Origin of the sequence: Paracoccus sp. SM22M-07 (genome assembly GCF_001887735.1) — a bacterium.
Taxonomy (GTDB): domain Bacteria; phylum Pseudomonadota; class Alphaproteobacteria; order Rhodobacterales; family Rhodobacteraceae; genus Paracoccus.
The window spans coordinates 1-56,599 of record NZ_JPKW01000006.1 but is presented as its reverse complement, the minus strand read 5'-3'; the positions used below and the strand labels follow the sequence as shown (position 1 = coordinate 56,599).

Here is a 56,599-nt window from a genome sequence, read left to right as displayed (position 1 = left end):
GCCATTTTTCATGCCCGCGGAACCCCCGGGTCTTTCCCTTCGTCCATGCCCGGTTTAGCTAGGGCCTTGCGCAACCAAGGGACGGCAGATGATCTATCGCAACGCAGAAGCCTGGCGGGCGACCGCTTCCAGACGGATCGTGCTGTTCGGGATGTCGGGCCTGGGCAAGACCTATCTGGCCTCGATGCTGCGCGAGACGGATGACTGGTTCCACTATTCCGTCGATTACCGCATCGGCACCCGTTACATGGGCGAATACATCGCCGACAACTTCAAGCGCGAGGCGATGAAGGTCCCCTTCCTGCGCGAATTGCTGATGTCGGACAGCGTCCACATCTCCAGCAACATCACCTTCGACAACCTGGCGCCGCTGTCCACCTATCTGGGCAAGCCTGGCAGCCCCAGCCGCGGCGGCCTGCCCTTCGAGGATTACTGCCGCCGCCAGAACCAGCACCGCCGCGCCGAGATCGCATCCTTGCTGGACACGCGCCATTTCCTGGATCGCGCGCAGGACATCTATGGCACGCCGCATTTCATCTGCGACACCGGCGGATCGATCTGCGAGGTGGTGGACCCCGACGACCCGCAGGACCCGGTCATGAATGCCCTGACGCGCGATTTCCTGATGGTCTGGATCAAGGGCAGCGACGCCCATACCGCCGAACTGGTGCGCCGTTTCGACCGTGCCCCCAAACCGATGTATTACCAACCGCAATTCCTGGAAAAGGCGTGGATCGCCTATCGCGTCGAAAAAGGGCTGGAGGAGGAACAGGTCAATCCCGACGATTTCATCCGCTGGACCTATGCCCGCGCCCTGGCCCACCGCCAGCCCCGATACGAGGCGATGGCGCGGGGCGGCGTCACCATCCTGGCCGAGGAGGTGGCGCAGATCCGCACGCCCGACGACTTCCAAGACCTGATCGCCACGGCCATTTCACGCAAGGACGCCTGACATGCCCATCACCCTGAACGAGAACCTTCCCGCCTATCGCATCCTGTCCGAGGAAGGGGTGATGGTGATGTCTCCGGGGCGGGCCGCGACCCAGGACATCCGTCCGCTGCGCATCGGGCTTTTGAACCTGATGCCCAAGAAGATCCAGACCGAGAACCAGTTCGCCCGCGTGGTGGGCGCCACGCCCCTGCAGATCGATTTCCAACTGATCCGCATGTCGGACCACGAAAGCCGCAACACTGCCGCCGACCACATGGAGAGCTTCTATCGCCCCTTCCGCGAGGTCGAGGCCTCAGGCGAGAAATTCGACGGGCTGATCATCACCGGCGCGCCCATCGAACATCTGCCCTTCGACCAGGTCAGCTATTGGGACGAACTGACCCGCGTCTTCGACTGGACGCGGACCCATGTGCATTCGACCTTCGGCGTCTGCTGGGGCGGCATGGCGATGGCGTGGTATTTCCACGGCCTGCCCAAGCATATCCTGCCCGCCAAGGCCTTTGGCTGTTTCGCCCATCAGAACCTAGAACCGTCGTCGCATTACCTGCGCGGCTTTGCCGACGAGGTGCTGGTTCCCGTCAGCCGCTGGACCGAGGTGCGGCAGGAAGACGTCGATGCCCGCCCCGACCTGACCACCCTGCTGGCCAGCCCCGAGGTGGGACCCTGCCTTCTGTCGGACGCCAAGCGGCGCGGGCTCTATGTCTTCAACCATTTCGAATATGACAGCACGACGCTGAAGGACGAATTCGACCGCGACATGCAGGCCGGCAAGCCCGTCACCGTTCCCGCCAACTATTACCCGCAGGACGATCCCGCGCGGGTGCCGCTGAACCGCTGGCGCAGCCACGCGCATCTGCTCTACGGTAACTGGATCAACGAGATCTATCAGACGACGATGTATGACATGTCGCGTATCGGAGAGGAATGAGCATGGCGGACCCCCAACTGCCCTATGTCGGTCAGATCACCGCCTATCTGGAAGGCAAGGCCCCCAAGTCTATCCGCAAGCAGATCGGGGATGCCGGCGCGAACGACATCATGGACCAGGATTTCCCCTATCGCGACATGATGGACAAGGGCGAGTACGAGGACCGGATGGAGAAGCTGCAGCTGCAGCTGATCCGCATGGTCCATGACACAATCGCCACCGGCAAGCGCATCGTCGTCCTGTTCGAGGGGCGCGATGCGGCGGGCAAGGGCGGCACCATCGAACGCGTGCGCGAAAACCTGAACCCGCGATCCACCTATATCGTGGCCCTGCCCAAGCCCTCCGAACGCGAGGCGGGCCAGTGGTATTTCCAGCGCTATGTGTCCCACCTGCCCGGTGCGGGCGAAATGGCGCTGTTCGACCGCAGCTGGTACAACCGCGGTGTCGTCGAACGGGTCTTCGGCTTTTCCACCGATCAGCAGCGCAACGCCTTCTTCCGCCAGCTGCCCAGTTTCGAACAGATGCTGGTCGATGACGGGGTGATCCTGGTCAAGCTGTGGCTGAACGTGGGCCGCGCCGAACAGCTGCGCCGGTTCCTGGACCGCGAAAAGGACCCGCTGAAGCAGTGGAAACTGAGCGGGATCGACGTGCAGGGCCTAGCGAAATGGGACGACTATACCACCGCCATCCGCGACACGCTGAACCTGTCGCATTCGCCCATCGCGCCCTGGACGGTGATCCGGTCCGACGACAAGCGTCGCGCGCGCGTGGCCGCGATCCAGGCCATCCTGAACGCGGTCGATTACGCGGGAAAGGACCCCGAGGCCATCGGCCAGATCGATCCGCAGATCGCGGGCGGGCCGGACCTGCTGCGCGACTGAGCCTCTTGGCCTTTGACGGGCCGCATGCCAGAAACCCGCCCAGGGATCATCTGGGAGGATATCATGGACCTGTCGAACAGCCGCGCCATCGTCACGGGCGGCGCATCCGGCCTGGGTGCCGCCACCGCCGCGCATTTCCGCAAGATGGGCGCGCAGGTGACCGTGCTGGATCTGGACCACGCCGGCGAAGCCGCGGCCACCGCCATCGGCGCGGGCTTTGCGCAGACCGACGTGACGGATGAGGCCAGCGTGGCGGCTGCGCTGGACCATGCGGTCGGCCTGATGGGCGGCATCGACATCTGCGTGAACTGCGCGGGCATCGCCACGGGGGAAAAGACCCTTGGCCGCGACGGCCCCCACGGCCTGTCCAGCTTTCGCCGCACGGTCGAGATCAACCTGATCGGCAGCTTCAACGTCCTGCGCTTGGCCGCAGAACGCATGGCCCTGAACGACCGGCCCGAAAACGGGGTGATCGTGAACACCGCCTCGATCGCGGCATTCGACGGACAGAAGGGCCAGGCGGCCTATGCGGCGTCCAAGGCGGGGATCGCGGGCATGGCCCTGCCCTTGGCGCGTGATCTGGCGGGCCAGCGCATCCGCGTCTGCGCCATCGCGCCGGGCATCTTCGGCACGCCGATGCTGAAGGGTCTTCCCCAGGACGTGCAGGACAGCCTGGCCGCCGAGGTCACATTCCCCAAGCGGCTTGGCGATCCCGATGAATATGCCCGCATGGCCGCCTTCATCGTCGAAAGCGAATACATGAACGGCGAGGTCATCCGCCTGGATGGCGCATTGCGGATGCGCTAGGCAGCGATGTCCCCCGCCTTGCGCGAAAAGCTTGCGCGGGCGGGGGGTGAAGGCTAGCGTTCTGGCATAACCGATGAACTGAAAGGCCAGTTTTCATGCGCTTGCTGACCACCACCATCCTGGCCGCGGCCGCTTTGCCCGCCTATGCCGCGGATCCCCAGCTGACCGTCTTTGACTGGGCCGGCTTCGAAGAACCCTCGATCTTTCAGGGCTATGTCGACAAGCACGGCGACAGCCCCACCTTCGCCTTCTATGGCGATGACGACGAGGCGTTCCAGAAGATCGCCTCGGGCTTTCGGGCCGATGTCGTCCATCCCTGCAGCCAGATGGTCAGCAAGTATCGCGATGCAGGCCTGATCGAGCCCTGGGACACCGCCAAAATCCCGAATTTCGACAAGATAGACGAACGCTTCCTGGATTCCGAGGTGTTCCGCGACGATCAGGGCGTCTGGTTCATCCCGACCGACTGGGGCGCGACCGCCATCGCCTATAACAGCGAAACGGTCCCGGCCGAGGATGTCGCGACGCTGGAGGTGTTCACCGACCCCAAATACCAGGGCCGAACCTCGCTGCCCGACAGCTCGGACGACGTCTGGGCGCTGGCCTATCTGGCGACGGGCACCACCGACTGGACGGATGTGACGGACGAACAGTTCGCCGCCGCCGCGGAGTGGCTGCGCAAGGCGCATCAGAACGTCGCCGCCTATTGGGCCGATCCGTCCGAACAAGCCCAGCTGATGGCATCGGGCGCGGTCGATGTGGCGTGGTCGTGGAATGACGGCGTCGTCTATCTTCAGGAAGACGACTATCCCGTCGGCTTCCAGCGTGAAGCGAAGGAAGGGTCGTCGACCTTCTTCTGCGGCTTCGTGAACGTCAAGGACGGCCCCGGAGACGAGGAGCGCGCCTATGACTTCATCAACGCCTGGCTGGAGCCTACGGCAGGCAAGGCGCTGCTGGACACCATCGGCTATGGCCACACCTCGACCGAGGCGATGGAGACGATCAAGGACGAACCCGCCGTGGCCGAGGGCCTGGCCGAGATCGACGTCCCCGTATTGGCCCAGACCCCGAACGACCCCGAACAGCGCCAGAAGCAGCTGGCCGAGTTCGAAAAGATCAAGGCCGGCTTCTGATCACCGAACTTTCGGCAGCGGGTTCGCCCGCTGCCGAAACGACTTGAGCCGAATTCATTATCTTGTCGAAAACTATGAATTTGCTGCCATGGCATCGGGCGTCTATAGAACAGGCTTCTGATGAAAGGCGCGATCATGTCCGGCAAGCTTCCCCAATCCGATGCCTTCGCGGTCCTGAACAAGGCTGCGTCCGAACGCATCCTGATCATGGATGGCGCGATGGGCACCCAGATCCAGTCCCTTGGTCTGGCCGAGGATGACTATACCGGCCGCGGGTCGGGCCATGTCTGCCGCCACCATTCCGATCATCCCCAGCAGGGCAACAACGACCTGCTGATCCTGACCCAGCCCAAGGCGGTCGAGGAAATTCATTTCAACTATGCCATGGCCGGCGCCGACATCGTCGAGACGAACACCTTTTCCGCCACCACCATCGCCCAGGCCGATTACGGCCTGCAGGAGGCCGTCCACGACCTGAATGTCGAAGGCGCCCGCGTCGTGCGCCGCGCGCTGGACCGGGCAACGGCCATCGACGGACGCCCGCGTTTCGTAGCGGGCGCGATCGGGCCCACAAACCGCACGGCATCGATCAGTCCCGATGTGAACGACCCCGGTTTCCGCGCCGTGACCTTCGACGACCTGCGCGTCGCCTATCTGCAGCAGGTGCGCGGGTTGATCGCGGGCGGGTCCGACATCCTGCTGATCGAGACGATCTTTGACACCCTGAACGCCAAGGCCGCCATCTTTGCCTGCATCCAAGCGATGGAGGAGCATGGCCGCGCCCTGCCCCTGATGATCTCGGGGACCATCACCGATGCCTCGGGGCGCACGCTGTCGGGGCAGACGCCGACGGCCTTCTGGCATTCGGTCCGCCATGCGCGGCCCTGGACCGTGGGGCTGAACTGCGCGCTTGGCGCGAATGCCATGCGCCCGCATCTGGCCGAACTGTCGGGCGTGGCCGACACGCTGATCTGCGCCTATCCCAATGCGGGTCTGCCCAATGCCTTTGGGCAATATGACGAAGACCCCGACGACATGGCCCCCCAGATCGCCGATTTCGCGCGCGAGGGTCTGGTCAACGTGGTCGGCGGCTGCTGCGGCACGACGCCCGACCATATCCGCGCCATCGCCGAAACCGTCGCCGGTTTCGCCCCCAGAAAGGTGCCCGCCTATGTCTGATCGCATGCTTCGCCTGTCCGGCCTGGAGCCCTTTGTCCTGACCCCCGACATTCCCTTCGTGAACGTGGGCGAGCGCACGAACGTCACGGGCAGCGCGCGGTTCCGCAAGCTGATCAAGAACCGCGACTATGCCACCGCCCTTGAGGTTGCGCGCGATCAGGTCGAGAACGGCGCCCAGATCATCGACATCAACATGGATGAGGGTCTGATCGACAGCAAGGCCGCCATGGTCGAATACCTGAACCTGCTGGCCGCCGAACCCGACATCGCCCGCGTGCCCGTCATGATCGACAGCTCCAAATGGGAGGTGATCGAGGCGGGCCTGCAATGCGTTCAGGGCAAGCCGATCGTCAATTCGATCAGCATGAAGGAAGGCGAGGATCAGTTCCGCCATCAGGCGCGCTTGTGCCTGGCCTATGGCGCGGCCGTCGTGGTCATGGCCTTTGACGAACAGGGCCAGGCCGACACGGCAGCGCGCAAGATCCAGATCTGCGAACGTGCCTATCGCATCCTGGTCGATGAGGTCGGCTTCCCCCCCGAGGACATCATCTTCGACCCGAACGTCTTTGCCGTGGCGACGGGCATCGAAGAACACAACAATTACGGCGTCGATTTCATCGAAGCCACCCGCTGGATCCGCCAGAACCTGCCCCATGCGCATGTGTCGGGCGGCGTGTCGAACCTGTCCTTCAGCTTCCGCGGCAACGAACCCGTCCGCGAGGCGATGCATGCCGTGTTTCTGTACCACGCCATTCAGGCGGGCATGGACATGGGCATCGTCAATGCGGGCCAGCTGGCGGTCTATGACCAGATCGACCCCGACCTGCGCGAAGCCTGCGAGGATGTCGTCCTGAACCGCCGCGACGATGCCACCGACCGCCTGCTGGAGGTCGCAGAACGCTATCGCGGCGAGGCCGGGGCCAAGGGTCGTGAAAAGGATCTGACCTGGCGCGAATGGTCCATCGAAAAGCGTCTGGAACATGCGCTGGTCAACGGCATCACCGAATATGTCGACGCCGATACCGAAGAAGCGCGCCTGCAGGCCGAACGCCCGCTGCATGTGATCGAAGGTCCGCTGATGGCGGGCATGAATGTCGTGGGCGACCTCTTCGGCGCGGGCAAGATGTTCCTGCCGCAGGTGGTCAAATCGGCCCGCGTGATGAAGCAGGCCGTCGCCGTCCTTCTGCCCTATATGGAGGAGGAAAAGCGGCTGAACGGTGGCACCGAACGTCAAACCGCCGGCAAGATCCTGATGGCGACCGTCAAGGGCGACGTCCACGACATCGGCAAGAACATCGTCGGCGTCGTTCTGGCCTGCAACAATTACGAGGTGATCGACCTTGGCGTCATGGTCCCCGCGCAGAAGATCCTGGAGGTCGCAAAGGCCGAGAATGTCGACGCGATCGGCCTGTCGGGGCTGATCACGCCCAGCCTTGACGAAATGGTCCATGTGGCCGCCGAAATGCAGCGCGAAGGCTTCAACGTTCCGCTGCTGATCGGGGGGGCCACGACCTCGAAGATCCACACGGCGGTCAAGGTCTCGCCGCGCTATGTTGCGGGTCAGGCGGTCTATGTCACCGATGCCAGCCGCGCGGTGGGCGTGGTCTCGGACCTGCTGAGCCCCGAACGCAAGGGCGCCTATGTCGAGGGAATCCGCAAGGAATATGCCGACGTGGCCGAACGCCACGAACGCGCCGAGGCCGCCAAAAGCCGCCTGCCCCTGGCCACCGCCCGCGCCAATGCGTTGCAGATCGACTGGTCTGCCTATCAGCCCGTCGCGCCGCAATTCACCGGTGCGCGCATCGTCGATGACTGGGATCTGGCGCAGATCGCCCGCTATATCGACTGGACCCCCTTCTTCCAGACATGGGAGCTGAAGGGCGTCTATCCGCGCATCCTGGAGGACGAAAAGCAGGGCGAAGCGGCGCGCACCCTCTTCGCCGAAGCCCAGGAGATGCTGGCCCGCATCATCGAGGGCAAGTGGTTCAAGCCGCGCGCCGTGGTGGGCTTCTGGCCTGCCAATGCGGTGGGCGACGACATCCGCCTGTTCACGGGCGATGATCGCCAACAGGAACTGGCCACCCTGCACATGCTGCGCCAGCAGGTGACCAAGCGCAATGGCCGCCCGAATGTCGCCCTGTCCGATTTCGTGGCCCCGACGGGCGCGGACCACGTGGGCGGCTTCGTCGTGACCGCCGGCCCCGAAGAAGCCGCGATTGCCGCCGACTATGAAAAGGCGGGGGATGATTATTCCTCGATCATGGTCAAGGCGCTGGCCGACCGCATCGCCGAGGCCATGGCCGAGATGCTGCATGAACGCGTCCGCAAGGAATATTGGGGATATGGCGCTGACGAGACGTTCGAACCCGCCGAACTGATCGCGGAACCCTATGCGGGCATCCGTCCGGCGCCGGGCTATCCCGCGCAACCGGACCACACGGAAAAATTGACACTTTTCAGGCTGTTGGACGCAGAAGCTGCAACGGGGGTGACCTTGACCGAAAGCATGGCCATGTGGCCCGGGTCATCGGTATCGGGGCTCTATATCGGGCATCCCGACAGCTATTATTTCGGCGTCGCCAAGATCGAGGAAGACCAGGCCCGCGACTATGCCGCCCGCAAAGGCATGTCGCTGGAAGAGGTCGAGCGTTGGCTGGCCCCGGTCCTGAACTATACCAAGCGCAAGGCCGCCGCCGACGCGGCATGAAAAAACCCGCGTCCCTTTCGGGGCGCGGGTTTCGTTTCGGCCTCAGGCCCGGGCGATCTGGTCCGGGTCTTCGCGCAGCATCGTCCGCCCCAGGATGTGATCGGCGGCCTTTTCACCGGTCATGATGGACGGCCCGTTCAGGTTGCCATTGGTGATCCGCGGGAAGATCGAGCTGTCGACGACGCGAAGCCCTTCGACCCCGATCACGCGCAGTTCGGGATCGACAACGGCCATGGCATCGTCGGCCGCGCCCATCCGGCACGAACCGCAGGGGTGATAGGCCGATTCCGCATGTTCGCGGATGAAGTCGTCGATCTGCTGATCGGTCTGGACATCATCACCCGGCTGGATCTCGTCGCCCCGGAATTCCGCGAAGGCCGGCTGGTCGAAGATCTTGCGCGTGTGGCGGACGCAGGCGCGGAACTCCTCCCAATCGCTGTCTTGGGACATGTAGTTGAAGTGGATCTTGGGGGCCACGGTCGGATCGCCGCTGGCCAGCCGGATCGTGCCGCGCGACGCCGATCGCATCGGGCCGACATGCGCCTGGAACCCGTGGCCCGACGCCGCCGCCTTGCCGTCATAGCGCACGGCCAAGGGCAGGAAGTGGTATTGGATGTCGGGATAGGCCTTGCTGTCATCGGACCGGATGAAGCCGCAGCTTTCGAACTGGTTCGATGCGCCCAGTCCGGTCTTCTGGAGCAGCCATTCGACCCCCACGCGACCTTTGCCCAGCAGGTTGTAATAGGTATAAAGCGTGATCGGCTTCAGCGATTTGTACTGCATATAGACCTCGAGATGGTCCTGCAGATTTTCACCCACGCCCGGACGGTCGACCAGCGGCGTGATGCCGTGTTCGCGCAGGTGATCGGCCGGTCCGATGCCCGACACCATCAGCAGCTTCGGCGAGTTGATCGAGCTGGCCGAGATGATGACCTCACGCTTGGCCTCGACCTGGGTGATCTGGCCCTTCTGTTCCAATTCAACGCCATAAGCCCGCTTTCCTTCAAACAGGACGCGGCGCGCCAGCCCCCGGACGACCGTCAACAGGCCGGTCTTTTTCGCGGGGCGCAGATAGGCATTGGCGGTCGACCAGCGGCGACCCTTCCAGATGGTCGCCTCCATCGGGCCGAAACCCTCCTGGTTTTCGCCGTTGTAATCGTCGGTGCGCGGCCACCCTGCCTGTTCACCGGCCTTGATGAAGGTGTTGAACAGCGGGTTCTTGCGCTTGCCGCGCGACACATGCATCGGGCCGCTGTCGCCGCGCCAGGGCGATGTCTGATCGCCCGACGGGTCGCCGTGCCAGGTTTCCATCCGCTTGAAATATGGCAGGACGTCGGCATAGTTCCAGCCCGTCGCGCCGCTGTCTTCCCAATGCTGGTAGTCCAGCGGGTTGCCCCGCACGAAGACCATCCCGTTGATCGAGGATGACCCGCCCAGCACCTTGCCGCGCGGCGTGGCCAGGCGGCGTCCGCCCAGATGCTCTTCGGGCTCGGACGAAAAGCCCCAGTCATAGCGGGCCATGTTCATCGGATAGGAGAGCGCGCCGGGCATCTGGATGAAGGGGCCGATATCGCTGCCGCCGAACTCGATCAGGGTGACGCTGCGCCCGGCCTCGGTCAGGCGATAGGCCAACGCGCAACCCGCGCTGCCGGCCCCGATGATGACGTAATCCGCGGGCGCTGCCGCGTTCGTGTTCTCAGTACGGGGCATCGACGCCTCCCATTCCGACATAGACGGATTTCAGCTGCGAATAATGTTCGATCGCAGCGGCGGAATTCTCGCGGCCCAGCCCTGAATTCTTGACGCCGCCGAAGGGCATCTCGACCGGGGTCAGGTTGTAGGTGTTGATCCAGCAGGTGCCCGCCTCAAGGCCCGCCGCCACACGGTGGGCACGGGTCAGATCCTGGGTGAAGACGCCCGCGGCCAGACCAAAGCCTGTGCCATTGGCGCGGCGCAGGGCTTCGGCCTCGTCGAAGAAGGACAGCGTGGTCATGACCGGACCGAAGATTTCGTCGGTGGCGATGGTCATGTCGTCGGTCGCGTCGGCAAAGACGGTCGGCGGGATGAAGGCACCCTCGCCCGGCCCGCCGCAGACAAGGCGCGCACCGGCGGCCTGACCGGCCTCGATGGCCTCGCGGATCTTGGCGGCCTGGGTCGGATTGATGATGGGGCCGTGATTGGTATCGGGGTCCAAGGGATCGCCCATCCTGATCGCCTTGACGCGTTCGGCCAGCCGCTCAAGGAACGGACCCTTGATGCCTTCCTGCAGGAAGACGCGCGTGCCGTTCGAACAGATCTGACCCGAGCTGTAGAAATTGGCCAGGATCGCCGCGCTGACCGCATCTTCCAGGTTCGCGTCGTCAAAGACGATCAGCGGCGACTTGCCGCCCAGTTCCATGGTGACATGGCGCATGCCTTCGGCAGCAGCGGCATAGACCTTGCGGCCCGTCGGCACCGAACCCGTCAGCGAGACCTTGGCGACATTGGGGTCGGTGACCAACGCGCCACCCACCTCACCGAGCCCCTGCACGACGTTGAAGACGCCCGGCGGCATTCCGGCTTCGATGAAGATTTCCGCCAGTTTCAAGGCACCTAGCGGCGTTTCCTCGGAAGGTTTGAAGACCATGGTGTTGCCCATGATCAGCGCGGGCGCGGCCTTCCAACAGGCGATCTGGCTGGGATAGTTCCACGCGCCGATGCCCGCGCAGACGCCAAGCGCCTCGCGACGGGTATAGGCCCAATCGGCACCAAGCGGGATGTACTGGCCGGTCAGCGTCGCCGCCAGACCCGCGAAATATTCCAGCGCCGCCGCCCCCGACGGCCAATCCGCAACCAACGTTTCCTGGATGGGCTTGCCGGTGTCCAGCGTTTCAAGGCGCGCCAGTTCGTCGTTGCGTTCCATGATGATGGCGGCTGCGCGGCCCAGGATCCGGCCGCGATCGGCGGGGGCCATGGCGGCCCATGCGGGCTGCGCCTCCTTGGCGGCCTTGCAGGCCTCGGCCACCTGATCGGTCGATGCCTCGTGCAGCGTCGCGATGGTCTCGCCGGTATAGGCATAGCGGACGGGCAGTTCCTTGCCCTGTCCTTCGACATGTTTGCCGTTGATGAACAGGCTGGCGGTCGGTTGGGCGTTCAGGCTCATGCTAGCGCCTCCTCAAGATAAGACATGATGGTGTTTTCGGCATCGGTCGCATCGGTCGGTCCCGGCGTCAGGACCGCCCGCAGATAGACGCCGTCGATCAATGCACCCAAGGTGTCGGCGGTGCGTTCGGGGTGGTCGGTCAGTCCACGCAGCGCCACGATCAGATTGGACCGCAGCCGCCGGTGATAGACGCGCAACAAGCGACCCGCGTCCTTGTTCACGAAGGAAAGTGCGTAAAAGTTAAGCCACGCACTGACGGTTTCGCGCTGAAAGTTCTGGGGGGCGAAGCTGGCCCTGACGATGCCGTCAAGCCGCCCGCGCGCCCCGCGTCCCGGCAGGACGTCACGGACAGATTGACCGTAAGTCCTTAGGATGTAACGCATTGCAGCCAGAAAGATCTTTTCCTTGGAACCGAAATAGTGATGCGCCAAGGCGGGCGACATGCCCGCGCGTCGGGCAATCTGGGCTACGGTCACGTCCAGCGATCCGGCCATGCCCACCTCGAAAATGGCGGCGTTGATCAACGCTGCTTTTCGGATAGGCTCGGCACCAAGTTTTGGCATGACTGCACCTGCGTTCGATAGAAATATGTTGCTTTGCAGGTCCTATGTAACGTTAATTGACTAACCAATCAAGAACAGGGAGCCTAAAATGATCCTCACCCGTATCATCGCGACAGTTGCGATCGGGGCTTCGGTCGCCGGAACGGCCGCCGCGGCCGAACCCGAATCCTGCAGCCAGATCGTGTTTTCCGATGTCGGCTGGTCGGACATCACGGCGACGACGGCGCTGGCCAGCACTGTGCTGCAGGCGCTTGGATATGAGACCGAAACCCGCATCCTCTCGGTCCCGGTCACCTATACCGCGATGGCCACCGACGATGTCGACGTCTTTCTTGGCAACTGGATGCCCACGATGGAGGCCGACATCGCGCCCTATCGCGACGAAGGCACCGTCGACACGGTCCGCACCAACCTGACCGGCGCCAAATACACCCTGGCCACCAACAAGGCCGGTGCCGATCTGGGCATCGACGATTTCAGCAAGATCGCCGAAAACAAGGATGCGCTGGAAGGCAAGATCTATGGCATCGAACCGGGCAATGACGGCAACCGGCTGCTGCTGGAAATGGTGGCGGGCGACCAGTTCGGCATGGGCACATTCGAAGTGGTCGAGTCCAGCGAACAGGGCATGCTGGCGCAGGTCCAGCGGGCCAACAACAGTGACGAACCGGTGGTCTTCCTGGGCTGGGAACCCCACCCGATGAATGCCCAGTTCGAGATGACCTATCTGACCGGCGGCGACGATATCTTCGGTCCAGATCTTGGCGGTGCCGAGGTGCGCACGAACACCCGCGCCGGCTATGTCGAAGAATGCCCGAATGTCGGTAAGTTCCTGCAGAACCTGGAATTCACCCTGGCCATGGAAAACGAGGTCATGGGCAAGATCCTGAATGACGGCCAAGACCCGATGGAGGCCGCGAAGGACTGGCTGAAGGCCAATCCCGACGCCGCCACCCCGTGGCTGACCGATGTCACCACGACGGACGGCAACGATCCCCAGGCGGCGCTGAGCGAGGCGCTGGAAAGCTGACGACAGGGCGCGGAGCCGGACGGGCTCCGCGCCGCAACCACCGAACTCCAAGGGGACCAGAATGGAACAGCTGACCGATTGGGTCACGGATAACAAGATCCCGGTGGGAAGGACCGCGAAGACGGTTTTCGACTGGCTCAATGCCAATGCCTCGGGGGTCTTCAACACGATATCGGACGTGATGGAGTGGCTGATCGACGCCATTCTGGGCGCCCTTGAAGCCCCCCACCCCTTCCTGTTCATCGCCATCGTGGTGGCCCTGACCTGGGGCCTGCAGCGCCGTGCATCGACCTGCCTGCTGGTCGCGCTTGGGCTGCTTTTCGTCCTGAATCAGGGCTATTGGGAGGAAACGCTCCAATCGCTGACGCTGGTGCTGTCGGCCTGCATCGTCTGCATGGCGATCGGCGTGCCCATCGGCATCGCGGCCGCCCATCGCCCGCGTCTCTATGCCTGGATGCGACCGGTGCTGGACCTGATGCAGACCCTGCCGACCTTCGTCTATCTGATCCCGGCGATCGTCTTTTTCGGCATTGGGATGGTTCCGGGGCTGCTGGCCACCGTCATCTTTGTGCTGCCCGCGCCGATCCGCCTGACGCAGCTGGGCATCGCCTCGACCCCCACTGCCCTGACCGAAGCCGCGACCGCATTCGGCGCGACCCCGCGCCAGTTGCTGTGGAAGGTCGAACTGCCAAGCGCCCTGCCCCAGATCATGGCGGGCTTGAACCAGACCATCATGCTGTCCCTGTCCATGGTCGTCATCGCGGCGCTGGTCGGCGCATCGGGCCTGGGCGTGCCGGTCGTGCGCGCGCTGAACAGCGTGAACACCGCGCTTGGCTTCGAATCGGGTTTCGTGATCGTGGTGGTCGCCATCCTTCTGGACCGCATCCTGCGCATGGAGGGCCGCAAATGACCCGCAACGCCGTCGAATTCGACAAGGTTTGCATCGTCTTCGGCGATGCGCCCGAAGCCGCCCTTCCCCTGATGGACGAAGGGTTGGAACGCGGCCCGATCAAGGAGCAGACGGGTCAGGTGCTGGGCGTTCACGATTGCACGCTGGACGTGGCCGAGGGCGAGATCCTGGTCCTGATGGGTCTTTCGGGGTCCGGCAAGTCCACCCTGCTGCGCGGGGTCAACGCCCTGAACGATGTCTGCCGCGGCGATGTCCGCATCAGGCAGGGCGACCGGATGGTCAGCGTCACGGGCGCCGGCAAGCGGGCGCTGCGCGATATCCGCCTGCGCAATGTGGCGATGGTCTTTCAGCAGTTCGGCCTGCTGCCCTGGCGCAGCGTGCGCGAGAATGTCGGCTTGGGGCTGGAACTGGCGGGCCTGTCCACGACCGAACGGCGAAAGCGCGTGGATGATCAGCTGAAGACCGTGGGGCTTGATGAATGGGCCGAGCGGCGGGTCGGCGACCTGTCGGGCGGCATGCAGCAGCGCGTGGGCCTTGCCCGTGCCTTTGCGACCGAAGCCCCGATCCTGCTGATGGACGAACCCTTCAGCGCGCTGGACCCGCTGATCCGCGCCCGCCTTCAGGATGAATTGCTGGAATTGCAGGCCAAGACGCAGCGGACCATCATCTTCGTCAGCCACGACCTGGACGAGGCGTTCAAGCTGGGCAACCGCATCGCGTTGATGGAAGGGGGCAGGATCGTCCAGATCGGAACCGCCCGCCAGATCATCGCCAATCCGGTCAATGATTATGTTGCCGATTTCGTGGCCCACATGAACCCGTTGGGCGTCCTGACGGCCGAAGACGTGGCCGAAGACGGCGATGCCGAAGGCGAACCCGTCCCCCGCGACATGCCCGTCAAGATGGTCATGAACCGGCTGTCCGAGGATTCGGCCGTCCCGGTCATGGGCGGCGGGCGCATCACCCGCAAGGCCGTCCTGGCCCGCCTGATCGACCCGCGCGGATAGCGCGGGTCCCTTGGCCCTCAGCTGTTCTGAAGATCCCGGTGATAGCGGATCAGCAACATCAGCCCGAAGGCCAACAGACCCAGGCTCAGGCCGAAGACATAAAGATGGCTGACATATTCGCCGACATAACTGGGATAGAAGGAACGACGCATCTGGCCGACGATATGCACCAACGGGTTGAACCACAGCCAGTCCTGATAGGGCTGCGGAATGTCGTCGAACATGAAGAAAATGCAGGACAGCAGGAACAGCGGCCGCATCAGGATGCCCCATAACGGCTGCCACCAGGTGAACGCCTCGAACATGAAGCAGTTCATGACCCCGATCGCCGAGGCAAAGGTGATCGCCATGACCATCCCAAGCGCAATGCCCAGAACCTGCGGATCCGTCCGCGTGTCCAGAAATGTATAGATCCCAGTGAAGACGATGGTCGAGACCATGATATGCGTGATGGTGTTGAAGGCGATCCGCGCCAGCAGCGCATCCATGAAGGTCACGGCAGGATAAGCCAGCAAGGCCTTGGAATAGCGAACGGAATTCGCAACCTTCCCCGACACGTCAAGATAGCACATGAAGGGCACGACGCCGGTGGCATAGAAGATCGCGAAATTCGTCCCGATCGGAGGAGAGCGGAACCCGACCGAGAAGATCAGCGTCAAAAGCACGATCCCGCCGACAGGTTCGGCGATGGTCCAAAGATACCCCCCCGACGCGCGCCCGTTGCTGGTCTGCATCTCGCGCAGGATCAGGGCTCCGATGGCGCGCAGGCTGGCAAAGCTGCGATGCCTGCGGACCTCGCGCAGCGCACGATGGCCGGCCTTTGTTGCGAATTGCGGCAAGGGTGCATGACCGCGATCAGAAGGTATATCTTGGGACGTGTCTTGCATGACTTCGCGCCGGGGGCGCCTTTCTCTGGTCACCGTCCCGTGCCGGGATCAGTGCTGGAACTGTTCCTTCGGCTTATGTATGAGAGCCGGGAAGAGTTCAACATGACAGGCGGGGTAAGCGCATGTCCGCCCAAGACAACCGGACCGAAAACCAGAACCCGGACCAATCACCCGACAGCGATGCCACCCCCGTGCAGGCAAGTGCGCCTGCCAAGGCGGATGCTGCAGCCGGGGCCGGTGCCGGTCCGAACCGTGGCACGATGGGTTCCGGAAAGATGGGTCCTGGCAAGATGGGTCCTGGAAAAGCGGGACCGGGGAAAATGGGGCCTGGCAAGATGGCGGGCGGTCGCATGGGTCCGAACAAGGGCGGCATCGGCGCAGGCCGCGGCCCCCGCGCGAACGTCGGCGGTCCTGCCGGCCAGGCCAAAGCCGGCGCGCCGCGCCGTCCGGGCAATGGCACCGCGACCCCCGCGCAGCAACGCCCCCAAGCCACGCTGGAACAGCCGGTTCTTCCACCTGCCAGCCCTGCCGCATTTGAGAAGCGCCATTTCGGGCTGGCCATCAGTTTCGTGCTGCTGGTCATCCTGCCGACCTTCCTGGCGGGGTTCTATCTCTATACCCGTGCGGCCGACCAATACGCGTCCTATGTCGGTTTCTCGGTGCGCAGCGAAACCTCGGCGACGCCGACGGATGTGCTGGGCGGGCTTGGATCGCTGGTGGGAACCAGCTCCACCACAGATACCGATATCCTCTATAAATTCATCCAGAGCCGGGATCTGGTCGAACGGGTCAATGCCAAGCTGGACCTGCAGGCGATCTGGTCCAAGGCGCCCGGCGATCCGATCTTCAGCTATCGCGGCGGCACCGCCCTTGAGGATCTGGCCGAGGAGTGGGAACGCAAGGTCCGCATCTATTACGACAACGGCATGATCGACCTGCGCATCCTGGCCTTCGACGCGCAGGACGCGCAGGATATCGCCACCGCCATCCTGGATGAGGGCAGCACCCTCATCAACCAACTGAACGACATCGCCCGCGAAGACGCGTTGCGCTATGCCCGCAGCGAACTGGATCGTGCGCAGGACCTGCTGAAGACGGCGCGCCAGAACATCACTGAGTTCCGCAACCGATATCAGCTGGTCGACCCGACCGCCGATGTCCAAAGCCAGATCGGAGTGGTCACGTCGCTGCAGCAGCAGCTGGCCGAACAGCTGGTGTCACTGGGCATGCTGCAATCGAACGCGCAAGCCAACGATCCGCGCATCAGCCAGACGGATCTGCGCATCAAGATCATCCGCGAGCAGATCGAGGCCGAACGGCAGAAGTTCAGCTCGGACAGCGATGACGTGGCGCTGTCGGATGTCGTGGGCCAGTACGAGACGCTGGCCGTCGATCGGCAATTCGCCGAGACGACCTATACCGCCGCGCTGGCCGCCTTTGAATCCGCGCGCGCCGAGGCTGTCCGTCAGTCGCGCTATATCGCGTCCTACATCCGCCCGACCCTGGCACAAGAGGCTGAATTCCCTCAGCGGGGTCAGCTTCTGCTGATCATCGCCGGGTTCCTGGCCGTCGCATGGGTGATCGGCTCGCTTGTCTTCTACAGCCTGCGCGACCGTCGATGATCCACCTGCAGAACGTTAGCAAAAGCTATACGCTGAACGGGAACCGAAAACTGGTCGCCGACAACATCACGGCGACCTTTCCGTCGGGCATTTCGGTGGCGCTGCTGGGTCGGAACGGTGCGGGCAAATCGTCTCTGCTGCGGATGATCTCGGGGGCGATGCTGCCGTCCAGTGGCAAGATTCTGTCCACGGGCACGATCAGCTGGCCGGTCGGTTTCGCGGGTTCCTTCAACGGCGAATTGACCGGCGAACAGAATTGCCGATTCGTGGCCCGCGTCTATGGGGTGAACACGCGACAGCTTCTGGCCTTCGTCGAAGATTTTGCAGAGCTGGGCGATCACTTCTATCTGCCCTTCCGGTCCTATTCCTCGGGAATGAAATCACGCCTGGCCTTCGGCCTGTCGATGGCGGTGCCTTTCGACACCTATCTTGTGGACGAGGTTTCAGCCGTGGGCGACGCCGCCTTCAAGGCCAAGTCGAACCGCGTCTTCAACGAACGCATGTCGCGATCGGGGGCGGTGGTCGTATCGCATTCGATGGGAATGCTGCGCGCCACCTGTCACGCTGGCGCGGTGCTGGAGGATGGCAAGCTGACCTTCATGCCCGATCTGGAAGAGGCGATCGCGCTGCATATGGAGAATATGAAGCGCGGTCAGCCTCAACAGGGTTAGGCCAGGAACGCCTTCAGATCGTCCAGCAGACGGGTGGCATGGGTGGCTGTCAGGCCGTGCGGCGCACCGTCGTATTCGATCAGCCTGGCGGTGGGCACCATCTTGACCAGACGATGGGCCGTCGCCTCGATCGGGACGGTCTTGTCGCCCGTTCCGTGGATCACCAGCGTCGGCACCTTGATGCTGTCCATGTCCCCGGTAAAATCGGTCGTCCCGAAGGCCGTCACGCAATCCAGCGTCGCCTTGGGGCTGGCCATCATCGCCATTCCCTGTGCCCAGTTCAGCTGCGCGTCGCTGACGCCGCCTTCGGGCGTACCTTGGCCAAAGAAGTCCTTGAAGAAATCGGCCAGGAAACCGGGGCGATCATCGCGCAGGCCCTGGCGCATCTGTTCGAACAGATCGGCGGGTGCGCCATTCGGATTGTCGTCCGATTTCAGCATCCCCGGAGCGACCGAAGACACGAAGACCGCCTTTGACACATTGGCACCCTGATGCCGCGACATGTAGCGCGCGACCTCTCCTCCGCCCATCGAAAAGCCGGCAATGGCCGCGTCCTTCAGGTCCAGCGCCTTGATGACGGTGGCCAGATCGTCGGACAGGGTGTCATAGTCGTAGCCCGCGAATGGCTGGCCCGACCGGCCGAAACCGCGGCGGTCGTAACTGATGACCCGGTAACCGGCCTCGGCCAGGCCAAGGGCCTGCGTTTCCCAGCTGTCGGCATTCAGGGGCCAACCGTGGATCAGGACGACGGGCGCACCCTGCCCCCAATCCTTGACATAAAGTTCGGTGCCGTCATCGGCAGTGATCATGGGCATGGGTTCATCCCTTTCATCGGTTGATCCTGGGGGACGAACGCGCGACGGCGGGACAGGTTCACCCGCCGTCCGTCATGATGCCGCGGCCTTACTGGACCTTGACCCAGTTCTGGCTTTTGCACAGCAACCCGCCCGCGACGCAGCCCGACAGGCTGAGCTGCTGGCCCGAGACGCTGGCCTTGCCGGCATAGATCTTGTCGTTCGACGGGCGCCAGACCTGGCCCTGGTATTTGCCACCGCCCTGGGGGGCCATGTCGATGACGATCTGGCGGCCAAGATTCGGGGATTGGTATTCCTGCGTGTCCTTGAAGGTGCGGGTGATGGTGCCGCAGAAGGCGCCGCCGCAGGGGGCGATGGTGACATGGGCAAAGGCGCCCTCGTCGGGCTGGGTCTGCCAGACCCCCTCGATGGGGTCGGCGGCGGCGGCCGTGGCGCCAAGGGCCAGCGCGGCTGCAAGAATGATGTGACGCATGATCTCTCCTCCTTAGGATGACCGATGTTGTGCGGGCCTTGGCGCCTCTGGCAAGCATGACGTCAGGTCCGGGTCTTTACGTCACGCCCCGCCCCGTGGCAAAGAACGCGCAACCCATTCCGCGGAAGGCCAGCGACATGATCCTTTACCCCGCCATCGACCTGAAAGACGGCAATTGCGTGCGCCTGTTGCGCGGCGACATGGAGGCCGCGACCGTCTTCGGCAGCGATCCCGCAGCCCAGGCCCGCGCCTTTCAGGATGCCGGCGCCGAATGGCTGCATCTGGTCGATCTGAACGGCGCCTTCGAGGGCAAGCCCGTGAACGCCGCCGCCGTCGAGGCGATCCTGGCCGCCACCGACATCCCGACCCAGCTGGGCGGCGGCATCCGTGACATGGCGACCATCGAAAGCTGGCTGGATCGCGGGCTGACGCGCGTGATCCTGGGCACCGTCGCCGTCGAAAACCCCGATCTGGTGCATGAGGCCGCGCAGGCCTTCCCCGGTCGCATCGCGGTCGGCATCGATGCGCGCGCGGGCCGCGTGGCCACCCGTGGCTGGGCCACCGAAACCAACGTCATGGCGACCGATCTTGCGCAGCGCTTCCAGGACGCGGGCGTCGCGGCCATCATCTATACCGATATCGACCGCGACGGCGCCATGGGCGGCCCGAACATTCCCGCGACCGAGGCGCTGGCCCGCGCCGTCAACATCCCGGTCATCGCATCGGGCGGCGTGTCATCCATGGCCGATCTGAAAGCTTTGGCGGCGACGCGGGTCATCGCGGGTGCGATTTCGGGGCGGGCGCTCTATGACGGCGCGCTGGACCTGACGCAGGCGCTGGCGGCGCTGAAGTAAGCCGCTCTGGCTGCGGCGGCGATTTCGCATTAGAAGATGCACAAGATGCCGCCGATGCCGTGCGGCCCCAAGGAAAAGGTCAAGCGATGCTGAAGACGCGCATCATTCCCTGCCTTGATGTGGCCGATGGCCGCGTCGTCAAGGGTGTCAATTTCGTCGACCTGCGCGATGCCGGCGACCCGGTCGAGGCCGCCCGCGCCTATGACGCCGCCGGTGCCGACGAGATCTGCTTTCTGGACATCCACGCCACCCATGAAAACCGCGGCACCATGTTCGATCTGGTGACGCGTACCGCCGAACAATGCTTTGTGCCGCTGACCGTCGGCGGGGGCGTGCGCACCCATGATGACGTCCGTGCCCTGCTGCTGGCGGGGGCCGACAAGGTCAGCTTCAATTCCGCCGCCGTGGCCGACCCCGACGTGGTGGCCGCCGCTGCCGACCGGTTCGGCAGCCAATGCATCGTGGTGGCCATCGACGCCAAGACCGTCGAGGGTGGCCGGTGGGAGATCTTCACCCATGGCGGGCGCAAGCCCACCGGCATCGACGCCGTGGAATTCGCACAGCTGGTCGAGGCCAAGGGCGCGGGCGAAATCCTGTTGACCAGCATGGATCGCGACGGCACGCGGTCGGGCTTCAACCTGCCGCTGACGCGCGCCATCGCGGATGCGGTGAACGTGCCGGTCATCGCCTCGGGCGGTGTCGGGACGCTGGATCACCTGATCGAAGGCGTGACCGAAGGCCATGCCAGCGCCGTCCTGGCCGCCAGCATCTTTCATTTCGGCACCCACACCATCGCCGAGGCCAAGGCCCACATGGCCGCGGCCGGCATTCCCATGAGGCTGACATGACCGCCATCGAACGCCTTGCCGCGACCATCGAATCGCGACGCTCCGCGGACCCCGACAGCAGCTGGACCGCCAAGCTGCTGGCGAAGGGCCCCGAGAAATGCGCCGAGAAATTCGGCGAGGAATCGATCGAGGCCATCATCGAGGCGGTCAAGGGCGACCGCGCGCGCCTGACCTCGGAGGCCGCCGACGTGGTCTTTCACCTGCTTGTGATGCTGGCATCGCGCGACGTGACGCTGGCCGACGTCCAGGCTGAACTGGAACGGCGCGAGGGAACCTCGGGATTGAGCGAAAAGGCGGCGCGCGGGCCTGCGACCCCCGGTTAAGCGGTCAAAGGTCGCGCAATTGCGCCCCAAGGGGTTGAAACCCTTCCCCTTGACCAACCACAAGGGCTATAAGCCCCGCAATCGCCGCGCGTGACGCGGCCTGACCAACACATGGCAGAGGACGGCATGACCAACGATTCCAACAACGGCAAGCATCACGAAGGCGACGTGGCTTTCATCCAGTCGCTGGCCCAACTGCTGAACGCAAGCGAGCTGAACGAGATCTCGGTCAAGCGCGAATATGGCGAACATGACCGCCTGACGGTCAGCCTGACCAAGCAGGGCAAGCAGGTGGTCTATGCCGCTGCCCAGCAGCAGGCAGCCCCCGCCGCCGCCCCGCAGGCCGCAGCCCCCGCGGCATCGGCCCCTGCCGCCGCCCCCGCCGCCAACGAAGATCCCGCGACCCTGCCGGGCGTCGTGACATCGCCCATGGTCGGCACCGCCTATCTGGCCGCCGAACCCGGCGCCGCCGCCTTCGTGCAGGTCGGCCAGTCCGTGGCCGAGGGCGAGACGCTGATGATCGTGGAAGCCATGAAGACCATGAACCACATCCCCTCGCCCCGCGCCGGCACCGTCAAGCGCATCCTGATCGACGACGGCAGCCCGGTCGAGTTCGGCGCCCCCCTGATGATCGTCGAGTGAGGCATATCCCCATGTTCGACAAGATCCTCATCGCCAACCGCGGCGAGATCGCGCTGCGCGTGATCCGCGCCTGCCGAGAGATGGGCATCGCATCCGTTGCGGTCCACTCGACCGCCGATACGGACGCAATGCATGTCCGCATGGCCGACGAGTCAGTCTGCATCGGCCCGCCCTCCTCGACCAACAGCTATCTGTCGATGCCTGCGCTGATCTCGGCCTGCGAGATCACCGGCGCGCAGGCGATCCATCCCGGTTACGGTTTCCTGTCGGAAAACGCCGGTTTCGTGCAGATGCTGGAAGATCACGACATCACCTTCATCGGTCCCCGCGCGGAACATATCCGCATCATGGGCGACAAGATCACCGCCAAGGACACGATGAAGGCGCTTGGCGTCCCATGCGTTCCGGGCAGTGAGGGTGGCGTCAACGACGTGGAGGACGCCAAGCGCGTCGCAGCCGAAATAGGCTATCCGGTCATCATCAAGGCGACGGCCGGTGGCGGCGGTCGCGGCATGAAGGTCGCCGAGAACGAAGCGGGTCTGGAAGTCGCCTTCCGCACCGCCCGTTCCGAAGCCAAGGCGGCCTTCGGCAACCCGGACGTCTATATCGAGAAATACCTCCAGCGCCCGCGCCACATCGAGATCCAGGTCTTTGGTGACGGCAAGGGTCGCGCCGTGCATTTGGGCGAACGCGACTGTTCGTTGCAGCGTCGTCACCAGAAGGTGCTGGAGGAGGCGCCCGGTCCCTCGATCACGCAGGAACAGCGCGACCGGATCGGGGCCATCTGCGCCAATGCCGTCGCCAAGATCGGCTATGCCGGTGCGGGCACGATCGAATTCCTGTTCGAGGATGGCGAGTTCTATTTCATCGAGATGAACACCCGCCTTCAGGTCGAACACCCGGTGACCGAGGCCATCTTCGGCGTCGACCTGGTCCGCCAGCAGATCCGCGTCGCCGCCGGTCTGCCGATGGAGTTCCACCAGGAAGACCTGGTCATCAACGGCCATTCGATCGAAGTGCGGATCAACGCCGAAAAGGTGCCCGGCTTTTCGCCCTGCCCTGGCAAGATCACCCAGTATCACGCCCCCGGTGGTCTGGGCGTGCGAATGGATTCGGCACTTTATCAGGGCTATTCGATCCCGCCTTATTACGACAGCCTGATCGGCAAGCTGATCGTGCATGGTCGCGATCGCAACGAAGCCCTGGCCCGCCTGTCGCGCGCCTTGGGCGAGCTGATCGTCGACGGTGTCGATACCACCGTGCCGCTGTTCGATGCGCTGCTGCAGGAACCTGACATCCTGTCCGGCAACTATTCGATCCACTGGCTGGAACGGTGGCTGGCCCAGCATTTCGGCTGAGACAGCAGTGCTGACGCCGTCGCAACTGCTGACCGGCTATGCACGCGGCGTCTTTCCCATGGCGGAAAGCGCCGATGATGATCGGCTTTACTGGTTCGATCCCCCCATGCGGGGGGTCCTTCCCATCGGTGCTGTCCATGCGTCGCGATCGCTGCTGCGCGATCTTCGCCGCGGCGGATGGTCGGCGCATCTGGATAGTGACTTCAACCGCATCGTCACCATCTGCGGTGATCGGGACACGACCTGGATCAACGCGCCTTTGGCGAAACTATACGGGCAGCTTCACAGGGCCGGGCACGCCCACGCGATCGAAATCCGCCGTCACGGCGAATTCGCAGGCGGGATGTTCGGAGTGACTTTGGGTGCGGCGTTCTTTGGTGAATCCATGGTGTCCACGCAGACGAACGGGTCCAAGATGGCGCTGCTCTGGTCATCCGATCATCTGGCACGCTGCGGTTTCAGTCTGTTCGACACGCAATTCCTGACGCCGCATCTGGCCCGGATGGGTGGTGTGGAAATTCAGCGTTGCATCTATCAGCAGCAGCTATCGCAGGCCTTGAAGCGCAAGGCTGATTTCCGGGCCTTTGATCCGATCACGGAGCATCAGCTCTGGCAGGACATGACCCAGACGTCATAGCGCGCGTCGTCCAGCGCCGACAGCGCGGGCGAACTGGCGATCATCCACCCTGCAAAGACAGTTGTGTTCTGGCGCAGATCGGTAATCGTCATCTGGGCAAAGGCGTCCGAGCTGGGATCGCTGGAGGGATAGCGGCACTCTCCCACCCGAACCTCTAGGCGGCCATAGCGGACTGCATCACCCACCGGGACCAGCAGATCGGTCGTCCGTCCCGAAACCTTGTCCAAGCCCCGCAACATGGCTGCCTTGCCCTGCTGGGTGTCCTGCGCCATGGCAGGGGCTGCAAGATATGCCAGGCAAAAAAGCGCTTTCATCATGGCGTGACCTCGGGTTCGTCGGCGGCTTGGCTGTCCACGAATTTCATCATCAGTTGCAGCAGGCTGACGGCCCCTTGCACATCCTCGATCTCATCGCCCGGCGCCAGATTGTCCATGCTGCCGCCTGGCTGCAGTTGGATATAGGCCCCGCCCAGCAGACCGTCCGATTGGATCAATGCCGCGCTGTCGGCGGGAAGCACGACATCATCGGGGATCTGGAACACCGCATCGGCCAGATAGGTCTGCGGGTTCAAGCGAATATCGCTGACGCGGCCGATCTTGACGCCGGCCAAACGGATTTCGGTCCCGACACTGACACCATCCACATCGGGAAACGACGCGGTGACCTGATAACCGCCACCGCCATCCCATTTGCCCTGTGCCGCCCAGGCCAAAAATCCTGCAGCCACGGCCAGCACCAAAGCGCCCGCGATCAGTTCCGCCCGCGCTTCGGTCGTCGCAGAGGTCATTTATTCAGGCTGCCAAGCATCATAGTCGCTGCGCGTGACCGGCTGAACGCGGGCCAGCGAACCGGCCGGCACATAAGCGTCCAGAGTGCCGGTCTGGTTCGCCTTGTGGGGCTGTTCCCACGCCTTGCGCGGGACCGGGACCTCGGTCGGGGGCTCGTTCCAGGTGTGATGCAGCCAGCCGTGCCATTCCGGGCTGACCCGGCTCGCCTCGGCCTCGCCGTCATAGATGACCCAACGGCGCTTGCCGTCCTTGCTTTTGTAGAAGATGTTTCCGTTGCCATCCTCACCGACCTTGACGCCGTTCCGCCAGGTCCACAACTGGGTGTTGAGCGTCTGGCTGTTCCACCAGGTCAGAAAGCGCAGGGGATAGGACATCGACAGGACCTCATCGATCGGAATTTCGTGACGATATGCCCCGAAAAGCGCCCGAGGTCCAGCCTCGGCGCGCTTTCGGGACGCCCGACCCGGATCACCCGGCCGAGGCGCTTTCCTTCTTGGGATCGGCGTGGATCAGCAAGGGCTTGGCCGATGCCATCTCGACCGCTTCGTCATTGACGACGACCTCTTCGACGCTGTCCATGCCCGGCAGTTCGAACATCGTCTCGAGCAGGATCTCCTCGAGGATCGAACGCAGGCCGCGCGCACCGGTCTTGCGCTTGATGGCGCGGGCGGCGATGGCCGTCAGGGCATCCTCGGTGAAGGTCAGCTTGACGCCTTCCAGATCGAACAGGCGCTGATACTGCTTGATCAGAGCGTTCTTGGGTTTGGTCAGGATGATGATCAGCGCTTCTTCATCCAGATCGGTCAGCGTGGCGATGACAGGCAGACGGCCGACGAATTCCGGGATCAGGCCGAATTTCAGCAGATCCTCGGGCTCCAGTTCCTTGAAGGTCTCGCCGACGCCCTTGTCGGTGTTTTCCTTGACCGCGGCGCCAAAGCCCATGGCCGTGCCCTTGTTGCGCTGCTGGATGATCCGGTCCAGCCCCGCAAAGGCGCCGCCGCAGATGAACAGGATGTTCGTCGTGTCCACCTGCAGGAACTCCTGCTGGGGATGCTTGCGACCACCCTGGGGCGGAACGCTGGCCACGGTGCCTTCCATGATCTTCAGCAGCGCCTGCTGCACGCCCTCGCCCGACACGTCGCGCGTGATCGAGGGGTTGTCGGACTTGCGGGTGATCTTGTCGACCTCGTCGATATAGACGATGCCGCGCTGCGCACGTTCGACATTGTATTCGCTGGACTGCAGCAGCTTCAGGATGATGTTCTCGACATCCTCGCCCACGTAACCGGCTTCGGTCAGGGTCGTGGCGTCGGCCATCGTGAAGGGCACGTCCAGGATGCGCGCCAAGGTCTGTGCCAGCAGCGTCTTGCCGCAGCCCGTCGGGCCGATCAGCAGGATGTTCGACTTGGCCAGCTCGATATCGGTCTTGGAGCCGTGGTTCAGGCGCTTGTAGTGGTTGTGCACGGCGACCGACAGGACGCGCTTGGCATGTTCCTGGCCGATCACGTAATCATCCAAAACACCGCAGATTTCGCGCGGGGTGGGAACACCTTCGCCGGTCTTCAGACCGTTCGTCTTTGTCTCTTCGCGGATGATGTCCATGCAAAGCTCGACGCATTCGTCGCAGATGAACACGGTCGGCCCGGCAATCAGCTTGCGGACCTCGTGCTGGCTCTTGCCGCAAAAGCTGCAATAGAGCGTGTTCTTGCTGTCGTTGCCGGACTGGTTGGCCATCGTCCACTTCCTTCATTGCCGCCGATGCGCTTTGGCAGGCGGGCGACGCCGGGGGTTCCCGCACGCCGCGTCTTCGGATTGCCCGCGCCGGGCTGGGCCGGCGCGGGTATTTGTCGTCAGTTTAAGGACAGGCCGTGCCCGTCACAATCCCCAACGGACCTATTTCTTTTCCGCTTCGGCCTTGCCGCGGGGCGCGACGACCTCGTCGATCAGGCCCCAGTCCTGGGCTTCCTCGGGCGACATGAAGCGGTCGCGCTCCAGCGCGGCCTCGACCTCGTCCAGGGGACGGCCCGTGTGCTGGACATAGATGTCGTTCAGACGGCGCTTCAGCTTTTCGGTTTCGCGCGCATGGATCAGGATGTCGGTCGCCTGGCCCTGATACCCGCCGGACGGCTGATGCACCATCACGCGGCTGTTGGGCAGCGAATAGCGCAGGCCCTTTTCGCCGGCCGCCAGCAGCAGCGACCCCATGGATGCCGCCTGCCCCACGACCAGCGTCGAAACGCGCGGGCGGATATACTGCATCGTGTCATAAATCGACAGGCCCGAGGTGACGACACCACCGGGGCTGTTGATGTACATGCTGATGTCCTTGTTCGGGTTCTCGGCCTCAAGGAACAGCAGCTGCGCGCAGATCAGCGTCGACATTCCGTCATGGACGGGGCCGGAAACGAAGATGATCCGTTCCTTCAGCAGCCGCGAGAAGATGTCATAGGCGCGTTCCCCCCGAGAGGTCTGTTCGACCACCATCGGAACAAGGGTGTTCATGTAGAATTCTGCCGGATCGCTCATCTTCAGTCCTTCTTTGGTCCCTGTCCCCGCGATTCGACCGGGTACTAGAACCCGTGTTAGACGCGATAGGTTGACAGAGTCTTAGTAACCGGCAAGGTCAGCCGCAAGGGATGGAACGAAATTCGGGCGGGGCAATTGCCGCAGGCCGCCACAGGAGATGCGTGTGAAACTGATCGTGGGGCTGGGCAATCCCGGCGCGAAATATGCAGCCAACCGTCATAATATCGGCTTCATGGCCCTTGATCGCATGGCCGAGGATCACGGTTTCACCCCCTGGAAGACCCGTTTTCAGTCCCTGTCCGCCGAAGGTCGTCTGGGTGATGCCCGCGTCACCCTGCTGAAACCGCAGACCTTCATGAACCTGTCGGGCCAGTCGGTGGGCGAGGCGATGCGCTATCTGAAGCTGGAACCCGCGGACGTGATCGTGCTGCATGACGAACTGGACCTGGCGCCTGGCAAGTGCCGCGTCAAGCAGGGCGGCGGTCATGCGGGCCATAACGGGCTGCGTTCGATCCACCAGCATATCGGGGCGGAGTACGGCCGTGTCAGGCTGGGCATCGGGCATCCGGGCCACAAGGACCGGGTGGCGGGCTATGTGCTGTCCGATTTCGCCAAGGCGGACCAGGATTGGCTGGACGACCTGTTGCGCGGCATCTCGGACGGGGCGGCGGCGCTGGCGGCGGGCGATGGCGGCCGGTTCCAGAACGCGGTCGCGGCGCGGGTCAATCCGGCCCGCAACAGCGGCACGGAAGGTCCCGCCACGACCCAGGACAGCCCTGCCCCCCGTGCCCAACGGCCCGAACGCCCCGCGCCTGCCCCGACAGCCTTTGCCGACAAGCTGAAATCGCTGACAGATCGTTTCAAATGACGGTACGCGCGGCATTCCTGGATCAGGCCCGATCCTGTCATCAGCTGGGGTCGCCCCTGACGGCGGCCCTGTGCGAAGGCTTCGCGCGAATCCTGGACCCCGCGCAGGGCCAGGTCGCAGAGCAGATCCTGAACTGGCCCGGCGATCCCCGAAGCCGGGCGGATTCGCTGCCCCTGCGGCTGTGCGGCGCGCTGCATGCGCTGGTCCTGACGGGTGCGGATGCACCGTTGGCACAGGCCTATCAGGACCGGGACGTCCCCGATGCCATGCTGATCCGCGTGCTGCAGGATCACCCCGATCACATCCAGCACTGGCTGACCAGTCCCCCGCAGACGAACGAGGTCGCGCGATCCGCCCCGCTGATCGCGGCGGCACGGTTTCTGGCGACCCTTGCACCCCAGCCATTGCATCTGCGCGAACTTGGGGCCTCGGCGGGGTTGAACCTGAATTTCGACAAGTATCATCTTGGGCCGTCAGAGGCCGGCGTATCCCTGACGCCCGAATGGCAGGGCGACGTCCCCGAAGGACGGTTCACCGTGGCCAGCCGGCGCGGGGTCGACCTGAACCCGCTGGACCCCGAACGTGACGGGCTGCGGCTGACGGCCTATTGCTGGGCGGATCAGACCGCCCGCATGGCCCGGCTGCAGGCGGCCCTGGACCTGGCGCGGCAAGACCCGCCCCGCGTCGATCGCGGCGATGCCGGGCAGTGGCTGACGGCGCAGCTGCGGACGCCCGCCCGTGGGACGGTGCTGGTCTTCCATACCGTCGCCGCGCAGTATTTCCCCTCGGCGACCGGTGCCGCCTGCGCGGCTGCGCTGACCATGGCCGGTGCACGCACCAGCCCAGAACGTCCCTTGGCGCATCTGCAGATGGAGGCGGATGGCGGCGACGGCGCGGCCCTGACGCTGACGCTGTGGGACGGGCGCAGACGCGACTGGTCGCTTGGCCGGGCCGATTTCCATGGCCGATGGGTGCGATGGTCACCCATGGCGATCTGACGTCCGATCGGACCGAAAGCGGCCTTTCGAAAACCGCGCGCGGCGCTTAGGCTGTCCGAAAAGGAAAGGCAAGCGCATGGAACCATCGCTGAACGTTCTGGGAGAAGACCTGCAGCCCTGCTCGACCCGGCCGATGACCGGCTTCTATCGCAACGGCTGTTGCGATACCGGCCCACAGGATCGGGGCAGCCACACGGTCTGCGTCATCCTGACGGACGAATTTCTGGCCATGTCGCGCTATCTGGGCAACGACCTGACCACGCCGCGCCCCGAATTCGGCTTTCCGGGCCTGAAGGCGGGCGACCGCTGGTGCCTTTGCGCCAGCCGCTTCCTGCAGGCGGCACAGGAATTCGCGGCACCCAAGGTCGTGCTGGCATCGACCCATCATCGCGCCCTTGATGTCGTCCCATTGGAGCTGTTGAAGCGTCATGCCGAAACCAGCACGCCTTAGCGCCGGCCTGATCGTCGGCCTTCTGCTGGCCACGAAGGCGATGGGTTTCGGGACGGATCTGTCGGGCGACATCCGGCCCGATGACGTCGCGCGTCTTGAACAGCTGGACAGCGTGGCTGGCCACAGCCTGCGGCAGGCTTTCGCCAGTGGATCGGCATCCGATCTTCAGGTGTTGATCGAGGGCCTGTCGGGCGCAGCACTGCCCTTGGCCGAGGCGAGCTCGGTCCTGCCGGGGGACTGGTCATGCCGGATGCTGAAGCTGGGGCGCGACCTTGTCTTGGTCGTCTATGCGCCCTTCGCCTGTCGCATCGACCCGGATGGCGGCTTTGCCAAGCTGACCGGATCGCAGCGCAGCCAGGGGCGGATCGGCGTGATCGACGATCGGCTGGTCTATCTGGGGACGGCCTATGTGGCAGGCGACACGCCGCCAGATTACGCAGAACTGCCCGAACGCGTCGACCCCATGGCGACGCCACAGGTCGTGCCCGATGTCGGCATCGTCGAGGTCACGTCACCCGACCGCGCCCGCATGCTGTTGCCCCTGCCGCATCTGGAATCCGACCTGAATATCCTGCTGCTAAGCCGTTGAAAAAGGGGGCCGAAGCCCCCCTCTCCTCAGGTGGTGATTTCGACGCCCAGATGTTTGGCGACGGTGAAGATGTCCTTGTCGCCGCGTCCGCACATGTTCATCACGATGATATGGTCGGCGGGCAGATCGGACGCGATCTTGATGACATGGGCCAAGGCGTGGCTGGGCTCCAGCGCGGGAATGATGCCTTCCTGGGCGCAGCACAGCTGGAAGGCAGCCAGCGCCTCGTCGTCGGTGATGCTGACATATTCGGCGCGGCCCATATCCTTCAGCCAGGCATGTTCGGGACCGATGCCCGGATAATCCAGACCCGCGCTGATCGAATGCCCCTCCAGGATCTGGCCGTCATCATCCTGAAGCAGATAGGTGCGGTTGCCATGCAGCACACCCGCACGCCCGCCAGAAAGGCTGGCGCAATGCTCCATCCGGTCGTCGACGCCCTTGCCGCCGGCCTCGACGCCGATGATGCCGACCTCCTTGTCGTCAAGGAAGGGATAGAACAGCCCCATGGCGTTCGATCCGCCACCGATGGCGGCCACCAGCGTATCGGGCAGACGGCCTTCGCGCGGCATGATCTGCTCGCGGACCTCCTTGCCGATGATCGACTGGAAGTCGCGCACCATGGCCGGATAGGGATGCGGACCGGCGACCGTGCCGATGCAATAGAAGGTGTCGCGCACATTGGTAACCCAATCGCGCAGCGCGTCGTTCATCGCGTCCTTCAGCGTGCCGCGACCGCTGGTCACCGGCACGACCTCGGCCCCCAGAAGGCGCATGCGGAAGACGTTCGGCGCCTGACGCTCCACATCATGGGCGCCCATGTAGACGATGCATTTCAGCCCGAAACGCGCGCAGACGGTGGCCGTTGCCACGCCATGCTGCCCCGCCCCGGTTTCCGCGATGATGCGGGTTTTCCCCATCCGGATCGCCAGCAGGATCTGGCCCAGCACGTTGTTGATCTTGTGGGCACCGGTGTGGTTCAGCTCGTCCCGCTTCATGTAGATCTTGGCGCCGCCCAGATGCTGGGTCAGCCGTTCCGCATAGTAAAGCGGCGATGGACGGCCGACATAATGCGTCCACAGATCATCCATCTGCGCGGCGAAAGCGGGGTCCACCTTGGCGCGCTCGTACTCCGCCTCCAGTTCCAGGATCAGCGGCATCAGTGTTTCGCTGACGAAACGGCCGCCATAGATGCCGAAGCGGCCCTGTTCATCGGGTCCGGTCTTGAAGCTGTTCAGCAGATCGTCGGCCATAGCGTGCGCCTTCGCGGTTGGGTTGGGACATGTTCGCCCCGTCTTAGCGGTGAAACCGCGCGGGGTGAAGCCCAAGCGGCCGGACATCGGGCCGCATCCCCGTCCCTATTCGTCATCACCCCGGCGCCGTCCGTCCGCATCGATCCACCAGCAGATGACGCGGCTGTCCTGAAGGGTGCGTTCATCGTCGCCCGCGGCTTTGCCCAAACCCCGATGCGCAGTCAGACCGGCGACCGAAACCTGACCCATCACGCCATGGCCCAATTGGGCATTCGCCAGCTTGTCGATCAGTTGGGGGGTGATTTCTTCCGGGGACGCGCATGCGGGATCGGCGATGATCGCGGCAAGCCGGGCGCGCCGGGCGTCGTCTTCGGCCAGCAGGCGCTGGACCTCGGCGCGGAAAGCCGGTTCGGTCTGGATATAGGCGGAGAGCGTGGGCAATTTCCTGGCGGCGGGCTTTTTCAACTTGATCCGACCCTGCTGGTACAGCGCCATCAGCAGCCGCGCCCCGATGGGCGAGGTCAGCGCCACCTGACCGTCGAAAAACGCCAGATCCCGGTCGTCCCTGTCCAACCGCACGTCGCCCGCGCGCCCCTCATGCACGGCTTTGCGCAATGCGGCCAAGGCTGGCGTACGATGAACGTCGGGAATCATGTCGATCACCGAAAGGGCGGGTTTCATCAGTTCTCGAATACCCCAAAGCATGGCGCCCTTACGTCTTTCAAAGAATTTGATCAGGCCGGATGCGGGGCCGACCGCCCGCCGGGCACAGAGGGTTCGAACCGCCGACGACCGGATCCCACATCGTCCAAGATCCTTATGTCCGATCTTTCATAATGCAAACGCCCAATCTGTCAAATCTGCATCGTTCAACAGGTTGGGCGGCGCGTGCAGACCGAAGCGGGCATGGTCATGCCCTGCCCTCCTTGGGTGACGTGGGTCCTGACGAAACTGTATCCGATTATGCGGGTGCTGTTTTATCGGTGGCTGCATAGGGTACAAGCCAGCCAGCCTGAATTGTCTTGAAACAAAGTCCGGCGCCGCCCGCACGCGCCTGTCGCAAGACCCACCAGGCAAAGAAGGCAGGCAGCCAGCTGATAGGTGAACTGGCCGCCGACCCGGTCAAAGGCGCAGCTTGCGCCGGCTTTCGATGCTCCGCTCAGCAAAGCTGGTTGCCTGGCTGAGCGTCATCCCAAGCTCCACGCAAGTGACGACGATCGATTGTGTGTCTTGCGCGTCCTCGACCAGGTGCGCGTCGCGTGACGCACGTGTCTCTGAGGCGTGGCTCATTTTCCAGCCCGGGCGACCGCATTGGACACAGCATCCTTGGTGCTGGGTGCAGCGGCGCTGCTCTTGGGCTTTTCCTTCTTGGGCTTTTTTTCGTCGCGTTTACGCTTGTTCATGCCCTTGGCCATGGTCGGCTCCTGTAAAGCCGTCGAAGGTTCGACGGACTTGGCATCTTAGACCTTCTGCCAAGGATAGATATGGAAATCGGCAGAGGCTGAGAAGCCACAGGTTGAACAACGGACAGCGCACCTGTTCGGCGCCGGATCAGCGGCAACTGGCACAGGCTCAGGAGGAGCCGGCCATGGCAAGGGTCAGCGCCGGCGCCTCGGGAAGATGCTCCAGCTGAGCCAAGACAGCAGCCTCGGTCACATCATCCGGCAGTTCATCTGTCCAGACCCTCAGCGATTCCAGCGTATAACTGCCAAACGACGTGACCATGGCGCCATCCGCCGCGTCGCGGCCCCGCACCATCAGGACACGACCGATCCTCGGGGTGTTGTACCGCGCATCGAAAGTGAACCAGCGATCCTCCAGATAAACCTCAAACCAAGCACAAAAATCGCCAGGACCGGATGGCGGAGCGCCGATATCGCCCAGATAGCCACTGGCATAGCGGGCGGGGATGTTCATGGCCCGGCACAGCGCGATCGCCAGATGCGCGAAATCCCTGCAGACGCCCGTCGCCTCGGACATGGCATGAACGGCGGTCTTCGTAGGGCGACCAAACTTGTAGCCGAAGGTCAGGTGATTGTGGACGAAGTTGCAGATTGCCTGCACCCGCGCCCAGCCAGGCCGTGTCGTTCCGAAAAGATCCCAAGCCTGCTGCGTCAGCACATCGGATTCGCAGTAACGGCTGGCTGTCAGGAAAGGGAGCGTCTCGGGCGGAAGATGCGCGATCTCATGCTGGCGTGCGTTCCAATCAAAGACGTCGGGCTGCCCGTCGACCTGGATCAGGTCGTCGGACCACAGCCGTGCTGGCCAGTTCGGCCGCCGTCTCCTCCCCCTTCAGGGCTTCCAGCGCGACCTTGGCCTTGAACTCAGGCGCGTGCTGCTGGCGTTTCGACATCTCTGATCTCCTTCTCATCGATGATCAGCTGACTGCAAATTCCTAGCTTATGTCGGTGGCCGAATTTAAGGGGGTCGCTCAGCCTGCGTTTTCACGGCTCGTGTCACGCCGGCCCCAGACACCTCGTTCTAGATAATCCTCGAACGCTGTATGAATGAGATGGCGCGCCGGATACGCGGTGTTCTGGCCGGTCTTCGTAACGACTGACACCGGCTGGACCAACGGATCGCTCAGATCTCCAAGGATATCAAAGACGTCAATTGGACCAAGGAAAGCTGCGTCCGGATCATGCCGATCTTCGGCGGCGGCTCGGTGAAGTCGACCGTGATGATCGCGGTTAACGTAAAGGAGGAAGCGCTTTACCGCCGGCGCGACTTTGCAGCTTAGGTGGGTTTGGTGCCGCCTCAGGCGTGGTCATCAACGTCGATTGAATGTCGCGATAGATCGCTGCCCATTCATCATCCGAGATGTTCAAAAATCCGAAATATCGCACGAAGAACGCCCCTTCGGTGGCCAGAAACGCAAGACGGGCCTGACGATCCTCTGGCACCGATGCATCAAGGGGGCGCATGCGCTGCCGGTACCAATCCTGTGTGGCACTGATAAATTCCGGCGACTGGAGCATGCCTGTCATCATGCTGGCGGCCTTGGCTTGGGCGGGGCCGCTGTCGGTGAATGTCGCGCCGACATGGGCATGGATCACGGCGACCGGCGTGGGATCGGGCGCGATCATCGTGGCAAACAGCGTCTCATAACTTTCCATCCAGCGACTGCAGAGCGCGTCGATCAGCGCCGCCTTGCTGGAAAAGGTATACTGGACCCCTCCCTTGGTGATGCCCGCCGCCTTGGCCAGGGAGTCGATGGTCAGCGCTGCGGCCCCGTGGGTGCGAACGATATCCTCTGCGAGGTCGAGAAGATTGTCGCGATCAACCGTTTTATGACGTCCCATCGTTCACCTTCTAATTACATACGTATGGATTTATATCATCGACGAATCTGGTGCAAGCCGAAGAGGAAAAAGAGATGAATTCGGGAAACCGTTGGCGTGTGCTGGCCGTGGTATCAAGCGCGCTGCTGTTGATCGTCATCGACATGACGGTGCTTTATACCGCCCTTCCGCGACTGACCGCAGAACTGGGCGCCACGCCGTCCGAAAAGCTTTGGATCATCAACGCCTATGCGCTGACGGTTGCAGGTCTGCTTCCCGCCTCGGGCGCGCTTGGCGACAGCTTCGGGCCGCGGGTGATGTTTCTTGGCGGTCTGCTAGTCTTCGGCGCGGCATCGTTGCTGGCCGCCTTCGCCCCGACGCCCGAGGTGCTGATCGCAGGCCGCGTCGCGCTGGCCATCGGCGCGGCCATGATGATGCCCGCGACCCTGGCCATCATCCGCCATACGTTCGAAGATGAGGGAGAGCGCAACCTTGCCATCGGGATCTGGGCCGCCGTGGCATCTGGGGGCGCGGCGTTCGGTCCGATCCTTGGCGGCATCCTGCTGGAATTCTTCTGGTGGGGGTCGGTGTTCCTGATCAACGTGCCGATCGTGCTGATCGCATTCGTGGCCGGCCTGCTGGTCGTGGGCAGGCAGGCCTCGGAAGGGGGCCACCCGTTCAGTTTCTCAGCCTCGGTGCAGATCATGGTGGGACTGATCGCGACAACCCTGGCAATCAAGGAATTCGGGAAACCCGCGCCGTCCTTTGCGCTGGCCTTCATCGCCGCAGCCGTCGGCGTCGGCTTTGTCATGCTGTTCATCCGTGGGCAGCGGCGGGCCACGCATCCGATGCTGGATCTGCGCGTCTTTGCCAATCCCGCGTTCAGCGGCGCCGTCATCGCCGCCTTGTTCGCGGCTGCCTGCCTGATGGGGCTGTCGCTGGCGTTGACGCAACGCTTCCAATTGGTCATGGGCCTGTCGCCCTTGCAGGCCGGCATCCAGCTGCTCCCCCTGCCTCTTGCGTCTTTCGTCGCCGGACCGCTGACGGGCCGTTTGATCCAGAGGATAGGAGACCGTACCCTGCTGCCCCTGGGCATGGCCGCAATCGCCCTGGGCCTCGGCCCGTATCTGCTCTCGATCCAGTCCCAGCCGGTCCAGATCCTGGCGCTTATCCTGGTCGGTGTCGGCGTGGGGATGACGATGACGACCGCATCGGCATCCATCATGCACAATGCGCCAAAGGAAAGCGCCAGCACGGCGGCTTCGGTCGAGGAGGTTTCCTATGAACTGGGCGGCGCCATCGGCGTCACGGTGTTCGGCAGCATTCTTGCCGCGGTCTATGCCCGCTCCTACCAAGCACCGCCCTCCGTGGCAGATGTCGGTCCGTTCGCATTGGGCATCGATCAGGCCCTGCAACATGCCAAGACCACCGGTGCCGACGCGACGGAGCAACTGATCTCTGCAGCCGGTGCGGCGTTCGACACGTCGTTCATCGCGGTCCTTGGCGCAGCCTTGGGCATGTTGGCCGTTGGCATCGCCCTGGTCGTCAGGATGAACAAGCGGACTGCGTAGTTTCCCGAGCCATTCTAAAGGCCACTTGTCGATTGCCGCGCCGCCGCCCACGCGCCGCTGTCGAAATGCTTTGGACTTGCCCAGCTTTGCCGGTGAACACCAACCAAGAAACCAAAAGGTGCTTTACGGGAAACGGGAACAGACCGGCGCCGGAGTTTCGGCGTGAAGCGGTGCGGCTGGCGCTGATGAGCGAGAGGTCGCGGATGATCTTGGTATCGGGCTTTCGACGCTGACGCAGTGGCTGAGCCAGGATCGTGATGTCAGCAAGCCGGGTGAGACACCCGCTGATCTGCATGCCGTGCTGAAGCGGCTGCGACGTGAGAACTCGATGCTGAAGCATTTGAGCCGGATCAGAAAGCGATCCGGAGGGCCGTTTTCCCGGCGAATGGCGACATTCCAACATAAGCCGCAGCCTTCATCGCGAAAGAGGGAAATTGAATCTCTTCGGCGTCATCGACGCAGAGAAGGCCAGTTTCCCGATCAGCCGGATGTGCCGAACCCTCGGGGTCAGTCAGAGCGGCTTATTCTTCGGACAGGTCCGACCGCCATGTCGCCGCGAGCAGCACATGGTCTACTTGGCCCATTGAGGCCTGCTCTGGACCCCTGCCGGTCTGCGCTGCGGCGCCGGTTCAAATCAAAGACCAAAACACCGCTCACATTTGGGTCGAAGACGTTGTCCTTCACCTCGCGGCGGATCGTCCCGGCCCATGACAGGATGACCGATAGACGAACCGGCTCTGCCTGCATGATCCCATGTCCGGTTGGTCACAGGCGCGCCAAGGACATCGAAAGACCCGCAACGCCAAAGCTGGTAATCTGCGGGCGGCCTGCCCTGTTCAGAAGCCGCAACCTTTTGGTGCGGTTGAACAGCCCCTACTCAAGCCTCGGCGGGGCGCAGGCCATGACCCTCTCCTCCACGCCCCGTCGCCTTCCGTTCAAGGACAGGTTTCAACACGGGAACGAAGTTCCAACATGTGCTAAATTCGGCGTTGTCACGGACGCAAGAAAACGTCGTCAAACAGGGGGGGGTATATCCAGATGAAACGACATATCGCATGGCTGACCGCGGTCACGATACTGGCAGGCGGTCCGACAGGCGCCGACACCGTCCGCCACGAAACGGTCCGTTTGGCCCGCGGCACCTCGGGGACCACGCTGACGGGGCAGGTCCGCGGCTATGACAGCGTCCAATATGCGTTGGGGGTGACGGCGGGCCAGACGCTGGACGTGCAGCTGGATGGCAACAATTCCAGCCTGTATTTCAACGTCACCGCCGCCGGTTCCAGCGCCGCGCTCTATAACAGCTCGATCGACGGGAACGGCGCGTCGATCACCATCCCCTCCAGCGGGACCTATCTGATCGACGTCTACCTGATGCGCAACGCCGCCCGGCGCAACGAGACTGCCACCTATTCCCTGCCGCTCTATGTCGAATAACCCAAAGCCTTGGAGTCCTCAATGAGACATGCGGCCCATCTGCTGGCCGCCCCGGCCTTGACCGCCTGCGACGACACGGCTGTCGCCCGATCGGGTCGTGGCGATTGTCACATGCACGTCGCGACCCGCAAGCGGGCGATGGCCTGTCGGCAAATGACCCGCCGACCGTCATAGAGGTCGCCAGTGCATCGCCCCTGCGGTACGGTTCGGGCATCCAGATGTTCGTCATCCATACCGGCCAGAACATGGGCATCCGGCGCACAGACGGCAGCTATAGCGTGACCAAGCTCCATCATGGCTGACCGGATGCCTTGCCCACCTGCCGTACCCCGGGTGCTCTTCACATGAACGCCATGCGCGATTTCCCCTTCTGCACCGACCGGCCGGTGGCGCTAAGCGGCCGGGAGTGGCTGATCCTGTTGGGGGCGCTGGCGGTTGGCTTTGGCCTTCTGTCCGCCGCGCCCCTGATGGGGTTTCCGGCAAGCGCGATCCCCCCGCTGCTGTTTCTGGGGATGCCGCTGCTGGCGCTGCGACGCGTGGCGGGGCGACATTGGACGGTGCTGTTCGGACCGATCGGGCCACGGCAGGTCGCGCAGTTGGTCCTGTTCGGCCTGCTGACGCTGGCCCATGTTGTGACGCGCAATCTCTGGGTTTCCGCCGAGACGCATATCCTGAACGACTGGTCCGGTTTTCTGGCGGCCTTTGCCTTCGCACACCTGCCCATCGGACCCGATCCCGTCTGAGGCAGAAGAGCCCGCGCCATCCGCATCCAAACCCAGCCACGGGCCGCGCTTGCAGCCCTCCACCCCCTTGGCCCGGCAAATCGTATGGGCGGCGGCACTCCACGGTTATGGCCTGTCTCTCCAGGCTGATCCGGCTGGTAAAGCTGGCGCAGGCCATCGCCGCACTGACCCCTTAATCGGACCCGCCAGTTGCGACGATTCTGGACGTGATGTGCCCGCCGGCGCGACCGCCATCCTGCCGACTGTTATCCCTGGCCGAACCCTGAAGGCCGGTCCTAGAGATCGACGGGCAGCGGTTCGGTCAAAAGCGACAGCAGCATGGCGATCACGAAGCTGGTCGATCCCAGCACCAGCGCCAGCACGGTCTGTCGGAGGGCCCGGCCGCGGGTGATGCCGCGGTGGTCCATGAACCCCCGCATCAAGGCGCCGGCATACCATATCAGACCCGCCATAAAGATCGCCCAGGCCGCGGCATCGGACCAGCCTGCGGATGACTTGCCCAGCATCAGCGCGACGTCCAGCGCCAGGACCGCCGGCACCGTCACATAGCATTGCGCATAGAACATCGGTCGCAATGTCTCTCGCGACAGACGCAGCCCTGCCAGGCGGACATGCTGAAGGCCCAGCAATATCGGAAAGAGGCTGAACGCGACGGCACGAAAGACCAGCAGGTTGCGGGTATCGCCCAAAATGCCGGACAGGATCACGCTGTCCTGAAAGACCCCCGTCTGGATCAGATGCATCAGAAGCAGTGTCAGAAACAGGAAGATCGGGGGGCTGAGGGCGTCCTGAAACTGCGCTTCGGGGGGCTTGTTCAGTTCGCTCTCGGCATAGCCGATCATCGCCAGCGGATGTTTGAGACATCGCCACAATGTCAGCGGATAGAAGACCAACCACGAGACGACCTCGTAGAGCAGCTGCTCGGCCGACCGCAGGAGGTTCATGAAATCCAAGCGAACAATCCTCTGTCAGCACCTCAATCCCACGCAGCAGGCTAGTTGTTGCCAAGATGCCAATCAACGATCAGTTTCTGCAAAGGGCTTTCGGTCCGAGATGGCACATAAGCGATCTTGATGCCGCACGGACCCCTGTCCGATGTCGGAGGGCCCGCCCTTAGGGTCAGATGCCTATCAAACTGCTGGTGGGGACCCTCTGCCTACGCGACCGCACGCGCAGCAGCCATTGCAGATGTCGTTGACGGGCATGCGTTTGGGCGCGATCCAACCGCACTTTGCCCATGGCGGTCGGGTAGCCGCATCAAGGGGCCAGTTGCCCCAACCCGGACGCGGGTCCAGTGTTCAATGTGCCGGGTGATGCGACTGTTCGCCGTGCTGCGGACACGCAACCCAGGTCTCTCAGTGGTCCCCCTTCAACGCCAGCATGACGGCGATTAGCCCGATGGGGGCTTCTGCTGCGGTGCGTTCGTCAGATCGACTGGTCGATCCGGGATTTCTGCATCCGCCGACAAAAGGTATCCCATCCCGCGAAGCGTATGCAAAAGCGGAGAGGCGTTTTCCTCTTCAAGCTTCAGGCGAAGATAGCGGATATAGACCTCGACGACCTTCGTCCCCGGATCGAAACCCAGGCCCCAGACCGCGTTCAGCAATTGGGCCCGGCTGACGACCGCACCCGCATTCTCCATCAGATAGCGAAGCAGCGCGTATTCGCGGGGGGTCAGATCCAGGCGCCGGTCGCCGCGCGACACGCGGCGCGTCATCGGATCAAGGACCAGGTTGCCAACCCGCAATTCGGCCTGGTGCCGGCGCAGGTCGCCGCGGCGCAACAGCGCCTCGATCCGGGCCACGAATTCATCGAACGAAAAAGGCTTGGCCAGGTAATCATCGGCCCCGGCGCGCAATCCGCCGATGCGGTCGCCGATGGCGTCGCGCGCGGTCAGCATCAGGATGCGGATGTCGATCTGTTCCGACCGAAGTTGGCGGCAGATCTCGATCCCGTCCATATCGGGCAGCATCCGGTCCAGGATCACCAGGCTGAAATCACCCCGGCGCGCCAGGGCCAGCCCGGCCAGCGCCGTCACCGCCACCTCGACGCTGTGACCTTCGGCCTCGAGGCCGCTGCGCACGAAGCGGGCGATCCGGGCGTCGTCTTCGACCAGAAGAAGCTGGGCCACGATGCGATCCTAACCGGTCAAGGGAAGGCGGATCGACACCATCGTGCGGCCCGCGTCGCTGGACAGCGTGATCGTGCCCCCGTGGGTATCGACGATCCATTTGGCGATGGACAGTCCCAGGCCGCTCCCCTCGATCGGCAACGTCTTGCGACCGCGATAGAAGCGGCTGAACAGGAAGGGCACCTCGGCCATAGGGATGGTCGGGCCATGATTGGCCAAGGTGAAGACCGCCGCGTCGCCGTCGCGGGTCAGGCGCAGGGCGACCTGGGTGCCGGGGGTCGCGTATTTCACGGCATTGTCCAGCACGATCAACAGGGCCTGGCCAAGACGCCCCGCATCGGCCTGGACCCGAAAGGGCCCCTCGTCGATGAGAACATCGAAGGATATATCACGGTCGCGGGCCAGGATGCGCGCTTCGGCCAGCATCACATCGACCACCGGGGTCAGGTCCAGGGGCGCAATGTCGAACCGGACCGCGCCAACCTCGGCTCGGGCCAGAAACAGCAGATCCTCTACCAGGCGACCCATCTGGCGCGCAATCTCGGCCACGCGGACCAGTGCCTCGTGGCGCACGGCATCCGACTGTCCCGCGCGCAGGGCCACCTCGGCCTCTCCGCGCAGGACCGTCAGGGGCGTTCGCAGTTCATGACTGATATCGGTAAAGAACAGCATGCGCATCTGGTCCAGACGCTGCAGGCGGCCATTGGCTTCGGCCAGTTCCGCAGTCCGGCGTGCGACCTCATCTTCCAGCCCCGCCTGCACCGTCAGAAGCCGCTGCTTTTCAACCCCCAGCCGGTCGGCCGAACGGTTGACCTGGCGCGCCAGATCGCCCAGTTCCCCGGGCAGATCCTCATCCAGATGGCCCGAAAAGTCCCCTGCCCCAATGGCGCGCGTCGCAGCGACGAACTGCGCCAGGGGACGGCGCAGACTGCGCGACAGCGCGGCCCCCGCCAGCACCGCGATCATCACGGCAAAGCTGCAGACGATGCCGACCAGCCAGGTCAGCTGGGCTTCCAGCCGGTTCGTGCGCTGTTCGATCCGGGCCAGTTCGACCTCCTCCTCGCGCAACGAAACAGCGACCAGCCGCTCCAGCTCGGCGTCCAGCCCCTCCTCGATCGAATTGCGAAACAGCGTCAATGCCTCGTCCGTACGATCGTCCTCGCGCAAGAGCAGCAGCCGCTGCGCAGTCTGATCGATGCGTTCGAACAGCGAGCGCATCTGGACCACGCGGACACGCTCGATCTGCTTGGCTGCGGCATCGTCCTGATCGCGGATCAGCGCCAGCTCCTGTTCGATCAAGCCTTGCAATTCGCCGAAATCCGAATCGACATCGGCGCGCGCCTCGTTGAAATCGTCGATGACCGTCCGACCCAACAGCAGCAGCTCGGCGATATTCTCGGAATACCGATTCAGGTGGCCAGAGAGGCGGACGATGGTTCCCAACTGCCGCCCCGCCACCCGGTCGCGATCGATATAATGGTCCAGCCGCTCGATCGCGAACAGTGTCGCGCAGGCGCTGATCGCCAAGGCGCCGACGATGATCGTCTGAAAGACGGCGATCCGCCGACTGAGCGTCGGACGCCAGCGGCGAAAGGCCGTTCCTGGACGGAACAGGACGGCCGCCATCCCGCGGCCGTCCCGGTATCCTGTCTTGGTTTCAGAGCGTTCGGGATGCACCATCGCGGCCTTTGCAGTCACATCGGTTGCTGCCATTGTCATCCCATCCCCTTGGCCGCCGGGTCAAGGTCCGTGAAGGCCCCGTGGCGCCGATCAGAACAGGAAGTCGTCGTTGTCCAGGCTGGACATCCGAACGTCCTCCAGCCGGACGGTGCCTTCGTTGAAGGTAAAGACGACATCATCGCCGACCTGCCTTGCCCGCGCCATCGCCTGAGAGAAATTACCGACCGAGGTCAGCCCCGACAGGTCCAGATCGTCGTCGCCGCTTTCGAAATCGGTGATCCGGTCGCTGCCGCGGGAAAACACGAACTGGTCGGCACCCTCGCCCCCCGTCAGGATGTCGTTGCCAGCCCCCGCGATCAGCAGGTCATTGCCCTCGCCGCCGGTCATCCGGTCGTTGCCTGCGCCGCCATTCAGCGTGTCGTTGCCCTCGCCGCCGGTCAGAAGGTCGGCGCCGGCACCGCCGGTCATCCGATCGTCACCAGAACCGCCGTCCAGCGTGTCGTTCCCGGAGCCACCGTCCAGCGTGTCATTGCCCTCACCAAGAGAGATGCGGTCGTTTCCGGACCCGCCATAAGCGGCATCATTGCCGCTCTCGTCGGTGATCACGTCACTGCCCGCATCGCCCCACATGCGATCCTCGCCCTTGCCACCGGCGATGGTATCGGCGCCATCGCCGCCATAGATCCGGTCTTCGTCGTCATCCCCGAACAGTCGGTCGTTCCCGCCAAGGCCGCGCAGCAGGTCGGCGCCGTCGCGTCCGCGGATGACATCGGCCAACGTCGTGCCGGTCAGATTGTTTGCTTCGTCGGTACCATTGATGTTTGCCATGATATCCTCGGGTCAAAGAAAGCCTGTCACGGAATGCGTTCAGGTCGTTAACCAGACGTAGGACAGGTCCCGGGTCGCGGCACAGCGTAAAGCACATGACGCGCCTGTTTCTCACCAAACTATAACCTTCAGCTTACCAGCCCCATCTGTTCAGCCCGACGGTTGGCGCAATTCAATCGAGGCAACGTCACGCGGGCCACATCAAGCCGATCAGCTGATCGGCCCGGATCGATATCCCTGAGTCCATCTTGCACCACGGCCGGGCAGTCCAGACCAGCCATCTCGGGGAGGCGGCGACCATTCCGGTCGTTTGCGAAAACTGCAGGCCGAAGAGCACATTGATCGTCAAACAGAACTGGATGGCGGCGTCGGAGAAGACCGGCGGACGTCCGGGCTCGACTGCCTTCGGCGCAAGCCAGTCCATGTCACGGTCCAGCCAGACGAGCAGAGATCCGCGCCGCTTCAGCGCGTCGCAATAGGATTTCCAGTTGGTCGTACGGTAGAGGGCGGGGTCGGACTTGCTCATGGCTGGCTCTCAACCCACCAGATTCACGCCGTGAACCCCGCAAGCTGATGGGCCCTGCAACAACGCCCATGGTGCGGAACCTTGATTGCCAAGTCGCAGACCTGCGGCTCCGTATCGCCGTACTGGATGGATACACCGCGCTCAGCATACCTATTGCAAAGGCTCTAAGATAAGTCTGTCCAAGGAACGATAAACCTCGGCCATCACATAATTTGTGCGACGGAGCCGCAGGAATATAAAGATCCCAGGATCGAAATCGAGGTTTTGCTTAATCCCCGGGGCTGGACACCAAACCCAAAGCCGATGTCCCGACACTGGTCAAGCGGAAGACCGGCACCAATGACAATTCCAAGGCCGCCTCCGTGATCGTGTGCGGACGCGTTGCCCAGACGCAGGGCGGGCCGACCGTCATCGACAGGCCCGGATCGATCGGCCATACCCACAAGCCGGACGAATACACCGAACATTCGCAAACGAATGCCTGCGACGGCTTCCTGCCGCCCGTGGCGATCAGGGGCGATACATCAAGGCATGGATGACGCCTCGAATTTCGGCAAGGCCGCGCAGCCGGCCAATAGCCGGATAACCGGGCGCACCGCCCCTGCGGTGATGATCGTCCAGCAACTGGTGTCCGTGATCGGGGCGGAAGGGCAAGGCAATCCCCCGATCCTGCTGGATTTGCAAGGCAGCAGCGATGACGGCAACCATAGCGACATCGCCATTCAGATGGGATGCCTCGTGGAAGGACAGGCCGTCTGCCTCGCGCCGCGTGGCCCGCAGATGCAGAAAGTGGACGCGGTCGCCATGCGCCCGCAGCATGGCGGGCAGGTCATTCTCTGGGCGCACGCCATAAGACCCGGTGCAGAAGGTGAACCCATTGGCGGGACTGTCGCTGATCCGGGCGATAAAGGCCATGTCGTCAGCTGTCGAAACGATGCGCGGCAAACCGAGGATCGGTCGCGGAGGATCGTCGGGATGAATGGCCAGTACGACGCCCGCCTCTTCTGCCGCAGGCAAAACATGATGCAGAAAGGCTGCCAGATTGGCGCGCAATGCGTTGGCGTCGATGCCGGCGTAATCAGCCAGTCGCGCCCGGAACAGGTCCGGCGTGTAGCTTTCTTCGGACCCCGGCAGACCGGCAAGAATGGTATCGGTCAGCGCCTGTACCGCATCCGGCGTCAGGGACGCCGCACGTTCATCGGCCGCCCGACGGATCGCATCGGGGTGATCGCCAGCGGCACCTTGGCGCTGCAGCACGTGGATGTCAAAGACCGCGAAATCGACGGCATCGAACCGCAGGCAGCGTGCGCCGTCGGGCAGCAGATAGCTTAGATCCGTCCGCGTCCAATCCAGCACCGGCATGAAGTTGTAGCAAACCGTCCTGATCCCGCAGGCGCCCAGGTTCCGCAAGCTTTGCGCCCAGGCATCGGCATGGCGTTCCCAACCGGGGCTGGCCGTCTTGATGTCTTCGTGAACGGGTATGCTTTCGACGACATCCCATGTCAGGCCCGCATCCTCGATCATCCGTTTGCGGTCCATGATCTGGTCGCAGGGCCAGACGGTGCCATTGGGCAGATGGTGCAGGGCCGTGACGATGCCGGTGGCCCCCGCCTGGCGGATTTCGGACAAGGTCACGGCATCATTCGGGCCGAACCAGCGCCAGGTCTGCTTCACGTCATTCTCCTGTTTTCAGATCAGAGCGCTTTCAAGGCGCGGGTGGTCGAGAAAAGATAGCCGTCGAACCCCGGGTCATCGGGATCGGACAGCTGCATCAGCGTCGCGCTGACGTTTGCGATGTGATCCGCCATCGCCTTGCGGGCGCGTGCGCTGTCGCGGGCGCGCAGGGCGTCCAGCACATCCTGGTGATCGTCCAGCCAGCGTGCGCGATAGGTGTCATCGAAAATCCGGCTGTGCAGTTGCGCCCACATGCGGCTGCGACTGCGACGGTCCCACAGTTCGGTCACGGTGCGAAGAAGAACGCCGTTCTGCGATGCCTCGGCGATCAGCAAATGAAAGCGACGGTCCCCCGAATAATCCCCCGAACCGTCCGAGATGCCTTGGCGTTCCTGATCCAGCGCATCGCGCATGGCGGTGATATCGGCTTTGGTGACCGTGGCGGCGGCCAGCCCTGCCACGGCGCTTTCGATGACCATCCGTGCCTCGAGCAATTCGAACGGACCGATGTCATCCGTCACGACGGTCGCATCGGTCGCGGGCTCCATCAGGTAGATCCCCGATCCCTGCCGGACCTGGACCAGCCCTTCCACCTCGAGCATGATGATCGCGTCGCGAACAAGGCTGCGACCCACATCCAGCCGCAGCGCGATCTGGCGCTCGGTCAACAGGCGGTCACCAGGCTTGAACCCTTCGGCACGGACAAGCGCGCGCAGTTCAGCCGCGACGTCCTGATACCGGCGTTGGGCCTGCGCGGTCATGAATCCCTCCGATCGGCATAAAAGCGGGCAAGAACGTCGAAAGCGGCTTTGCGGGTCACCTTGTCGGCTGCGATCAGCCCCTTGCGGTTCCAGCCACGCTGAAAGATGCCCTGCCGACGCTCGGTCCGAAAATCATAGAGCACCCAAGGCGACATGCCCTTGATGTAATCCAACCGGGACAAGGTCGCGATCTGCTTGCGATAGATCTCGGTCTGATAGCTTTCGGAAAACAGCCCCGTCGCCGGACCGTGCGGCGTGATATCGGCATCGGCGCCCGTTTCGGAAATCACCACGGGTCGGTCGGGACGGGAATTGCGCCCGATGCGTTCCAGATCGTCGAAATCCTCGTCGTACCAACCGTAATATTCGTTGATGCCGATGATATCCAGATGCTGCGCCAGCCGGTCCTCGATCCGAAGGGTCTGATGATTGATCAGGCACGCAGCGGCGATCAGCCGGGTGGGGTCCATGTCGCGGGCCAGGTCTGCAAGGTCCGACATGAAGGACAGGCGCGCATCGGTATCGGGGTTTTCATTGCCCACGGACCAGATCACGACCGAGGCACGGTTCCGGTCCCGCCGGATCAGTTCGGCCAATTGGTTGCGGGCATCGGTCTGCGTGGCGGGGTTGGCGAAATCGATGGCCCAGTACACGGGGATCTCGGCCCAGATCAGGATGCCGCGTTCATCCGCCATGCGGGCCGCGTCCTCGTGATGGGGGTAGTGGGCCAGACGCATGAAATTGCAGTTCAGCGCCTGCGCGTGATCGAAACGGCGTGCCAGATCCTCATGGTTGGTGACCTTGCCCAGCTTTTCGTCATCCTCATGAACCGCGATGCCACGCAGCCAGATCGGCTTGCCGTTCAGCAGGATATCCGTCCCACGGCGTTCGATCTGGCGAAAGCCCACGCGGTCCGTCACACGGTCGGCCCCTGCGGTCATTTCGACATGATACAGGACCGGATCCTCGGGGGACCACAAGCGCGGCTCGGCTACGATGTCCACCGTCGCGCGACCATCGGTCAGCGGGATCGTGGCATCCGTCAGCCCTGCGATGGTCAGTTGCGCGCTGTCGGCGCCTTCGACATGGATCTGGACCCGCAGCCGATCATAGCGGCCCGGTGCCAGCGCCACGAACAGGTCGCGGATCACCACCTTGGGCGTGCGATACAACGACACCTCGCGATAGAGGCCACCGTAGTTGAACCAGTCGGTGTTCTGCATCGGCAAGCGATCAGGCCTGCGACGGTTTTCGACGAAAAGCATCAACCAGTTGCGCCCTTCCCGGGCCTTGCCGGTCAGTTCCACGAAGAACGGCGTCGAGGCACCCACATGGTCGCCCAGAAATTCGCCGTTCAGAAACACCTTGCAGTCATAGCTGGCCGCCCCGACCCGCAGGAACAGGCGGCCATCGTCATCCGCCCCAAGGTCGGCTGCGTCCAGATCGACGGCACGCGTGTACCACGACCCGCCTTCGAAAAAATACCAGCGGTCGTGAAGCATCTGCCAGCAGGACGGGACCGGCACCGTGTCGCCCATATGAGGATCGTAGTCCCAAGGCTCGGTCCGGTCGGCGGGATCGGCGGGCGGCAGGGCGAACCATTTCTGACGAAGCCCGGTATCCAGCAGATCGACACAGAAATTCCACGCGCCATCCAGCGATCGCGCCTGCCGACCGCCGATGAAGATCATCCCCTCGGCGGTCAGATCGCGCCTGTCATATGGCGCGGCATAGGCCTCGTCGTGAAGGGCCGCCAATGCGTTTTCGGCAAGATCTGAACGTTCCAGCATGGCGGCCCTCCTTGGCTTAGGGTGCAGATGCGCGGATCTGTTCGATCAGCGTTCCGATTTCAGGATTGGCGGAGGCTGCCTCGTCGTACATGGGCTGCACGGCCTCGATGAAGGGGGCCTTGTCGACCTGGTGGATTTCCACGCCCATCTCGGATTGTGCATCCTCGATCGCCTTGTCGGACGCGATCTTCCATTCCTCTCCGTGGCTGATCATCGAATTGCGGGCCGCGGTGGTCAGGGCGGTCTGCTCGTCAGGCGTCAATTCCTCCCACGCACAATTCGACATGAAGACGACCGAGGGGATCAGCGTATGCTCATCCATCGAGAAATGCTTGGCAACCTCGCCGTGCCGCGCGGTCGTCAGTGCGGTGGGGTTGTTCTCGGCCCCGTCCACGACGCCTTGCTGCAGGGCGGAATAAAGCTCACCCCAGCCGATCGGCGTTGGGTTGCCGCCCAGCAGTTCGATCATCCGCACGGCCGAGGGGCTGGGCTGAACGCGCATCTTGACGCCCTTCAGGTCGTCCGGCGACAGGATCGGCTTGTTGGCATAGAACGACCGGGCGCCTTCGGTGTAATAGGCCAAACCTCGGATGCCCTGCTCGATGCCCGAATCCAGGATCTGCCGCCCCAGGTCGCCTGCGATCACCTGATCGAAATGCTCCTCGCTGGCGAACATGTAGGGCAGGTTGAAAACGGCGTAGGACGGCACGAAGGCCTCGAGTTCAGCCGCATTCGACCGCGCCATGTCCAGCGAACAGTTCTGCACCTGCTCGGTCGACTCGCGCTGCGATCCCAACTGGCCGTTGGCATAGATGCGGATCTTGACGGAACCGCCGGTGGCTTCCTCGACCTCATCGGCCATGCGCTGCATGGACAGATGGACCGGGTGATCCTCGGGGTTGTTGTGGTTCAGGCGCAGGGTCCGGGCCTCGGCCAGGGCGGTCATCGCCACCAAGGCCAGGGCAGAACCGCAGGTCAGTCTGGTCGCTATCTTCATTCGTTCCTCCCATGAAAGGTCGGGTGGCCGCCCGTTCATCCCGACCGCCCGTTATCCCGCAACAATTCATCCACCAAACATAGAACTTGTCAACCAATTAGCATAAATTGGTTGACCAATTGGGGATGTAGGGTCATGTTTCGGCAAATCGGGTACGCCCGTGCTTGGAGAGGGAGGATCGCAAATGACCAGCCGTTGCTTGCAAAGGGGACCCAACCCATGAGGCGTATCGCGGATACGCTCTTGCGGTCGGGGATCATCGTTGTTTTCCTGATCCTGCTGGTCTGCGTCAGCTGGCAAGTCTTCAGCCGCTATGCCCTTGGCACCCCATCCACCGTCACCGATGAACTGGCGCGTTTCCTGTTCATGTGGCTGGCCCTGGTCGGGGGTGCCTATACCTATGGTCAGGGGCGCCATCTGGCCATCGACCTGCTTCCCACGTCGCGGAGAGGTCGCACGCGTCGCCTGAACGAGGTGCTGATCACCCTGTTGATCGCCGCTTTCGCCCTGATCGTCATGCTATGGGGCGGCATGCAGCTGGTGCAGCGTACGCTGGCATCGGGACAGATATCGCCGACGCTGCGCATTCCGATGGGCTGGGTCTATGGCGCGGTCCCGCTGTCGGGCGCGATCATCGCGGCCTATGCGGCGGGGAACCTGACGCTGATCGCGCGGGGCGGCACCATCTTCAACCCGCCCGAGGACATCCCCCTTCCCCCCGAACCGGAGGCCAAGCGATGAACTGGTCCGCAATCGTCCTCTTTGCATCTTTCGGGGTGTTGATGGTGGTGGGCGTGCCCATCGCATTCGCCATCGGCATCGCATCGGCGCTGACATTCCTGTTGTTCATGTCCTTCGACCAGACGATCTTCATCGTCGCCCAGCAGATCGTGTCGGGGCTGGACAGCTTCACCCTGCTGGCAATTCCCTTCTTCATTCTGGCCGGCAACATCATGAACCGGGGCGGCATCGCGCTGCGCCTGATCGAATTCGCCAAGGTTCTGGGCGGCCGCCTGCCCGGCGCGCTGGCGCATTGCAACGTCATCGCGAACATGATGTTCGGCGCGATTTCCGGATCAGCCGTTGCATCGGCTGCGGCCGTAGGCGGCGTGATGGCGCCGCTGCAGCGGAAGGACGGATACGACCCGGCCTTTTCGGCAGCCGTGAACATCGCATCCAGTCCGACCGGCCTGCTGATCCCGCCCTCGACCACGCTGATCGTGTTTTCGCTGATCACCGGGGGGACGTCGATCTCGGCGTTGTTCGTGGCGGGTTACCTGCCGGGGATTTTGCTGGGGCTGTCGCTGATGATCGTGGCGGGCTTCATCGCCAAGCGACGCGGCTATCCGCTGGCCCCGCGCCCCAGCATGGCCGAGGTTCGCCACCGGACGCTGGACGCCATCCTGCCGCTTGGGCTGATTGTCGTCATCATGGGTGGCATCATCGGCGGCATCTTCACCGCGACCGAGGCTTCGGCAGCCGCCGTCATCTATTCGTTGGTGCTGGCATTGTTCTGGTACCGAGAGATCGGCCTGCGCGACCTGCCGCGGATCTTCCTGGAAAGCGCGGTGACGACGACGGTGGTGCTGCTGATGATCGGAACGTCGATCGCGATGTCGCGGGCCATGGCATATGGCGACATCCCGTTCGCCTTGTCGGACTATCTGCTGTCGCTGTCCGACAACCCGCTGGTGATCCTGCTGGTCATCAATCTGGCGCTGCTGGTCATCGGCACCTTCATGGACATGACCCCTGCCCTGCTGATTTTCACGCCGATCTTCTTTCCGGTGGTATCCGACTTGGGCATGGATCCCGTTCATTTCGGAATCATGATGACGCTGAACCTGTCCATCGGCATCTGCACGCCGCCCGTGGGATCGGCGCTGTTCGTCGGCTGTTCGGTCGGCGGCGTGCCCATCGCGAAGGTGATCCGACCGATGCTGCCGCTTTATGCCGCCATGATCGTCCTGCTGGCTGCCGTGACCTTCATTCCCGAAATCAGCCTCGCCTTGCCGCGCTGGCTTCTAAACTACGGTTGATGCCCCGATGAAGACTTTGAAGAACTGGACCCTTGCCGGACGTGACGGCGCAACTGTCACGCTGGATGTCGATCGGGGCCGTCATCTGCGGATCGCAGTGCTGGAAGATGACCTGTTTCGCGTGTCGTTGATCGGATCGCAGGGTTGGCGGCTGGACCGAAGCTGGTCCATCGCCCCAGCCGGGGATGTTCCCTTCGAGGGCCGCCACAGGGATCTGAACGATGGGTTCACCTGCCCCGATTTCACGTTGACCGAAACGGATGAGAGCCTTGTCATCCAATCCGCCACCATCCGTCTGACCGTGCTGCGGCCATTGCAATTGCAATGGCAGGCGCGCATCGGCGATGAATGGCACAGCTTCGCACAAGATCGACCCACCGGCGCCTATATGGCCGACAGCCGCACCTGCGCCCATGCGCATTTCCTGCGTCGGCTGCCGGACCAGCAGATCTATGGCCTTGGCGAAAAGGCGGGCGATCTGGAACGGTCCGGCCGCCGGTTCGAGATGCGCAACCTCGACGCCATGGGCTATGACGCCGAACGCACCGATCCGCTTTACAAGCATATTCCCGTGACGATGACGCGAACGGCGGATGCCGGGGCATTTTCGGTGTTCTACGACAATCTTGCCAGCTGCTGGTTCGATCTGGGCAACGAGCTGGACAACTATCATGCCCCCTATCGCGCCTATCGGGCCGAGGATGGCGATCTGGATTACTATATGGCCTGGTCGCCCGATCTTGCCGGGCTGACGCGTCGTCAGGCATGGCTGTCCGGTGGGACGGCGTTCCCGCCGCGTTGGGCGCTTGGCTATTCCGGGTCGACCATGTCCTATACCGATGCCCCGGACGGGCAAGCGCGGCTGGAAGGGTTCCTGGACAGCATCGCTGAAAATGACCTGCCCTGCGACAGCTTTCAGATGTCGTCGGGATACAGCTCTATCGGGGCCAAACGCTATGTGTTCCACTGGAACACCGACAAGTTCCCCGACATCGACGCAATGTCCGCGCGTTTCGCCGACAGCGATCTGCACCTGATCGCCAATATCAAACCCTGCCTGCTGCAGGATCACCCCCGCCACGCCGAAGCCCTGTCCGCCGGTCTGTTCATTCGCGACAGCGAAAGCGATGCCCCCGAGATCTCGGTCTTCTGGGACGACGAGGGGTCGCATCTGGACTTTACCAATCCTGACACCATCGCGTGGTGGAAGGCCAATGTCACATCTCAGTTGCTGGATCACGGCATCGGGTCGACATGGAACGACAACAACGAATACGAGATTTGGGACGGCGGTGCGCGCTGTCACGGCTTTGGCCAGCCCATCGACATTGGGCTGATCCGCCCGTTGCAGCCGGTTCTGATGACGCGCGCCTCGCGCGATGCGCAGGTGGATCACGCGCCGGATCGCCGCCCCTATCTGATCAGCCGGTCGGGCGCACCGGGCATCCAGCGCTATGCCCAGACATGGACGGGCGACAACCGCACGGAATGGAAGACCCTGCGTTACAACAACCGCATGGGGCTTGGGCTGTCGATGTCGGGCATCTTCAATATCGGCCATGACGTCGGCGGCTTTTCCGGCCCCCGCCCTGAACCGGAACTGTTCGTGCGGTGGGTCCAGAATGGCATCTTCCACCCCCGTTTCACCATCCATTCATGGAACGAGGATGCCACCGTCAACGAACCCTGGATGTATCCGCAGGTCATGCCCCAGATCAGGGCGGCGCTGGCGCTGCGATACCGCTTGGTCCCCTATCTCTATACGCTGCTGTGGCAGGCGGTGACCAACCATGAACCGATGCTGCGTCCGACGCTTATGGATCACGACGCGGATCCGAATTGCCGCCGCGAATGCGACGAGTTCATGCTGGGCCGTGATCTGCTGGTGGCCAGTGTCATCGAAGAAGGTGCGACGACGCGCAGCCTGTGGCTGCCCGACAACGGCACCGGCTGGTGGGATTTTCACACAGGCATCCACCATGAGGGCGGTCAGCAGATCACCCTGCCGGTCGATCTGGCTTCGATGCCGCTGTTCGTGAGGGCGGGGGCGGTCCTGCCGCTGTCGACTGGCGCCATGCGGGCGGATCCATCACTGGACGGTGACCGCGTGTTGGCCATCCACCCCGCGCCCGGAGATTTCGTGGATGCCGCGATTCTCTATGAGGACGACGGCGATGCCGTTGATGCATTGCAGGGGAACCATTGGCAGCTGTCGATGGCCCTGCGCGGCGATGCACAGACCATTGATCTGACCCTGCGCGCGCAGGGCGGATGGCGCCCGCATTTTGACCGGTTGCATCTGACCCTGCCCGCATCCGAGACACGCAAGCTGCGCGTGAACGGACAAGATGCCGACAGCATCCTGCTGAGGGACATTCCCCATGGCTGACACGAACACCCCTGCCCTGCAGCCGCGTATCCTGCACCTTGGTTTTGGTGCCTTCGCCCGTGCGCATATGATGGTTTACCTGCAGGACCTGCGCGATGCTGGCGGCGATTGGGGCGTCATCGCCTGCCGGCTGAATTCCGGCGTCGAGGGACTAAATGCGCTGCAGGCGGCAGGTCTGGAATATGACGTGCTGGCCACTGATGATACCGGCACCCAAACCCGACGCATCACGACGCTTGCTGGAACACTGCACCCCGCCCAAGATGGCATCGACGCGGTGCTGGCGCGCATCGCAGATCCGTCGCTGGCAATCATATCGCTGACGATCACTGAAAAGGGCTATGCCCTGCGAGAGGGAAGACTGGATCGCGACCATACCGCGATCCGCGCCGATCTTGCCGATCCCGACCACCCGTGCAGCGCCATCGGCGTCATCGTGGCGGGTCTGGCGGCGCGCCGGGCGGCTGGACATGGCGGGCTGTCGGTGCTGTCTTGCGACAACCTGCCCCATAATGGCGCTCTGGCCCGACGGGCAGTGCTGGATTTCGCGGACATGCGCGATGCCGATCTTGCCGCTTGGATCGAGAGGAACGTCAGCTTCCCCGCCACGATGGTCGATCGCATCGTGCCCGCGCTGGACGATGCCGCGCTGGACCTGATCGCCGCCACGACTGGCCGAGCTGATCGCGAAAGCATCGTGACCGAACCGTTTCGCCAATGGGTCATTCAGGATAATTTCGCCGCCGGTCGCCCCGATTGGGCGCGGGCCGGGGCTCAACTTGTCCCCGATGTCGCGCCCTACGAGGAAATGAAGCTGCGGATGCTGAACGGCGCGCACAGCTTTCTGGCTTGCGTCGGGCAATTGTCCGGGTATCGCACTGTGGCCGACTGCATGAATGACACTGTCCTGCGACAGGCCACGCTTCGGCTTATGCTGAACGAACAGGCCAGGACGCTGAAGCCCTTGGACGGGATCGACCTGGAAGTCTATTCCCGGCGGCTGATCGAACGATTTTCCAACAGCCGACTGCATCACCGCACCGCGCAGATCGCCACAGACAGCAGTGCCAAGCTGCCGCAGCGGCTGGTCGCACCCGCCGCCGACCATGTCGCCGCGGGGCGTCCCTGGCCGCTAACTGCCTTGGCCATCGCGGGATGGATGCAGCTGGTGCGTCACACTGTGTCGCAGGGAAACGCCCTTTCGGATCCCATGCGCGATGTTTTGGCCGACACCGTGGCTCGCACTCAGGACGGCGCCGAGTTCATCGATGCCATGCTGCAACTGAGAGAAGTCTTTCCCCCCGATCTGGCCGCCAATCCCCGTTTTGCCATCCCGATCCGTGACGCCTACCAAGCGCTGTTGAAAGGCGGCCCCGCGCCCATCCTGTCCAATTTGGCGGAGCCTGCATGACAAGGTCTTGCAGACCCGATTTCCCGATGGATACCCCGGCGGCACAACACCGCTGTCACAATGTGGCGGCAAACCCGCCGAGCATCGATTCCGCGACCATTTGCCCCGCCGAAACTGCTTAAGATCGCCACTGGGACAGTTTGGGGCAACTGTGGCTGGGGCATCACTCCTATAAATGGCGCTTGATGCGTTGGCGGGTGTTGAGGGGCGGCTGATCACCGGCGATGGTTCAGCCCGAGAATGAATTCGATGCTTCCGCGCAGGTCAAACCTCGCTTGATGATGAAACCCGTCCATCACTGGTCACATTTGGAACTGAGCGCCGCTCTTAAATTCGGCCACTGACATAAGCTACGAATTTGGGTCAGCTGATCTTCGAGGGGAAGGAGATCAGAGATGTCGAAACGCCGGCAGCAGGCGCCTGAGTTCCAGGCCAAGGTCGCGCTGGAAGCCCTGAAGGGGGAGGAGACGGCGGCCGAGCTGGCCGGCCGGTTCGGGGTGCATCCGACGATGATCGATCAATGGAAGCGAGCCCTGCCGGAAGGGGCCTCCGGGGTGTTCGAGCGCGGAGGCCGCAAGAGGCCCGAGATTGGCGAGGAGCAGGTAAGGGAGCTCCACGCCAGGATCGGGGAGCTGGCGGTGGCCAACTCTTTTTTGGGAACCAAAGCTGAAGCCCTGGGGCGGGAAGTGATGAGGCATTGGAACGCCATGGGTCCGAGAGACGATGCCGAACGGCATGATCGAGCCCGACCACCCGGACCTGTCGATCGGCCAGCAGTGCTGCCTGCTGTCGATCGCGCGCTCGTCTTTCTCCTCCACGCCAAGGGCGAGACGGCGCTGAACCTCGGCCTGATGCTGATGGACGAGCAGTTCCTGGACACGCCGTTCTTCGGCGCCGGGCAAATGACCTGGCATCTGCCGTCGGCTGATGCGCCTCATGCGTCCGATGTCGATCTACCCAAGACCCGATACCAGCAGGCCGGCGAGGAACCACAAGACCTATCCCTGTCTGCCGAGAGGGTTGCGGGTGGACCGGCCCAACCAGGTCTGGTGCCGGGACATCACCTATCTGCCGATGCGGCGTGGGCTTTTCCTATCTGGTGGCCAGTTTGGACCGGTTCACGCGCAAGGTGCTGGCCTGGCGCATCTCGAATACGCTGGAAGCCGAGTTCTGCAAGCGGCCCAGAACCAGGCCATCCATACGTTCGCCCCGCCCGAGATCATGAACACCGACCAGGACAGCCGGTCCACGTCCTTTACCAGGACGGACCGACTCCGCCAATCAGGGGTGCGAATATCGATGGATGGGAAAGGCGTTCGCAGGCTCACCCTCGACACCATCTTCATCGAGAGGCTGTGGCGGAGCCTGAAATACGAATGCGTTTCCTTGCATGCCTGGGAGACCGGATCGGAGACGAAAGCGGCCATCAGGCCATGGATGACCTTCAACAATCACCAGCGCCCTCACTCAGCCCTCGGCGCCAAGCCACCGGCGCTGGTC

Annotated in this window: 55 protein-coding genes and 2 pseudogenes; 31 read left to right on the top strand and 26 right to left on the bottom strand. The window is 63.4% G+C overall.

What is annotated here, in order from left to right:
• Positions 1 to 88 precede the first annotated feature (88 nt).
• The 7 genes from IE00_RS10840 (at position 89) to metH (ending at position 8,587) form a co-directional block, all read left to right on the top strand.
• Entirely contained in the window at positions 89 to 952 is an 864-nt protein-coding gene (locus tag IE00_RS10840; protein ID WP_072297138.1) for an ATPase, read from the top strand.
• A gap of 1 nt (position 953) precedes the next feature.
• Complete coding sequence (gene metA / locus IE00_RS10835; RefSeq protein WP_072297137.1) at positions 954 to 1,880, top strand: homoserine O-succinyltransferase; 927 nt, start codon at positions 954 to 956, stop codon at positions 1,878 to 1,880.
• Between the two features lie 2 nt (positions 1,881 to 1,882).
• On the top strand, positions 1,883 to 2,761 hold the full coding sequence (gene ppk2, locus IE00_RS10830; RefSeq protein WP_072297136.1) for a polyphosphate kinase 2: 879 nt from the start codon (positions 1,883 to 1,885) through the stop codon (positions 2,759 to 2,761).
• 63 nt (positions 2,762 to 2,824) lie between these two features.
• Positions 2,825 to 3,568 (top strand): SDR family oxidoreductase, encoded by a 744-nt coding sequence (locus IE00_RS10825; protein WP_072297135.1) that lies wholly within the window; start codon positions 2,825 to 2,827, stop codon positions 3,566 to 3,568.
• A 95-nt stretch (positions 3,569 to 3,663) separates the two neighbouring features.
• Positions 3,664 to 4,701, top strand: a complete 1,038-nt coding sequence (locus IE00_RS10820) for an extracellular solute-binding protein (protein ID WP_072297134.1) — start codon at positions 3,664 to 3,666, stop codon at positions 4,699 to 4,701.
• A 135-nt stretch (positions 4,702 to 4,836) separates the two neighbouring features.
• Positions 4,837 to 5,880 (top strand): homocysteine S-methyltransferase family protein, encoded by a 1,044-nt coding sequence (locus IE00_RS10815; RefSeq protein WP_240493856.1) that lies wholly within the window; start codon positions 4,837 to 4,839, stop codon positions 5,878 to 5,880.
• The gene (gene metH, locus IE00_RS10810; RefSeq protein ID WP_072297133.1) at positions 5,873 to 8,587 is read left to right on the top strand and encodes a methionine synthase; all 2,715 of its coding nucleotides are present in this window, start codon (positions 5,873 to 5,875) and stop codon (positions 8,585 to 8,587) included. The genes IE00_RS10815 and metH overlap by 8 nt, the downstream gene beginning before the upstream one ends.
• Positions 8,588 to 8,629: 42 nt before the next feature.
• Here metH and betA read toward each other — a convergent pair whose 3' ends face one another.
• Genes betA through betI form a run of 3 tightly spaced genes read right to left on the bottom strand, consistent with a single transcriptional unit; the run spans position 8,630 to position 12,292 of the window.
• Positions 8,630 to 10,297, bottom strand: a complete 1,668-nt coding sequence (gene betA / locus IE00_RS10805; RefSeq protein WP_072297132.1) for a choline dehydrogenase — start codon at positions 10,295 to 10,297, stop codon at positions 8,630 to 8,632.
• Positions 10,284 to 11,723: a betaine-aldehyde dehydrogenase gene (gene betB / locus IE00_RS10800; protein WP_170864137.1), complete on the bottom strand. Its 1,440-nt coding sequence runs from the start codon at positions 11,721 to 11,723 to the stop codon at positions 10,284 to 10,286. The genes betA and betB overlap by 14 nt, the downstream gene beginning before the upstream one ends.
• Before the next feature lie 2 nt (positions 11,724 to 11,725).
• The gene (betI, locus tag IE00_RS10795) at positions 11,726 to 12,292 is read right to left on the bottom strand and encodes a transcriptional regulator BetI (protein WP_072297130.1); all 567 of its coding nucleotides are present in this window, start codon (positions 12,290 to 12,292) and stop codon (positions 11,726 to 11,728) included.
• Between the two features lie 88 nt (positions 12,293 to 12,380).
• Between betI and IE00_RS10790 the strand changes: the two genes are divergently transcribed.
• From IE00_RS10790 to choV, 3 genes are all read left to right on the top strand, one after another.
• Positions 12,381 to 13,322, top strand: a complete 942-nt coding sequence (locus IE00_RS10790) for a choline ABC transporter substrate-binding protein (protein WP_072297129.1) — start codon at positions 12,381 to 12,383, stop codon at positions 13,320 to 13,322.
• Positions 13,323 to 13,383: 61 nt separating this feature from the next.
• Positions 13,384 to 14,232 (top strand): choline ABC transporter permease subunit, encoded by an 849-nt coding sequence (choW, locus tag IE00_RS10785; protein WP_072297128.1) that lies wholly within the window; start codon positions 13,384 to 13,386, stop codon positions 14,230 to 14,232.
• Positions 14,229 to 15,239 (top strand): choline ABC transporter ATP-binding protein, encoded by a 1,011-nt coding sequence (choV, locus tag IE00_RS10780; protein WP_072297127.1) that lies wholly within the window; start codon positions 14,229 to 14,231, stop codon positions 15,237 to 15,239. Before choW ends, choV begins: the two co-directional genes overlap by 4 nt.
• A 17-nt stretch (positions 15,240 to 15,256) precedes the next feature.
• Here choV and IE00_RS10775 read toward each other — a convergent pair whose 3' ends face one another.
• On the bottom strand, positions 15,257 to 16,078 hold the full coding sequence (locus IE00_RS10775) for an ABC transporter permease (protein WP_072297126.1): 822 nt from the start codon (positions 16,076 to 16,078) through the stop codon (positions 15,257 to 15,259).
• A gap of 170 nt (positions 16,079 to 16,248) precedes the next feature.
• On the opposite strand from IE00_RS10775, the gene IE00_RS10770 reads away from it, so the two are divergent.
• On the top strand, positions 16,249 to 17,748 hold the full coding sequence (locus IE00_RS10770) for a hypothetical protein (RefSeq protein WP_240493855.1): 1,500 nt from the start codon (positions 16,249 to 16,251) through the stop codon (positions 17,746 to 17,748).
• A complete protein-coding gene (locus IE00_RS10765) occupies positions 17,745 to 18,419 on the top strand; it encodes an ABC transporter ATP-binding protein (RefSeq protein WP_072297125.1) in 675 nt (224 codons plus the stop codon). Before IE00_RS10770 ends, IE00_RS10765 begins: the two co-directional genes overlap by 4 nt.
• On the opposite strand, the gene IE00_RS10760 is transcribed toward IE00_RS10765, so the two are convergent.
• Both IE00_RS10760 and IE00_RS10755 read right to left on the bottom strand, forming a co-directional pair.
• A complete protein-coding gene (locus IE00_RS10760) occupies positions 18,416 to 19,234 on the bottom strand; it encodes an alpha/beta fold hydrolase (protein WP_072297124.1) in 819 nt (272 codons plus the stop codon). The genes IE00_RS10765 and IE00_RS10760 overlap by 4 nt on opposite strands.
• A gap of 88 nt (positions 19,235 to 19,322) precedes the next feature.
• The gene (locus IE00_RS10755; RefSeq protein WP_072297123.1) at positions 19,323 to 19,706 is read right to left on the bottom strand and encodes a DUF2147 domain-containing protein; all 384 of its coding nucleotides are present in this window, start codon (positions 19,704 to 19,706) and stop codon (positions 19,323 to 19,325) included.
• A gap of 137 nt (positions 19,707 to 19,843) precedes the next feature.
• Between IE00_RS10755 and hisA the strand changes: the two genes are divergently transcribed.
• The 6 genes from hisA to aat all read left to right on the top strand — a co-directional run bounded on the left by hisA (position 19,844) and on the right by aat (position 24,368).
• Positions 19,844 to 20,560: a 1-(5-phosphoribosyl)-5-[(5-phosphoribosylamino)methylideneamino]imidazole-4-carboxamide isomerase gene (gene hisA, locus IE00_RS10750; protein WP_072297246.1), complete on the top strand. Its 717-nt coding sequence runs from the start codon at positions 19,844 to 19,846 to the stop codon at positions 20,558 to 20,560.
• A gap of 86 nt (positions 20,561 to 20,646) precedes the next feature.
• Entirely contained in the window at positions 20,647 to 21,408 is a 762-nt protein-coding gene (gene hisF, locus IE00_RS10745) for an imidazole glycerol phosphate synthase subunit HisF (RefSeq protein WP_072297122.1), read from the top strand.
• Entirely contained in the window at positions 21,405 to 21,731 is a 327-nt protein-coding gene (locus IE00_RS10740) for a phosphoribosyl-ATP diphosphatase (protein ID WP_072297121.1), read from the top strand. The genes hisF and IE00_RS10740 overlap by 4 nt, the downstream gene beginning before the upstream one ends.
• A 126-nt stretch (positions 21,732 to 21,857) precedes the next feature.
• On the top strand, positions 21,858 to 22,373 hold the full coding sequence (gene accB / locus IE00_RS10735) for an acetyl-CoA carboxylase biotin carboxyl carrier protein (RefSeq protein ID WP_072297120.1): 516 nt from the start codon (positions 21,858 to 21,860) through the stop codon (positions 22,371 to 22,373).
• An 11-nt stretch (positions 22,374 to 22,384) separates the two neighbouring features.
• The gene (gene accC / locus IE00_RS10730) at positions 22,385 to 23,731 is read left to right on the top strand and encodes an acetyl-CoA carboxylase biotin carboxylase subunit (RefSeq protein WP_072297119.1); all 1,347 of its coding nucleotides are present in this window, start codon (positions 22,385 to 22,387) and stop codon (positions 23,729 to 23,731) included.
• A 7-nt stretch (positions 23,732 to 23,738) separates the two neighbouring features.
• Positions 23,739 to 24,368 carry a leucyl/phenylalanyl-tRNA--protein transferase gene (aat, locus tag IE00_RS10725; RefSeq protein WP_072297118.1) on the top strand — a complete coding sequence of 210 codons (630 nt, stop codon included), beginning with the start codon at positions 23,739 to 23,741 and terminating at the stop codon, positions 24,366 to 24,368.
• On the opposite strand, the gene IE00_RS10720 is transcribed toward aat, so the two are convergent.
• The 5 genes from IE00_RS10720 to IE00_RS10700 all read right to left on the bottom strand — a co-directional run bounded on the left by IE00_RS10720 (position 24,335) and on the right by IE00_RS10700 (position 27,682).
• Entirely contained in the window at positions 24,335 to 24,640 is a 306-nt protein-coding gene (locus IE00_RS10720) for a DUF2155 domain-containing protein (RefSeq protein WP_233490540.1), read from the bottom strand. The two genes, aat and IE00_RS10720, sit on opposite strands and share 34 nt — an antisense overlap.
• A gap of 41 nt (positions 24,641 to 24,681) precedes the next feature.
• Positions 24,682 to 25,155: an outer membrane lipid asymmetry maintenance protein MlaD gene (gene mlaD / locus IE00_RS10715; RefSeq protein ID WP_072297117.1), complete on the bottom strand. Its 474-nt coding sequence runs from the start codon at positions 25,153 to 25,155 to the stop codon at positions 24,682 to 24,684.
• Entirely contained in the window at positions 25,156 to 25,530 is a 375-nt protein-coding gene (locus tag IE00_RS10710) for an NADH:ubiquinone oxidoreductase subunit NDUFA12 (RefSeq protein WP_072297116.1), read from the bottom strand.
• Positions 25,531 to 25,624: 94 nt separating this feature from the next.
• Positions 25,625 to 26,890, bottom strand: a complete 1,266-nt coding sequence (clpX, locus tag IE00_RS10705) for an ATP-dependent Clp protease ATP-binding subunit ClpX (RefSeq protein WP_072297115.1) — start codon at positions 26,888 to 26,890, stop codon at positions 25,625 to 25,627.
• Between the two features lie 159 nt (positions 26,891 to 27,049).
• Positions 27,050 to 27,682: an ATP-dependent Clp protease proteolytic subunit gene (locus tag IE00_RS10700; protein ID WP_072297114.1), complete on the bottom strand. Its 633-nt coding sequence runs from the start codon at positions 27,680 to 27,682 to the stop codon at positions 27,050 to 27,052.
• A 163-nt stretch (positions 27,683 to 27,845) separates the two neighbouring features.
• On the opposite strand from IE00_RS10700, the gene pth reads away from it, so the two are divergent.
• From pth to IE00_RS10680, 4 genes are all read left to right on the top strand, one after another.
• Positions 27,846 to 28,550 carry an aminoacyl-tRNA hydrolase gene (gene pth / locus IE00_RS10695; RefSeq protein WP_072297244.1) on the top strand — a complete coding sequence of 235 codons (705 nt, stop codon included), beginning with the start codon at positions 27,846 to 27,848 and terminating at the stop codon, positions 28,548 to 28,550.
• Complete coding sequence (locus IE00_RS10690) at positions 28,547 to 29,548, top strand: DUF2332 domain-containing protein (RefSeq protein WP_072297113.1); 1,002 nt, start codon at positions 28,547 to 28,549, stop codon at positions 29,546 to 29,548. Before pth ends, IE00_RS10690 begins: the two co-directional genes overlap by 4 nt.
• A 76-nt stretch (positions 29,549 to 29,624) precedes the next feature.
• Positions 29,625 to 29,999, top strand: coding sequence for a DUF2237 family protein (locus IE00_RS10685; RefSeq protein WP_072297112.1), 375 nt, complete (start codon positions 29,625 to 29,627; stop codon positions 29,997 to 29,999).
• Positions 29,977 to 30,588, top strand: coding sequence for a DUF4893 domain-containing protein (locus IE00_RS10680; RefSeq protein WP_072297111.1), 612 nt, complete (start codon positions 29,977 to 29,979; stop codon positions 30,586 to 30,588). The genes IE00_RS10685 and IE00_RS10680 overlap by 23 nt, the downstream gene beginning before the upstream one ends.
• Before the next feature lie 26 nt (positions 30,589 to 30,614).
• Here IE00_RS10680 and trpB read toward each other — a convergent pair whose 3' ends face one another.
• The 6 genes from trpB to IE00_RS10660 form a co-directional block, all read right to left on the bottom strand.
• Positions 30,615 to 31,841 carry a tryptophan synthase subunit beta gene (gene trpB, locus IE00_RS10675; protein WP_072297110.1) on the bottom strand — a complete coding sequence of 409 codons (1,227 nt, stop codon included), beginning with the start codon at positions 31,839 to 31,841 and terminating at the stop codon, positions 30,615 to 30,617.
• A gap of 105 nt (positions 31,842 to 31,946) precedes the next feature.
• The gene (locus IE00_RS10670) at positions 31,947 to 32,522 is read right to left on the bottom strand and encodes a hypothetical protein (protein ID WP_072297109.1); all 576 of its coding nucleotides are present in this window, start codon (positions 32,520 to 32,522) and stop codon (positions 31,947 to 31,949) included.
• 605 nt (positions 32,523 to 33,127) lie between these two features.
• Positions 33,128 to 33,256 carry a hypothetical protein gene (locus IE00_RS20775; RefSeq protein WP_256374816.1) on the bottom strand — a complete coding sequence of 43 codons (129 nt, stop codon included), beginning with the start codon at positions 33,254 to 33,256 and terminating at the stop codon, positions 33,128 to 33,130.
• Between the two features lie 157 nt (positions 33,257 to 33,413).
• Positions 33,414 to 33,962, bottom strand: coding sequence for a transglutaminase family protein (locus IE00_RS10665; RefSeq protein WP_240493854.1), 549 nt, complete (start codon positions 33,960 to 33,962; stop codon positions 33,414 to 33,416).
• Between the two features lie 85 nt (positions 33,963 to 34,047).
• Entirely contained in the window at positions 34,048 to 34,194 is a 147-nt protein-coding gene (locus tag IE00_RS20125; RefSeq protein WP_170864129.1) for a hypothetical protein, read from the bottom strand.
• A 337-nt stretch (positions 34,195 to 34,531) separates the two neighbouring features.
• Positions 34,532 to 35,143: a TetR/AcrR family transcriptional regulator gene (locus IE00_RS10660; RefSeq protein WP_072297107.1), complete on the bottom strand. Its 612-nt coding sequence runs from the start codon at positions 35,141 to 35,143 to the stop codon at positions 34,532 to 34,534.
• Positions 35,144 to 35,217: 74 nt separating this feature from the next.
• On the opposite strand from IE00_RS10660, the gene IE00_RS10655 reads away from it, so the two are divergent.
• The 4 genes from IE00_RS10655 (at position 35,218) to IE00_RS10640 (ending at position 38,873) form a co-directional block, all read left to right on the top strand.
• Positions 35,218 to 36,693, top strand: a complete 1,476-nt coding sequence (locus IE00_RS10655; RefSeq protein WP_072297106.1) for an MFS transporter — start codon at positions 35,218 to 35,220, stop codon at positions 36,691 to 36,693.
• Between the two features lie 1,038 nt (positions 36,694 to 37,731).
• Positions 37,732 to 38,130: a DNA breaking-rejoining protein gene (locus IE00_RS10650; protein ID WP_072297105.1), complete on the top strand. Its 399-nt coding sequence runs from the start codon at positions 37,732 to 37,734 to the stop codon at positions 38,128 to 38,130.
• A 104-nt stretch (positions 38,131 to 38,234) separates the two neighbouring features.
• Positions 38,235 to 38,432 (top strand): hypothetical protein, encoded by a 198-nt coding sequence (locus IE00_RS10645; protein WP_139291401.1) that lies wholly within the window; start codon positions 38,235 to 38,237, stop codon positions 38,430 to 38,432.
• A 51-nt stretch (positions 38,433 to 38,483) separates the two neighbouring features.
• On the top strand, positions 38,484 to 38,873 hold the full coding sequence (locus tag IE00_RS10640) for a hypothetical protein (RefSeq protein ID WP_072297104.1): 390 nt from the start codon (positions 38,484 to 38,486) through the stop codon (positions 38,871 to 38,873).
• Between the two features lie 275 nt (positions 38,874 to 39,148).
• On the opposite strand, the gene IE00_RS10635 is transcribed toward IE00_RS10640, so the two are convergent.
• The 9 genes and pseudogenes from IE00_RS10635 to IE00_RS10595 all read right to left on the bottom strand — a co-directional run bounded on the left by IE00_RS10635 (position 39,149) and on the right by IE00_RS10595 (position 49,260).
• Entirely contained in the window at positions 39,149 to 39,817 is a 669-nt protein-coding gene (locus tag IE00_RS10635; protein WP_139291410.1) for an MFS transporter permease, read from the bottom strand.
• 446 nt (positions 39,818 to 40,263) lie between these two features.
• The gene (locus IE00_RS10630; RefSeq protein ID WP_072297102.1) at positions 40,264 to 41,004 is read right to left on the bottom strand and encodes a response regulator transcription factor; all 741 of its coding nucleotides are present in this window, start codon (positions 41,002 to 41,004) and stop codon (positions 40,264 to 40,266) included.
• A gap of 9 nt (positions 41,005 to 41,013) precedes the next feature.
• Entirely contained in the window at positions 41,014 to 42,723 is a 1,710-nt protein-coding gene (locus tag IE00_RS10625) for an ATP-binding protein (protein WP_083554295.1), read from the bottom strand.
• 51 nt (positions 42,724 to 42,774) lie between these two features.
• The gene (locus tag IE00_RS10620; RefSeq protein WP_072297100.1) at positions 42,775 to 43,512 is read right to left on the bottom strand and encodes a calcium-binding protein; all 738 of its coding nucleotides are present in this window, start codon (positions 43,510 to 43,512) and stop codon (positions 42,775 to 42,777) included.
• Positions 43,513 to 43,772: 260 nt separating this feature from the next.
• A pseudogene (locus IE00_RS10615) lies at positions 43,773 to 44,038 on the bottom strand (transposase); the annotation flags it as partial.
• 510 nt (positions 44,039 to 44,548) lie between these two features.
• Positions 44,549 to 45,712 (bottom strand): mannonate dehydratase, encoded by a 1,164-nt coding sequence (gene uxuA / locus IE00_RS10610; RefSeq protein WP_072297099.1) that lies wholly within the window; start codon positions 45,710 to 45,712, stop codon positions 44,549 to 44,551.
• Between the two features lie 20 nt (positions 45,713 to 45,732).
• Positions 45,733 to 46,473 (bottom strand): FCD domain-containing protein, encoded by a 741-nt coding sequence (locus IE00_RS10605; RefSeq protein ID WP_072297098.1) that lies wholly within the window; start codon positions 46,471 to 46,473, stop codon positions 45,733 to 45,735.
• Complete coding sequence (locus tag IE00_RS10600; RefSeq protein ID WP_072297097.1) at positions 46,470 to 48,263, bottom strand: glycoside hydrolase family 2 protein; 1,794 nt, start codon at positions 48,261 to 48,263, stop codon at positions 46,470 to 46,472. Before IE00_RS10600 ends, IE00_RS10605 begins: the two co-directional genes overlap by 4 nt.
• Positions 48,264 to 48,279: 16 nt before the next feature.
• Positions 48,280 to 49,260 carry a TRAP transporter substrate-binding protein gene (locus IE00_RS10595; protein ID WP_072297096.1) on the bottom strand — a complete coding sequence of 327 codons (981 nt, stop codon included), beginning with the start codon at positions 49,258 to 49,260 and terminating at the stop codon, positions 48,280 to 48,282.
• A gap of 219 nt (positions 49,261 to 49,479) precedes the next feature.
• Here IE00_RS10595 and IE00_RS10590 point away from each other — a divergent pair, with 219 nt between their 5' ends.
• From IE00_RS10590 to IE00_RS10565, 5 genes and pseudogenes are all read left to right on the top strand, one after another.
• On the top strand, positions 49,480 to 50,001 hold the full coding sequence (locus IE00_RS10590) for a TRAP transporter small permease (RefSeq protein ID WP_072297095.1): 522 nt from the start codon (positions 49,480 to 49,482) through the stop codon (positions 49,999 to 50,001).
• Positions 49,998 to 51,299, top strand: a complete 1,302-nt coding sequence (locus tag IE00_RS10585) for a TRAP transporter large permease (protein ID WP_072297094.1) — start codon at positions 49,998 to 50,000, stop codon at positions 51,297 to 51,299. Before IE00_RS10590 ends, IE00_RS10585 begins: the two co-directional genes overlap by 4 nt.
• Before the next feature lie 7 nt (positions 51,300 to 51,306).
• Entirely contained in the window at positions 51,307 to 53,688 is a 2,382-nt protein-coding gene (locus IE00_RS10580) for a TIM-barrel domain-containing protein (RefSeq protein ID WP_072297093.1), read from the top strand.
• Positions 53,681 to 55,099: a mannitol dehydrogenase family protein gene (locus IE00_RS10575; protein WP_072297092.1), complete on the top strand. Its 1,419-nt coding sequence runs from the start codon at positions 53,681 to 53,683 to the stop codon at positions 55,097 to 55,099. The genes IE00_RS10580 and IE00_RS10575 overlap by 8 nt, the downstream gene beginning before the upstream one ends.
• A gap of 395 nt (positions 55,100 to 55,494) precedes the next feature.
• Positions 55,495 to 56,599: pseudogene (locus IE00_RS10565) on the top strand (IS3 family transposase); the annotation flags it as partial.

Excerpts from the sequence above, each read along its gene's own strand:
- IE00_RS10815 (WP_240493856.1), top strand. The coding sequence starts at position 4,837 with ATGTCCGGCAAGCTTCCCCAATCCGATGCCTTCGCGGTCCTGAACAAG.
- IE00_RS10640 (WP_072297104.1), top strand. The coding sequence starts at position 38,484 with ATGCGCGATTTCCCCTTCTGCACCGACCGGCCGGTGGCGCTAAGCGGC.
- IE00_RS10740 (WP_072297121.1), top strand. The coding sequence starts at position 21,405 with ATGACCGCCATCGAACGCCTTGCCGCGACCATCGAATCGCGACGCTCC.
- IE00_RS10590 (WP_072297095.1), top strand. The coding sequence starts at position 49,480 with ATGAGGCGTATCGCGGATACGCTCTTGCGGTCGGGGATCATCGTTGTT.
- betA (WP_072297132.1), bottom strand. The coding sequence starts at position 10,297 with ATGCCCCGTACTGAGAACACGAACGCGGCAGCGCCCGCGGATTACGTC.
- IE00_RS10585 (WP_072297094.1), top strand. The coding sequence starts at position 49,998 with ATGAACTGGTCCGCAATCGTCCTCTTTGCATCTTTCGGGGTGTTGATG.
- IE00_RS10720 (WP_233490540.1), bottom strand. The coding sequence starts at position 24,640 with ATGGCGCAGGACACCCAGCAGGGCAAGGCAGCCATGTTGCGGGGCTTG.
- IE00_RS10770 (WP_240493855.1), top strand. The coding sequence starts at position 16,249 with ATGTCCGCCCAAGACAACCGGACCGAAAACCAGAACCCGGACCAATCA.
- accC (WP_072297119.1), top strand. The coding sequence starts at position 22,385 with ATGTTCGACAAGATCCTCATCGCCAACCGCGGCGAGATCGCGCTGCGC.
- hisF (WP_072297122.1), top strand. The coding sequence starts at position 20,647 with ATGCTGAAGACGCGCATCATTCCCTGCCTTGATGTGGCCGATGGCCGC.
- IE00_RS20775 (WP_256374816.1), bottom strand. The coding sequence starts at position 33,256 with ATGGCCAAGGGCATGAACAAGCGTAAACGCGACGAAAAAAAGCCCAAG.
- accB (WP_072297120.1), top strand. The coding sequence starts at position 21,858 with ATGACCAACGATTCCAACAACGGCAAGCATCACGAAGGCGACGTGGCT.
- IE00_RS10685 (WP_072297112.1), top strand. The coding sequence starts at position 29,625 with ATGGAACCATCGCTGAACGTTCTGGGAGAAGACCTGCAGCCCTGCTCG.
- metA (WP_072297137.1), top strand. The coding sequence starts at position 954 with ATGCCCATCACCCTGAACGAGAACCTTCCCGCCTATCGCATCCTGTCC.
- mlaD (WP_072297117.1), bottom strand. The coding sequence starts at position 25,155 with ATGACCTCTGCGACGACCGAAGCGCGGGCGGAACTGATCGCGGGCGCT.
- IE00_RS10595 (WP_072297096.1), bottom strand. The coding sequence starts at position 49,260 with ATGAAGATAGCGACCAGACTGACCTGCGGTTCTGCCCTGGCCTTGGTG.
- metH (WP_072297133.1), top strand. The coding sequence starts at position 5,873 with ATGTCTGATCGCATGCTTCGCCTGTCCGGCCTGGAGCCCTTTGTCCTG.
- IE00_RS10840 (WP_072297138.1), top strand. The coding sequence starts at position 89 with ATGATCTATCGCAACGCAGAAGCCTGGCGGGCGACCGCTTCCAGACGG.
- choW (WP_072297128.1), top strand. The coding sequence starts at position 13,384 with ATGGAACAGCTGACCGATTGGGTCACGGATAACAAGATCCCGGTGGGA.
- IE00_RS10600 (WP_072297097.1), bottom strand. The coding sequence starts at position 48,263 with ATGCTGGAACGTTCAGATCTTGCCGAAAACGCATTGGCGGCCCTTCAC.
- IE00_RS10580 (WP_072297093.1), top strand. The coding sequence starts at position 51,307 with ATGAAGACTTTGAAGAACTGGACCCTTGCCGGACGTGACGGCGCAACT.
- IE00_RS10660 (WP_072297107.1), bottom strand. The coding sequence starts at position 35,143 with ATGGGACGTCATAAAACGGTTGATCGCGACAATCTTCTCGACCTCGCA.
- IE00_RS10650 (WP_072297105.1), top strand. The coding sequence starts at position 37,732 with ATGAAACGACATATCGCATGGCTGACCGCGGTCACGATACTGGCAGGC.
- IE00_RS10690 (WP_072297113.1), top strand. The coding sequence starts at position 28,547 with ATGACGGTACGCGCGGCATTCCTGGATCAGGCCCGATCCTGTCATCAG.
- IE00_RS20125 (WP_170864129.1), bottom strand. The coding sequence starts at position 34,194 with ATGTCGAAACGCCAGCAGCACGCGCCTGAGTTCAAGGCCAAGGTCGCG.
- clpX (WP_072297115.1), bottom strand. The coding sequence starts at position 26,890 with ATGGCCAACCAGTCCGGCAACGACAGCAAGAACACGCTCTATTGCAGC.
- IE00_RS10635 (WP_139291410.1), bottom strand. The coding sequence starts at position 39,817 with ATGAACCTCCTGCGGTCGGCCGAGCAGCTGCTCTACGAGGTCGTCTCG.
- IE00_RS10575 (WP_072297092.1), top strand. The coding sequence starts at position 53,681 with ATGGCTGACACGAACACCCCTGCCCTGCAGCCGCGTATCCTGCACCTT.
- trpB (WP_072297110.1), bottom strand. The coding sequence starts at position 31,841 with ATGGCCGACGATCTGCTGAACAGCTTCAAGACCGGACCCGATGAACAG.
- betI (WP_072297130.1), bottom strand. The coding sequence starts at position 12,292 with ATGCCAAAACTTGGTGCCGAGCCTATCCGAAAAGCAGCGTTGATCAAC.
- IE00_RS10765 (WP_072297125.1), top strand. The coding sequence starts at position 17,745 with ATGATCCACCTGCAGAACGTTAGCAAAAGCTATACGCTGAACGGGAAC.
- IE00_RS10700 (WP_072297114.1), bottom strand. The coding sequence starts at position 27,682 with ATGAGCGATCCGGCAGAATTCTACATGAACACCCTTGTTCCGATGGTG.
- IE00_RS10820 (WP_072297134.1), top strand. The coding sequence starts at position 3,664 with ATGCGCTTGCTGACCACCACCATCCTGGCCGCGGCCGCTTTGCCCGCC.
- IE00_RS10680 (WP_072297111.1), top strand. The coding sequence starts at position 29,977 with ATGCCGAAACCAGCACGCCTTAGCGCCGGCCTGATCGTCGGCCTTCTG.
- IE00_RS10760 (WP_072297124.1), bottom strand. The coding sequence starts at position 19,234 with ATGCCCATGATCACTGCCGATGACGGCACCGAACTTTATGTCAAGGAT.
- IE00_RS10710 (WP_072297116.1), bottom strand. The coding sequence starts at position 25,530 with ATGTCCTATCCCCTGCGCTTTCTGACCTGGTGGAACAGCCAGACGCTC.
- hisA (WP_072297246.1), top strand. The coding sequence starts at position 19,844 with ATGATCCTTTACCCCGCCATCGACCTGAAAGACGGCAATTGCGTGCGC.
- IE00_RS10625 (WP_083554295.1), bottom strand. The coding sequence starts at position 42,723 with ATGACAATGGCAGCAACCGATGTGACTGCAAAGGCCGCGATGGTGCAT.
- IE00_RS10825 (WP_072297135.1), top strand. The coding sequence starts at position 2,825 with ATGGACCTGTCGAACAGCCGCGCCATCGTCACGGGCGGCGCATCCGGC.
- IE00_RS10655 (WP_072297106.1), top strand. The coding sequence starts at position 35,218 with ATGAATTCGGGAAACCGTTGGCGTGTGCTGGCCGTGGTATCAAGCGCG.
- IE00_RS10790 (WP_072297129.1), top strand. The coding sequence starts at position 12,381 with ATGATCCTCACCCGTATCATCGCGACAGTTGCGATCGGGGCTTCGGTC.
- IE00_RS10670 (WP_072297109.1), bottom strand. The coding sequence starts at position 32,522 with ATGAAACCCGCCCTTTCGGTGATCGACATGATTCCCGACGTTCATCGT.
- ppk2 (WP_072297136.1), top strand. The coding sequence starts at position 1,883 with ATGGCGGACCCCCAACTGCCCTATGTCGGTCAGATCACCGCCTATCTG.
- IE00_RS10755 (WP_072297123.1), bottom strand. The coding sequence starts at position 19,706 with ATGCGTCACATCATTCTTGCAGCCGCGCTGGCCCTTGGCGCCACGGCC.
- IE00_RS10620 (WP_072297100.1), bottom strand. The coding sequence starts at position 43,512 with ATGGCAAACATCAATGGTACCGACGAAGCAAACAATCTGACCGGCACG.
- IE00_RS10605 (WP_072297098.1), bottom strand. The coding sequence starts at position 46,473 with ATGACCGCGCAGGCCCAACGCCGGTATCAGGACGTCGCGGCTGAACTG.
- choV (WP_072297127.1), top strand. The coding sequence starts at position 14,229 with ATGACCCGCAACGCCGTCGAATTCGACAAGGTTTGCATCGTCTTCGGC.